We start from the raw sequence: 53,408 nt of genomic DNA, 5'->3' as shown, positions 1-53,408 counted from the left end.
CGAGGTCACGGTCGACCCGTTGGCCTGCGCCGACGCGACGAGCTGGCCGACACCGGTCACCACCAGCGGGTACGCGATCCCGAGGACCACGGTGAAGATGAGCAGTGCGCGGAGGGCGACCCAGTACTGGCGTCCGGTGCCGCGGAGTGAGGCGTTCATGATGCCTTCCGTTTCGGTTTTCAGAATCCGGGGATCAGGCCGACGACGAGGTCGATCAGCTTGATGCCGATGAAGGGGGCGATGATGCCGCCGACGCCGTAGATCAGCAGGTTGCTGTTCAGCAGCGAGGAGGCGGAGCGCGGCCGGTAGCGGACGCCGCGCAGCGCGAGCGGGATCAGGATGACGATGATGATCGCGTTGAAGATCACCGCGGAGAGGATGGCCGACGACGCGGAGTGCAGGCCCATGATGTTGAGCGCCTGCAGCCCCGGGAACACCCCGACGAACATCGCCGGGATGATCGCGAAGTACTTCGCGACGTCGTTGGCGATCGAGAAGGTGGTCAGCGCGCCGCGGGTGATGAGCAGCTGCTTGCCGATGCGGACGATGTCGATCAGCTTGGTCGGGTCGGAGTCGAGGTCGACCATGTTGCCGGCCTCCTTCGCGGCCGAGGTGCCGGTGTTCATCGCCACGCCGACGTCCGCCTGGGCGAGCGCCGGGGCGTCGTTGGTGCCGTCCCCGGTCATCGCGACCAGGTTGCCGCCCTCCTGCTCCTTCCGGATCAGCTTCAGCTTGTCCTCCGGGGTCGCCTCCGCCAGGAAGTCGTCCACGCCCGCCTCTGCAGCGATCGCCTTGGCGGTGATCGGGTTGTCGCCGGTGATCATCACCGTGCGGATGCCCATCCTGCGCAGGTCGGCGAACCGCTCGGCGAGGCCCGACTTGACGATGTCCTTCAGGTAGATCGCGCCGAGGATGGTCGCCTCCCCCGCAGCCGACTTCGTCGCCACGGCGAGCGGCGTGCCGCCGACCTCGGAGATGCGCCGCACCTGGGCGTCGAGGTCGGCGAGGGTCGATGCCGGCACACTGCCCGACTCCTGAGCCCACGCGATCACCATGGACGCCGCGCCCTTGCGCACCTGGCTGCCGTCGGCGAAGTCGACGCCGCTCATCCGAGTCTGCGCCGTAAAGGGAACCACCTCGCCGTCGACCGCTCCCTCGTGGCTGAAGCCGAGCTTCTGCGCGAGCGTCACGATCGACGAGCCCTCGGGCGTCGGGTCGCTCAGCGAGGCGAGCGCCGCCGCCTTCACGAGGTCCGCATCCGGGACCCCGCCGACCGGCGCGAACTCGGCCGCCTGCCGGTTGCCGTAGGTGATCGTGCCGGTCTTGTCGAGCAGCAGGGTCGTCACGTCGCCGGCCGCCTCGACCGCACGGCCCGACATCGCCAGGACGTTGTGCTGCACCAGGCGGTCCATGCCGGCGATGCCGATGGCCGACAGCAGCGCGCCGATGGTGGTCGGGATGAGGCACACCAGCAGGGCGACGAGCACCGGCACCGACGGCGCCGCGTTCGCGAACCCGGCCGTGGGACCGAGCACCAGCACGACGATGACGAAGATGATCGTCAGGCTGGCGAGCAGGATGTTCAGCGCGATCTCGTTCGGCGTCTTCTGCCGGGCCGCGCCCTCCACCAGCCGGATCATCCGGTCGACGAAGGTCTCGCCCGGCTTGCTGGTGACGCGCACGACGATCCGGTCGGACAGCACGCGGGTGCCGCCGGTCACCGCGCTGCGGTCGCCGCCGGACTCGCGGACCACCGGGGCGGACTCGCCGGTGATGGCCGACTCGTCGACCGAGGCGATGCCCCAGACGATGTCGCCGTCGCCGGGGATGAGCTCGCCGGCCGTGACGATCACGACATCCCCGAGGGTCAGCTCGGCCGAGGCCAGCTGCTCCACCGCAGCGTCTTCCGCCGCCGGGTCGCCCTTCGGGTCGTAGTTCCGGACGCGGTTGGCGACGGTGGTGGTGCGCGTCTTGCGGAGGCTCGCCGCCTGCGCCTTGCCGCGACCCTCGGCGACCGACTCGGCGAGGGTCGCGAAGAGCACGGTCAGCCACAGCCAGATGGCGATGGCCCAGGTGAAGCCGAGCGTGACGGCCGAGCCGCCGGACTTCTGCTCGCCGAGGAACGGCTGGGCGATGGCGAGGAGTGTCGTCAGCGCCGCCCCCACCTCCACGATGAACATGACGGGGTTGTGCCACATGTCCTTCGGGTTGAGCTTGCGGAACGCGCCGGGCAGCCCGGTCAGCAGCTGCCGGCCGCTAAAGGCGCCCCCGTTCGTCCGCTCGGTTTCGTGGTGACCGCGGTTCTCCACGGTCTCGGTGAGTGTCGACATGGTTCAGACCAGCCCTTCCGCCAGGGGACCCAGCGCGAGAACGGGGAAATAGGTGAGTGCGGCCACGATGACCACGGTTCCGACGACGAGCGCGACGAACTGCGGACGATACGTGGGGAGGGTGCCGGCGGTCGCCGGGACCTTCTCCTGCGACGCCAGCGAGCCCGCCAGCGCCAGGACGAAGACGATCGGCACGAACCGGCCGAGGAACATCGCGGTGGCGAGCGACGCGTTCAGCCACGGGGTGTTCGCGGTGAGGCCGGCGAAGGCCGAGCCGTTGTTGTTCGCGGCCGAGGTGAAGGCGTACAGCACCTCGGAGAAGCCGTGCTGGCCGGGGTTCCAGATCGAGACCTTCTCGATGTTGTCCCTGATCGCCGGGATGGCGAAGCTCAGGCCGGTGCCGAGCAGCACGAGGGCGGGCGTGGTGAGGATGTAGAGGCTCGCGAGCTTGATCTCGCGCGAGCCGATCTTCTTGCCCAGGTACTCGGGCGTGCGGCCCACCATGAGCCCGGCGAGGAACACCGCGATGATCGCGATGACCAGCATCCCGTAGAGACCGGAGCCGACGCCGCCGGGGGCCACCTCGCCGGTCATCATGTTGAGCATCGGCATCATCCCGCCGAGCGGCGTGAAGCTGTCGTGCATCGAGTCGACCGCGCCGGTCGAGGTCAGCGTGCTGGTCGTGCCGAACAGCGTGCTGCCGAGGATGCCGAAGCGCTGCTCCTTGCCCTCCATCGCACCGCCGGCGGCCTGGGTGGCGGTTCCGCCGCCCTGCAGCTCGAACAGCGTCAGCGCGGTCAGCGAGACGACGAAGATGGCCGCCATCGCGCTGAGGATCGCGTACCCCTGCCGCTTGTCGCCGACCATCGTCCCGAAGGTGCGCGGCAGCGAGAACGGGATGACGAGCATCAGGAAGATCTCGACCAGGTTCGTCCACGCCGTCGGGTTCTCGAACGGGTGGGCCGAGTTGGCGTTGAAGAAGCCGCCGCCGTTGGTGCCGAGTTCCTTGATCGCCTCCTGCGACGCCACCGGTCCGCCCGGGATGGTGACCGTCGATCCGGTCAGCGAGGTGACGTGCTGGAAGCCGTTGACGTTCTGGATGACGCCCCCGGCGATCAGGACGACCGCGAAGACGATCGAGAACGGCAGCAGGATGCGCAGGGTCGCTCGGGTGACATCCACCCACACGTTCCCGATCGTCCCGGTGCGGTGCGCGGCGAACCCGCGGACCAACGCGACCGCGACGGCGATGCCGACCGCGGCGGACAGGAAGTTCTGCACCGCCAGCCCCGCCAGCTGGACCGTGTACCCGAGAGTGACCTCGGGCGAGTACGACTGCCAGTTCGTGTTGGTCACGAACGAGATGGCCGTGTTGAAGGAGAGCCCCTCGGGGACGGCGGGGAGCCCGAGCGAGTACGGCAGGATCGCCTGCGCCCGCTGCAGCACGTAGAGCAGCAGCACGCCGAGCACCGAGAACGCCAGCACGCCGCGGAAGTACGCGGGCCAGCTCTGCTGGTTGCGCGGGTCCACGCCGATCAGCCGGTAGAGGCCGCGCTCGACGCGCAGGTCTTTGCGGGAGGTGAAGGTGGCCGCCATGAAGTCGCCGAGCGGTCGGTAGGCCAGGGCGAGCAGCAGCACGAGGGTCGCCGCCTGGGCCAGGAAGAGCCAGAACGTCATGTCAGAACTTCTCCGGCTTCAGCAGGGCGTAGACCAGGTACGCGAGCGAGGCGACGGCGAGCGCCGCCGCCAGCAGGTTGAAGAAGATCACAGCTTCTCCACCCCTCTTCCGATCAGGGCGACGATCGCGGCGAGCGCAAGGATCCCCACCACACACAGGACGTCCAACACCAGGGTTCTTCTCCATCCGGGCCTTCACGCCGCGCCGGCCGGCACGGCGGATGCCGCCGGCGCTGGCCGGTGGCACGGATACATACAAGTCGTGTGGATGGGGCGTGGATGCGGTCCTAACGCAATCCATACGCGGGGCCGGCGACTCCTAACGGTTTCCGTTCGGAGGGTCTGGGACCGGCCGCGCAGCGCCGGGAGCCGCCGGCGTCAGGAACCCGTTAGCGTTCCGCCCGCGGCCGTATGGGCTCCGCAAGGATCGGCCGCGCGGGCGGGCGCGCGGCGCATCCTGAACGGGTGAACGAGATGATGCGACGGGCGCTCGAAGGCCGCGCCCGGTGGGGAACCCTGGACGTGGCGCCCGCGAGCCCCGGCCTCTGGCAGCGGGTGCGCCTGACGGTCTACCCGCCCGGCATCACCCGCGGCGAGCGCCGGCTGCTGCACCTGCGGCATGGCTGGCCGGTCGCCGGGGCGATCGCGGGCGGGACGCTCATGGTCGCGCTCAGCGACGCCGGACCCGTGCTGAGCCTCGCCGCCGCGCTGACCGTGTACGTCGCCGGCTTCGTGGTGCTCGCGCGGCTCACCCGCGAGCTGCGCTCGCGCTCTCGTGTCTTGACCGTCGCGTCGGAGTACGTCCGCGGCGACCTCCACGAGTTCGGGGACGTGCGGCTTCTCCGCACCGCCGCGTCCCGGCTCATGGAGTTGGACGCGCGCCGCCGGGCGGGTCTCGTCGACCCGGTCGCGTACGAGTCGGCGTGGATCGACGTCTACGAGACGCTGCCCGGCGGCGCGGGGGTCAGGGCCGGTGGTCGAGGTCGAGCCATTCGTCGAAGGTGATGGACCCCTGGTCCGCGCCGGGCGTGCCCCGGAGGACACCCGAGGCGATGGCCTTCCAGTAGAGACCGGGCAGGGTGATCTCGATCGTCGGCCGTTTGACGCCGTCGTGGGCGAGCATGCGGCGCACCAGGTCGATCAGCCGCTCGTCCTCCGGGCCGACGAGGTCGCGCGTCCGGCCGGCGGGCCCGGTCTCCGCGATATCTACGAGCCGTGCTCCCACCTCGCGTGCGGCGACCGGGCGGATGAGCGCGGTCGGGACCGCGGCGAGTGGACCGACCGCGCCGCGGACGAGCACCTGCTCCGCGAACTCGTGGAACTGCGCCGCCCGCAGGATCGACCACGGCACGTCCCCGCCGGTGACGGCTCTCTCCTGAGCGAGCTTGCCGCCGTAGTAGGAGGCATCGATGTCGTCGATCCCGACGATCGAGAGCGCGATGTAGTGCCCGACCCCGGAGGCCGTCTCGGCGTCGAGGAGATTCCGGGTGACCTTCTCGAAGAACTCGACCGAGCGTTTCTTGGAGGTGGACGAGAGGCTCGTGACGTCGATGAGCGCATCCACGCCGACGAGCGCCGGGGCGAGCCCGTCGCCGGTCTCGAGGTCGTGGCCGGTGCGACGCGAGAGGACGAGGACCTCGTGCCCCCGATCGGCGGCCGCCGCGGTCGCCCAACGTCCGACCGTGCCGTTGCCGCCGGCGATCGCGATCCTCATCGGGTGACCGCCTTCCGGTCGGCGCCGGCGGGGAGGAGCAGGATCACGCCGAGCAGCAGGCTGACCAGCAGCGAGATCGCCTCGCCGACCGCGTCGACGGGAGTCATGTGGTCGAGGTGGAGCACGTGGTACACGAAGTGCAGCGCTCCGAACACCGTCCAGGCGATGCCGAGGAGCCGATAGGCCACGGGACTCCGCCAGATCAGCCCGGCGACGCTCGCGGCGGCCAGCGCGAGGTACATCCCGCCGACGTCACGGACGAGGTGCTCGTTGAAGGGCCCGTCGACCGACACCCAGGGCCCGGGGATGCCGGGGAAGAGGTCGTAGAAGCTCTGCGGGAGGACGTAGGCCCATACGCCCACGAAGAGTGCCAGCACGGCCGAGAGGGCGAGTGCGGCGAACTGTGCCTTTCTCATACCTCCCAGACGATGCAGCGACCGGAAGTGTGATCCTCACGCGTGCCACTGCAGCAGCTTCTGCGGATTCAGCATCATCCAGACATCGCGGACCCGGCCGTCGACGACATTGAGGTTGACGATGCCGGTGACGGCGCCATCCCGGCGCAGGGCGAACGCGGCGCCGTCCGTGGTCTCGAGGATCTCGACCTCGGTCTCGGGCTGCTTGGCGAGCGCGCCGAGCAGGAAGCGGCCGACCCGGTCGGCGCCGTAGACCGGCCGGCGGGCGGCGCTGACGAATCCGCCGCCGTCGGATCGCAGCTCCACGGCGGGGTCCAGCACCCTGGTCAAGGCCGCCAGGTCGCCCGCGTAGCACGCAGCGGCGAACGCTTGGACGACGGCATTGTGCTCCGTGCGCGAGACCGCCCTGTCCCGGGCTTCCCGGATGCGGCGGCGCGCGGTCGTGGCGAGCTGGCGGACCGCCGGCGCCGAGCGGCCGACGATGCGCCCGATCTCGTCGAAAGGAAGCGCGAACACGTCGTGCAGGACGAAGGCCACCCGCTCCGGCGGGGTGAGCGCCTCCAGGACGACGAGGAGGGCGCTGCTGACGGAGTCGTCGAGGGTCACCTGGTCGAGCGGGTCGGCGGCGGTGGAGCCGGCGCTGAAGAACCCGGCGGGCAGCGGCTCGGGCAGCCACTCGCCGACGTAGTGCTCCCGACGCGCTCGGGCGGTGCCGAGCATGTCCAGGCACACCCGGCCCAGCACGCGGGTCAGCCACGCCTGCGGGTTGGCGATCCGGTCGCGGTCGGCCTCGGTCATCCTGTACCAGCGCGTGTAAGTCTCCTGGACCGCGTCCTCCGCCTCGCCCGTCGTCCCGAGCATCCGATAGGCGATCGCGACCAGACGCTGCCGCTCGCCGATCGCCTCGGCCAGGTGCTTCTCATCGTCCACCGCAGCCTCCCCTTCGATTCCCAGACGACGCAGCGGCTCCGGATGTGATGCAGGCGTGCGGGAACGGCTTCACGCGGTCAGGGAGTGCGCTCGATCCAGAACCGCACGCCCGGCCGCGGCCACGTCGTCCGCGGTCCAGCTGAGCGCGTCGTCGCGGATCGTCGCCTCCGCGACGGACGCACCGCCGTCCGTCCACCAGCCGTGCAGCCAGCGATCGCCGGTGGCCTCCAGATGCTGCAGCACAGCCGTGTTGATGCTCGCGGCGGGCAGGTCGCAGCTGACCCAGAACTCGTTGATGTGCGGCAGGTCGCCCTCGATCCGGAGCTCGGGGAGGCGCCGCAGCCCCTCCGCGACGACGGCGGCGTGCCGCACCCAGGCGTCCATCCGGTCCAGGCGCGCGTCGAGCCCATCGAGGGCCGCGACGACGGCCGGGAACTGCTGGAAGACGTTGCCGCCGTAGCGGGTGCGCCAGCCTCGGGCCTCCTCGATCACGTCGGCCGGGGCGGCGACCAGGGCGCCCGAGATCCCGCCGACGCCCTTGTACATCGAGACGTAGACGGAGTCGGCCTCGGCGGCGATCTCGGCGGCCGACCTGCCGAAGCGCGTGCGCGACTCCCAGAGCCGGGCGCCGTCGACGTGCAGCGGAATGCCGCACTCGCGCGCCGCCTCGGCGAACGCCGCGTACTCCTCCCACGTCGGGAGCACGTAGCCGAGCTCCTGCATCGGAAGCTCCACCACGGCCGCAGCGAGCGGCCCGTCGATGGCCCGCAGTTCGTCCGCCGTAGGGTGGCGCCGTTCCGTCGTGGGGTGGACCGCCTCCAGCGCGCTCAGCTCGGCGAACGCCCCCTCCTCCTGCAGCTGGGTGTGGTGGAGCGGGTGCACGGCGACCCGCCGGCTCCCGCGGCGCGCCGCCCACACCTGCAGCGTCGCCTGCTGCGCCATAGTCCCGGTCGGGAACCAGAGCGCGGCCGGCTTGCCGAGCAGGTGGGCGATGCGCGCCTCCAGCCGCTCGACGATGCCGCCGCCGTAGAGGTCGACCGGCTCGAGCGCCGCGGCGTGGGGCGACGCCGCCAGGGTCGCCAGCCGCTCCCCCGCGGTCACCGGCCGCTCGTTGGACAGCAGGCGAGCAGCCGTGCGGGATGCGGTCCACTGGCGCTCCCGCTCGGAGGGGCGTGCGGTCGGGTCGTCGTCGGTTCCGGCCATGGCGACACGCTACTCCGGCGGAGTCTAGGCGGTCGGCCGCGCCAGCAGGTCGGCGTGGTGGATCGCCGCGACGTTCGGGTGCGCCCGCAGCCGGTAGCGGAGCACGTTCTCGCCGTAGGTCTCGAGGATCGGGCTGTTCGTCGGGTCGGACGACAGCCCGCGCGCCTCCGCCTTCAGCTCTGCGGGCAGTTCGAGCCGCGGCACCGTCGCATCCAGCGCCGGGTTGAAGAAGAACGGGATCGAGATGCGGTCGGTGCCGAGCTTCGGCGACTCGACACGGTGCAGGGTCGCCTTCAGGTAGCCGTCGGTCGCCAGTTCGAGCATCTCGCCGATGTTCACGACGAACGCTCCGGGGATGGAGGGCGCGTCGATCCAGTCGCCCTCGTGCTCCACCTGCAGGCCGCCCTTGCCCGGCTCGACCAGCAGCAGCGTGAGCACGCCGCCGTCGCGGTGCGCGCCGACGCCCTGCTGCGCCACCTCGTCGGTGGTGCCCGGGTAGCGCACGATCTTGATCAGCGTGAACGGCCGCTCGGCGAACGCGCCGTCGAACACGTCCGCCGGCGCACCGAGCGACACCGCCCACGTGCGCAGCAGCCGCAGCGCGAGCGCACTCAGCTCCTCGCGCCAGCGGGTGATCGCGGTCTCCAGCTCCGGGAGGGCGTCCGGCCACAGGTTCGGCCCCTCCAGCCGCTCGAAGTCGGGGCCGCCCTCGACGGTCGCGCGCTCCTCGCCGATGTCGATCTGCTCCCGCCAGTCGACCGCGCCGTTGGTCAGCTCCTCGCCAGTGCGGGTGTACCCGCGGAACTGCGGGCTGTGGATGTTCTCGATCGCCAGCTTCTCCGCCTCCGGCAGGTCGAAGAACCGGCGCGAGACGTCGAGCACCTCATCGATCAACTCCTGCGGGATGCCGTGCCCGACCAGGTAGAAGAACCCCACATCGTGGGTGACCTGGCGCAGCTTGTCGCGGAACGCGGCCGCGGCGGCGTCGCCCTGATCGAGTTCGGAGATGTCGAGGATTGGGAGGGAGTCGAGAGGCATGCATCCATCGTCGCAGGGGCTCGTCGGCGGTTCGCGTTGTGTTACGGACGGCGGCGGTGACCGTGATCGCGGCGGGGTGGGTTTGGCCGAAGGCCCGCGACCGGGTAGTCTGGGCGGCAGCCTCACTTCCCAGTGTTTTACTGGGATTCCGGGCCGCGCGAGTGTAGTTCAATGGTAGAACCTCAGCTTCCCAAGCTGATAGCGCGGGTTCGATTCCCGTCACTCGCTCCATTCTTCGACTCGGGCAAGCCGTCGCCGCATTCAAGCCTTCAGGAAGGCTGTGCGGGAAGGTTCTGCTCCCCCTCCGTCGTCAACCTCTGAGCGAACGCGTGCGGTTGCGGCCAAAGCCCAACGCTTTGTCGGAACTCGAGCGCATCGGCATCCTCAAAGTATTCGAGCAGATTTCCGACCTTTCGAAGGAGTACTTCGCGGACCTCGGCGGGTGTAGCGAAAAAGAACTCTTTCCTCGGGTTTGCCCTGTTCAGCGCCCGGTCGGCGAAGTGCTTGTGAAGCTCGGTCTCTAGTGACACGGCATCATCCGAGTAGTGCAGCGCGTGAATGTCGAAGCGAAACGGTACGGACGCACCGGACAGCTCGGCGATGCGCTCTCTCGGCTCCAGACGCCTAGTCAGACCGATCTTGACAACGTTCTTTCCGAACGCTCCTTCGTTGGAGATGACGTACACATAGCCTGCGCGGATGTTTGCGGCGCGGAAGTCGTTTTCTTTGATCGCTTCGTCGATTTCCGCGAGCCGGACGAGCAGCTCAGGGTCCGCACCGCCGTTGCCTTCCAACAGGGCGAGCGCGTTGAGGACGTGTGCACGTTCTTTGTCGAGTTGCGCTCGCTGGTCGGCGAGCTCTTTCGCCACTTTCGCTTCCTCGCGGAGGCGAGCGCGTTCTTCCCGCTGCGCCTCCCGCTCCTCCTGTTTCTTCATCAACCAGTCGGCGGTGAGTTCGACCTCTTCGACGCGAAGTTCGTGGAAGGCGTCGCTGATCCGCATCTCCATCAGCTTCCCGAGCTTTGCGATCGCTGTGCGGGATCTTTCCAACCGGCTCTTGGCGGTCTCGACATTGCCGGCTCGGAGAGTGCGCAGGCTGTTCTCGGCCTCAGCGTTGTATGCCCGGAGCATCAGCTTCGACAGGTCGTCGGTCATCCGACGCCCCTGCGCGAGGGAGTTGTTGAAGGTGAACAGATTCGACTTCTCGATGGCGCGGCCCTCTACGACCAGGGCAGAGATCCGTGCTTCCAAGACGCTGAGACGTTCTTTGTAAGCCGCGGCGGATTCAAGCGGGTGGTGATACCGATAGATGCCGACTGACTGAAGAACGGCGGCGTCATCCGTCACGACCGATTCGCCCGCGTCCCCAGCTGCCAGTCGCGACCGCAGCGCGGCGTTCTCTGCCTCCAACTGAGCGATCCGGACGGCGAAAGGATCTGCCGGTGTACCCGCACCGTCGTCTTCCGTCTGTTCCGCCACGGGAGCCGGTGTTGTGTCCGCGCCGACCCAGAGCTGCCAGCCCTCGGGTGCGGCCGGCCACGACGGATCGGGGGTCCACCCCGCTGGTGGCCGCCAACCGGGTGGTGGTTTTGGCCAACCAGGCGGCGGGTTGAACGTCAGCCCGTCCACGGTCACACCTGCCGGACGCCTGCGCCGCTGACAGGGCTCAGGCCGACGGGGTTCTTCGAAACAACCGCCCCCAGGTGTGCAAGCGTTGCAGCGGGAACGACCGCGGACAGGTCCAAGTCAAGGAAGGTGTCCCTGTCCACCGAAACTGCGGCGAGGGGGACGTGGATGGGTCGGCCGGTCGCGGGATTGATGGTGTCGGTTGCGACTTCCAGGGCGATGGAGCGGATGATTCCCCGGCGGTCCGCCTCGAACACTTCGTGGAGGCTGCGGAGGGCGACATTGTTGACAATGCCGGCGTAGCGGTCCTTGATGTCCTTCTGCGGTAGTTGGGCTTCCGCGATCTCGTCGGATGCTTTGACATACCGATAGTTCTTCGTCGTCGGGATTTCGTCCGGTCCAGGGACGACGACGTTCATCGTAAGCTCCGCGGTGGACGGTTCAAATGTGGCCGTGTGACTCACATTGAAACCCTCGGGGTAGACGGAATTTGCGAGAACGATGGAAACGTACTCTTGAACCGCTTCGGGAGTGCCGTAAGCGAGCCCGGTGATCAAGCCGTCGAGCTCTTCGTTTTGTACGCGGACCTCGCGTTCGCGACGTTCACATTCGGCTTGGTACAGCGCCTGCTCCTTCGCGAGTTCTGCAAGTCGGGCGTCCTCCGCGGCCGCGTGTTGCTCCGATTGGGCGGCGCGACGTGCCGGCAGCGTTTCGTTCGCGGCGTGCCACTCCCAGTAGTCCCTCGCGTACTGTTCTTCGACTGCGGCGGCGGCCGCAGCTTCCTTCTGCTTCCGCCCGAACACTGCCTTCACCGCTTCGGGTTCCTGTCGCACGGGAAGCGGCGGATCGGGAATCGGTAGGGGTTCGGGTATCGGGTTGAGCAGGTCCTGCCGGTGGAACGGCGGATGCTCGACGCGAGCACGAAGCAATTCGAGGTCGACGTAGTCATCGACCTCGAGTGTTGCGGCAAGGAGCCCGTCAATGGTTTCGTAACGGTCGGCGATGTCGTGGTTGAGCTGGTCGACCTCCGCTTGCATCGCTGCGACGTGGGCGGCTGCGGCTTCCCTTTCGAGGCGTCTACGGTCTGCTTCGCTTGCACGCTCCGCCGCAAGGCGGGCCCGTTCCGCGGCGCGCTGAGCCTGCTCTGCACGCCGGACCGCAGCGTCGTGCTGCCGCTGCGCAGTGCGTTGCCGTTGTTCGGCGAGACGAGCCTGATGCTGCAATTCAGCGAAGAACCCCCGACGACGTGCCACCTGTACCTCCCGAACCGTGGTGAACCTTGTCAGTTTATGAGAACGACCGTTCGAGCAGATATCGCCATACGTCGGCCGGAACTAGGGTTCAGGCGCCGCTGTCCTCGATCACCCGACGGATCGCGGCGACAGCGAGGTGAAGCATCCCGCCGAGGATACCGATTGCGCCGAACGAGCCTGCCCAACCGATCGTGCCGGTGCCGCCGAGCGGATCGCTGGAGAAGGCGGCGAACCCGACGAAGAACAGAATCATCGAAACGCAGAGCGCCAGCGTGTAGACGGTGACCAGCGCAGCGAGAGGACCATTCGCGGATCGCCTGTCTCTGGGCGATGGCCGAGGCTCGAACCCTCTGCCGAATGGTTTCCGGTTGCTGTACGCCTCCGCGAGCGCCGGAGGCAGTTCCTCGTCGGACATGAGCGCTCCTCACAGTTCACTCGGACGCTATCGCGGTCGAGGTTCGGTGCTCAGCCCCTCTTTCGGGGGAGAAGGCCACAGATTTCCAGATCAGCACTGCTCGCCGATGTCGCTCCCGTTCACGTATCTCCATTCATTGAGTAACCCCCGTCGGCCGCGCGCTGACGATGGCGCGGCGCTCGTCGGGCCAGCCGATCCATCCGCGAACGTCCATCTCGTACGCGGTTCCGACGTGCAGCGAGCGTCCGAGCGCTTCTGCTTCCTGCTCGTCCAGGCCGCCTCCACCGCCGGTGACCTGCAGCTGTCCGCAGGTTGTGGTGTCGATGTCGTAGACGGTGCCGAGGTACCCGGACCTGCCATAGGTGTCGTGGTGGCTGTCGTCAGCAATGACGCAGACCATTTCGGCGCGGGTCTGCCACCAGATGTTGGATGCGACCGCATCGACCGCGAGCCCGACGAACGTCAGACCGACGGCGGTGAGGGCGAAGATCATCGTGATGAAGCTCGTCCGCCGCACCCACGGCTTGGCATTCGCTCCGTACCGGGCCGGCAGCGACTTCGCGAACTGCTCCGGTGTCCGCTTGTCCAGCGGCACCATCTCGAAGCCGGCCTGCAGCCGGTCCGCGAGCGACCTCCGCGCCATCGTGCCCTCCCCAGCTGATCGTAAGCGGCGGAGCGCCCCAACGACGTCGCACCGCGACGAGGTTAGACAACGCCCCGCCCTTCACTCCCCCCGCTCCAACAGCACCTTCACCTTCCGCTGGTGCCAGACGATCGGGGCGGGGAGTTCGTCGCTCATCATGGCGAGCACGCGGAGGACGATGATGTCGTGGTCGCCGGCGGGGTAGCTGTGCTCGACGACGCACTCCAGCCAGGTGGGCGAGCCCTCCAGGAAGACCGCGCCGGACGGGAGTTCGGCCTTGCGAACTCCGCGGAGGCGGTTCTGCTTGTCTCGGGAGGCGAGCTGGCTGGTCTTGCCGGCGTGGTCCTCTCCGAGGATGGAGACGCCGATCGTGGGCGCGACGGCGAGGGTGGGCCAGGTGGTCGAGCTGCGCTGGGCGGCGAAGGAGACCATGGGCGGGTCGTAGGAGACGCCGACCGAGAAGGAGGAGGCGATCATCACCACCGGCTCGCCGCCGATGGTGGCGGCGAGGGCGGCGACGCCGGACGGGAAGCCGGCGAAGGCGGCCCGCATCTCCTCCGGGTCCGAGGTGAAGTCGTACGTCATCGTCATCGTGACCGGTCCTCCCGCAGCGAAGCCCGCAGTGACGCGTGGATGGCGGGGGCCCACGCGTCCACCCACTTGTCGAGCGCCCCCTCCTCGGCGTACTTCGAGTCGAGCTGGTAGAGGCCCTGGGCCGGGCAGACCGCGCCGAGCTCGACCAGCACGGGCTTCAGCGTGAGCTCGGGGGCGAGCGCGTGCGCGGGGCCGCCGCCCAGCATCAGGGGGACGCCGACCTGGCCGGCGAGGCCGGTGGCGGTCGGGAACTGGTCGAGGAAGAGCTTGAGCAGACCGGTGTAGGTGCCCTTGTAGGTGGGGGATGCGGCGATCACGAGGTCCGCATCCTGCACGGCGGCGACGGCCGAGGCGACGACGGGGTCGCCGAAGCGGAGGAGGCCGGCGCCCAGCTCGGACACCTCGATGGTCGTCGCGGTCACCCCGAGGGCGGCGGCGAGGCGCTCGGCGGCGTCCCGGGTGCGCGACTGCGGCTTGGGGTTGCCCACGATGACGGCGGCGGTGAACATCAGGAGACCTTCCTTTCGTGTGGATGCCGGGCCCCGGCGAGCAGGGAGCGGGCCTCCCGCTCGTCCTGGCGCATGGCCTCGACCAGTTCGCCCGGGCTCGCGAAAGCCCGCTGCGTGCGCAGCAGCCGGTCCGCGGTCACCTCGGCGCGGAACCCGTACAGGTCGCCGGAGAAGTCGAGCACGTGCACCTCGACGGTGTGCGCGCGGCCGGGGAAGGTGTCGTTCGTCCCGACCGAGATCAACGCGGGCAGCGGCTCGCTCCACGACTCGGCGCGGAAGCCGCCGACGTAGACGCCGTCCGCGGGCGTGCTCGAGGGCTCCTCCAGGTCGAGGTTCGCGGTCGGGAAGCCGAGGGCGAGGCCCGCGCCGGCGCCTCCGACGACCGTGCCGACGAGGACGCCTCGGCCGCCGTCGGCGTCCACGGGGGTGACGCGGAGGAGCGCGGCGGCCACGATGCTCAGCACCCCGACGAGCGCGAGCACGGCCAGCGCGACGGCGTTGCCGGTCCACGCGAGCACGACCGCGGTCGCGGCGCTGCCGAGCACTGCGCCGAGCTGCTTCACCGAGTTGAAGGCGCCGGAGGCGGCGCCGATCGACGACCGCTCGACCGAGCTGACCGTGGCGATGGAGAACGGCGACCAGAGGAACGAGTTCGCGATCCCGAACAGGGCGAACACCGCGGCGATGGCCCAGAGCGGTGCACCGACCCAGACCAGGGCGGCCGTCCCGCCGATCGAGAGCACGAGCGCGACGCCGCCGATCACCGCGACGACCCGCAGCCCGACGGTGTTGTTCAGCCGGGCCGAGACGGGCGCCGCGAACAGGCAGACGAGGCCCATCGGCACCAGCACGATCGAGGCGGTGACGACATCCAGACCGCGATCCTCTTGCAGCGCCAGCATCAACGGGATGGGCGCGGAGCCCACACAGAACGCGGCCGCCGCCGCACCCCACGACGACGTGACGAAGCCGTGGCTGCGGAACAGCGACACCGGCAGCAGCGCACGGTCGCCCGACCGGCGCTGCAGCCACACGACGCTCACCACGAGCACAGTGCCGAGCACGACCAGCAGCCAGCGCGGGATGCCGGCGACCGAGGCCGAGGCCTCATCCGTTCCCTGGATGCCGACCACGAGGGCCGCGACCCCGACGGCGTTGCCCGCCATCGCCCAGAGCGGGATGCGCGCGGGCTGACGCTCCGACACCGGCACCCACACCAGCACGGCGGCCGCCGTGATCAGCCCGATGGGCAGATTCACCCAGAAGATCGACGGCCAGCCGGCGGCCCCGACGAGCAGGCCACCGAGGATGGGGCCGGCGACCGTGGCGGCGCCGCCGACGGCACCCCAGATCCCGAGCGCGACCGCGAGCCGCGGCGGGGCGAACAGCGTCCGGATGATGGTGAGGCACTGCGGGCTCATCAGCGCGGCCCCGACACCCTGCGCGACGCGCCAGCCGATCAGGGAGCCGACGTCCTGCGACAGCGCGCAGAGCACGGACCCGGTGGTGAACGCGGCCAGCCCGACCAGGTAGATGCGCCGCCGGCCGAACCGGTCGCCCAGCCTCCCGGCGATCAGCAGGGGCACCGCGTAGGCGATCAGGTAGCCGCTGTTGACCCAGATGGCGAGGGTCGCCGTCGTGCCCAGACCGGCGATCAGGGCGGGAAGGGCGACTGAGGTGATGGTGCTGTCCAGCAGCAGCATGAAGAAGCCGAGGCAGAGGCTGGCGAGAGCCAGCCAGTCCCGCGTCGATCGCCGCACAGCGCCACCCACCTCAGACCGCCAGGTTCTCGCGGAGCGTCGAGCCGGGGTACCGCGGCGCGAGGGCACCGCGGCGACGCAGCTCCGGCACGAGCAGCTCGCTCAGGTCGGCGAGACCGGACGGCATCGAGAGGGGACTCGACAGCATGTAGCCGCCGCGCGAACCGGTCTGGGCGAAGTTCTCCTCCAGGGCGTCGGCCACGGTCGCGGCGTCGCCGACGACGGTGTGGTCGAGACCGCTTGCGGCCTCGAAGCCGTGCTCGAAGAACTCGGTCCGGCCGATCGTGTAGTCCTCGCCGAACTCCGCGACGAGCGCGCCGACGAAACCGCCGGGGCTCGCCTGGGCCGCGACGATCTCATCCCGCAGCTCGCCCAGCCGGAACGACTCGGGCAGCGTCGAGAAGTCGTACCCGGAGTTGTGCGAGAGCATCGTGCCGATGGCCTCCTCCGTCCAGAACTCGAGCACGGCATCCCGCCGCGCCGCCGCCTCCGCCGCGGTGCGGCCGACGATCGCCTGGGTCGCCCACAGGATGCCGACGTGCTCGGGGTCGCGCCCCTCGGCGGTGAGCGCTTCGTCGAGCATGCGGCGGTGACGCTGCTGACCGGGGAGGCTGCCCCCGAAGCCGAAGACGAGGTCGGCGAACGCCGCCGACCCGGCGATGCCGCGCGGCGAGTTCCCGGCCTGCACGATCACCGGATGCACCTGCGGGCTCGGCACCGAGGCGAGCGGACCCTTGACGGTGAAGAACCGGCCGTCGTGGTCGATGGGGTGCACCTTCGACGGGTCGGCGAACCGGCCGGTCACCGGGTCGCGCAGGATCGCGTCCGGCGCCACCGAGTCCCACAGCGCGCGGCAGACGTGGATGAACTCCTCCATCCGCTCGTAGCGCAGGTCGTGGTCGATCAGCTGCGCGTAGCCGTAGTTCGCCGCATCCGCGCCGCGGCTGGAGGCCACGACGTTGAAGGCGATCCGGCCTCCGGTGACGTGGTCGAGCGAGTTGAGCAGGCGGGCGACGTAGAAGGGGTGCATGAAGGTCGACGAGTAGGTCAGCCCGAAACCGATGCTCTCCGTCACCGTCGACATGGCGGCGATGACCGGCGACATGTCCTGCCGCGGCCACTGGATGCCCCACTCGACGGCCGGGTCGATGCTGCCCCGCCAGGTGCTCGGGATGCCGGAGCCGTCGCCGAAGAACAGCATGTCGACGCCGGCGCGCTCCGCGGTCTTCGCGACCTCCAGGTACATGCGCACGTCGGGGAACTGCTGCCCGACCCACGACCCGGGCTGGGCCCAGCGGCCCTCGGTGTGCGTGAAGGAGAGGTCGTAGGCGATGTGCATGCCGCTCAAACGTTCACCTGCTTCCAGAGGGAGACGACCTCGTCGGTGTCCGAGAGGACCGCCACGTTGAGCTCCAGCTGCACGAGCGCGGCCTCGTTGACGGCGAGGTCGTACGCGGCCGTCGCATCCGTCGGCACCACGACAGGCCAGTCGAGCTGCATGGCGTCCTGCGCGGTCGCGTCGACGCAGCACTCGCTGGTGAGGCCCACGATGGTGAGCCAGTCGTAGCCGGCGGCGCGCATCCGCTGGTCGAGGTCGGTGCCGAGGAAGCCGCTGTAGCCGCGCTTGACGACCCGCAGCTCGCCCTCGGCGGGCTGCATCCGGTACCACTCGGCGCCGGGAGAGCCGACGATGCATGGCTCGGTCTCGCCCATGGGGGCGTCGTAGTCGCCCTCGCGCAGCCAGTTGCTCGACCGCCAGGGGCGGGCCGGGTCGCTGCCGAGCTCCACCCAGACCACCGGGACGCCCAGCTCGCGGGCGGAGTCCACCAGGGCGCCGATGCGGGTCACGGTGGCGTCGAGTTCGGCGACGACCTCGTCGGTCAGGCCGTAGGCGCCGAGCGCGTCCGGATCGCCGAAGTCGCGCTGCACGTCCACCACGACCAGGGCCGGGGCGCGCCCGGGCCGGGTCAGCTGCGCGAGCTGCGCCTCGCGGAGGTCGCTCATCGGTCACCGCCCGCGTCGTGCGCGCGCAGGGCAGGGAGGACGGTCTCCCCGAACAGGACCATGTCCTGGTCGTACTCGGGGAAGATCAGCATCAGTCCGTCGAGGTCCGCCTCGCCGACGATGTACTGGATGTGCTCGGTCACGGTCTGCGCAGAGCCGGCCACGTAGGCGGTCTGGAACGCCGCCTCGCCGACCGCGCCGGAGGCCCAGGCGCGGGCCTGGTCCTCCGGCACGCCCCACGATGCCCGCATGTTCGCCAGCGCCTCCCGGTCGACACCGGCGCCCCACTCCTTCACCTTCGCCTCGGCGAGCGCGTCGGTCTCGTCCTGGACGACGGTGAGCATGGAGTACGTCTTGCAGGTGCGGCCGTTCGCCGCGGCCCTGGCGTGGACGTCGGCGGAGAGCTCCTTCATCTCCTCCAGGCTGTCGCCGGCGAGGAAGGCCCCGTCGGCGAACCGTGCCTGGAAGGCGCGCGCGGCCTCCGACTTGCCCGCGCTGATGATGGTCGGCGTCGCCGACGGGTGCGGCCGCGACTCGCAGTCGACCAGGTCGAAGTACGGCGTGTGCATGGTGACGGAGTCCTCCGACCAGAGCCGGGTGACCGCCTCCGTCCACAGCTCCGTCATCGTGTACCGGTCGGCGTGGCTGAGCGCGGGGTCCCAGATACCGAACTGCTCGAACTCCCCGGCGTAGGCGCCATTGACGATGTTCATGCCCGCCCGGCCGCCGGAGACGTCCTGCAGCGTGGCGTACATCTTCGCCGCGATCGCCGGGTTGTGCACGTTGGCGTGCATGGTGGCCCAGATCTTCACCCGCTCGGTGGCCTCGGCCAGCGCCGACATCATGGTCATCGACTCCAGCGACCGGCCCCAGTGATCGGTCGTGCCGCCGAAGCCGCGCCACTTCGCCATCGACATGATGAAGTCGAGCCCGATCTCCTCGGCGTGGAGGGCCGCGCGCTTGTTCCAGGCGTACGTGGCTTCGGGATGCGGTGCGGTGGTGGAGAGCATCCAGCCGCCGTTTCCGATCGGGAGGAAGATCCCATAGTCTTTCGCGGGCATTGGGGGCCTTTCGCTGCGTTCGGTGGTGGGGCTTACGGGGCGGGCCAGATGAGCGTGTCGCCCTTGTAGATGGCCTTGATGTACGAGTCGTCGAACCACTTCTTCGCCTCGTCACCCGTCACGCTGTCCGGGACGATCTGGAACTGGTGCAGCATGTCGACGAGCTTGGTGATGTTGGACTCGTCCATCCCGCCGAGCGGCTGGCCGGGGGTGGGGTTGTCGGCGACGACCTTGGTCTCGGTCTTCCAGATGGTCGCGTTGAGCTTCTTGTCGTACGTGGCGCCGCCGGAGAGGTCGGCCGCGAAGCCGACGCACTTCTCGGTGTTCGCGTCGCTCGAGCTGCAGTAGTCGTAGGCGTGCAGGGCGGCGCGGAGGATGTCCTGAACCGCCGTCGGGTGAGCCTTGGCGAAGGCCGGGTTGACCGCCATCGCGCCGAGCGAGCTGGGGATGCCATACTTGACCGGCTGCCAGACCGTGACCTTGTCGCCGGCCGCCTTCAGCTGGTTGGGCTCGTTGGAGATGAAGCCGGTGAGGGCGGCGAGGCCGTCCTGCTTGCGCGGCAGCACCGAGGGGTCGTAGCCCTCCTTGACCAGCGTGAGCGACTTCCAGTCGACGCCGGCCTTGACCATCATCGCCTCGACCGAGGCCGGGACGTAGCCCTTGTGGCCGACGACCTTGCCATCCAGCTGCTTGAGATCGGTGATGTCGGGATTGGTCATCAGGATGTCGAGGCCCGCGTTCGAGTACGACGAGATGCCCTCGATGTCGATGCCGTTGGCCCGCGCCTGGATGAGGTCCTGCTGGGCGATGGCGGAGACCGACGCCTGCCCGCTGGCGAGCAGCTTCGTGTTCTGCGCGGTGTCGCCGGTTCCCGGCTTCAGCTGCACGTTCAGGCACAGGTCGTCGAAGTAGCCGAGCTTGCTGGCGGCGACGTACTCCAGGATCGAGGCGGACGACTGGAACTGGTAGCCGGAGAGGTACGTGATCGTGCCGGCCTTCTTGTTCTCGGCGCAGCGCTCGGCCGAGATGGCCTTGCCGGACGACGCGGAGTCCGCGGGGGAGCCGGAACTGCACGCGGCGACACCGAGCGTCAGGACGACGGCGGTGAGGGACGCGAGACCGGCCTTGATGAGACGGTGCTGCATGGGTCACTCCTTCTTCGGGGATGGGGTGGTGCAGGGGTGCACGATGGCAGGGGCGGGCCTGGTCGCCGGTCGGCGACAGGTATGGGGAGGCGTGTGGAGGGGCGTAATGCCCCGGCTCAGTCGGTCGAGCTCTCGTGCCAGTGCAGGACGCGGCGCTCGATCAGGGTGATGAGGGCGAGCAGGAGGACGCCCATCACCGCGAGGACGAAGATCGCGGCGTAGACCACGGCGAGCTGGTTCATCGACGACGCGACGCTGATGGCGGTGCCGAGGCCGCCCGTCGACCCGGAGGCGGAGAGCTCGGCGACGACGGCGCCGATGATCGAGAGCGGGAAGACGATCCGCAGGGCCGCGAAGATGTACGGCAGGGCGTTGGGGATGCGGAGGTGGACGAGCATCTCGAGCCGGGAGGCATCCATCGTCTTGTACACCTGCATCACCTGCTGCGGTACCGACCGGAGGCCCACCGCGGTGTTGATGAGGATGGGGAAGAAGCAGATCAGCGCGGTGATGATGAGCTTGGGCAGCGGACCGAAGCCGAACGCGACGACGAGGGCGGGCGCGATCGCCACCAGCGGCGTGACGTTGAGCACGACCGCGATCGGCATGATCGCCCGACGCGCCACCGGCAGCTCGCTGATCAGCACGGCGACCACGAACGCGGCGACGAAGCCGATCGCGAGGCCCGCCGTCGCCTCGCCCAGCGTGATGAGGGCGTTGCCGAGGTAGTAGCCGATGTTGCCGCCCAGCGAGTCCCCGATCGCCTGCAGCGGCGGGAGGAGGTACGGCATGGATGCCGCGCCCCACTGCCACAGCCCGGCGAGGAGGGCGAGCATGACGACCAGCGGCAGCCACACCGTGGGCCGGATCCACGCCAGCCGTGACTTGGGGTGCTTGAGGCTGAACCTCGAGGGCTCGGCGGGGACGCCATCCTGAAGCGAGGGGGACACGGCGGCCCGTTCCGTTGCGACGCTCATCTCGTGACCTCCTACGCCGCGTCCGTCGATCGCCATGCGGAGTGCAGGCGATCCCTGATCAGGTCTTCGTATTCGTGGAAGCGGCGCTCCTCGAACAGCTTCTGGTTGCGCGGCCGCGGCAGGTCGATGTCGATCACGTCGACGATGCGCCCCGGGCGCGGCGCCATCACGACGACGGTGTCGGACATCCGGACCGCCTCGGAGACCGAGTGTGTGACGAACAGGACCGTGGTCTTCAGCTCGTCCCACAGGTCGAGCAGCTGGTCCTGCAGGCTCTCGCGGGTGAACTCGTCGAGGGCGGAGAACGGCTCGTCCATGAGGAGGACATCCGGCTGGAGGCCGAAGGCCCGCACGATCGCCGCGCGCTGCTGCATGCCGCCGGAGAGCTGGGCGGGGAGCTTGTGGGCGGCGTCCGCCAGCCCGGCGCGGTCGAGCAGCTCGAGCATGTCCGGGGACTGGTTGCCGCCGCCGCGCTCGGCCAGGTCGCCGATGCGCTGGCGCCGCTTGGCGGCCCCCGGGTTGATCTTCTGGGGCAGCGTCACGTTCTGCAGCACGGTCAGCCACGGCAGCAGCGCCGGGGTCTGCGGCACGAGCCCGATCAGCTTCGCCGCACCCGCCTCACTAGGCGTCACATCGTGGACGCGGACCTCGCCGCGACCGGCCGACTCGAGCCCGGCGACGATGCGCAGCAGCGTCGACTTGCCGCATCCGCTCGGGCCGATCAGGCTGACGAACCGGCCGGGCTCGACGACCAGGTCGACGTCGTTCAACGCGATCATCGCCGATGGGCCGTACCCGTAGACCTTACCGACCGAAGTCAGCCGAACCGCTGGCGTCACCATCCACACCCTCCATGCCGTGCACGGACCACAGGCCCGTTCCCAGATGGCGGAGAGCGTGCGTAGCGAGTTCGATGTCTGCCACGCGGAGTCCGCTTGATATGACGAAACGCTATCCAGGCAATGTTTCGGCGACCGCGCCCGAATATTGCCTGCGTGTTAACTCTGCTCGCGAAGCGGGACGACGTCCGCGCCGTCGAACAGGTACACCTCGACGCCGAGGTCGGCGGCCGCGACGGCCACCCAGCCGTTGAGCGCACGGGCCGTGACCGCGCTCACCACGACGGCGGCGCGCTCGACCGCCGGGGCCGCGGCGCGCAGCCAGAGGAGCTTGAACATGTCGGCCATCACCTTGTTGCGGTAGGACGGCTTGTAGGACCCCTGGTTCGCGACCAGCTGCACGACGATCGTGCCGGCCGCATCCATGCCCTCGACCTCGACCCGGACGCCCTCGGCGAGCAGCAGCTGGCGCGGACGCAGCGGAGTGCCGAGCCGCTCGCTCAGCGCGGACAGCATCAGCCGCTCCACCGACCCCTCGGCGAAGCGGTTCCACTCCCCCGCGCCGGACCCGTCCGTCCCTGCCATGCCGCCAGGATAGGCGCGGAGGGTTTCGGTCAGGTTTCCGAGGCAGCCCGAGTAAGTCAGGTCTAGCGGCGCCCTGGCCGGACGATGGCGAGCAGGTCGGGCGCGTCCGCGGAAAGCAGTATCCCAGGCACAGTCGCCGCATCATCGATCACGACCATCCGGACCGCGTCGTGCGACCCCAAGGCTCTCAACCAGTCGTCGAGCTGTTCAGCCAGCGCGGACCCGTCCTCCACACGGTTGCGGCGGCGCTCGTAGATAGGTATCAGTTCGGACGCGGGCAGCATCGACATCCTGTACAGCGGGGCGTTCGCGCCGCGAAGATCTTCCTCCACCTCGCTCGCGAGTGGAGCGGAAGAGCCGTGCAAGATCGCCAGCAGATCTTCTCTCGCGATCGCTTCAGCAGCGCTCATCGAGTCGCGACCCGCAATTGCCCGGTGAGCGTCCAGTAGACATCGGTATCGACCACCCCGAGGTTCTCGACGCCATCGATGCCTCCGAGGAACAACGGCACGTCGTAGCCCACGCACTGGTCGAAAGCGAGGGGAAGGTGATCCGGGTTGAGCTCCGACCATTCCTCGAAGAACTGATCCAGCAGCGCTGCGTCACTGCTTTCGACGAGTTCGTCGTCGATCAGCTCGCTGAAGGTCGTCGGAATCTCCAGGGCCATGCCGGTGCCGGGCTCCATCAGGAGCACAAGGGGTTCACCCGAACGCAGTCGTTCCTCATCCAAGACGAACTGACGGCCGAGCCAGTCGAACGCGAACGGCCTGAGTCGACCGCCGTACTCCGGAAACGCCTCGCCGACCACGCTCGCAGCCACCGGCCCGCTGTCTGCGTCGTGCACGCGAAGTAGTCCCCGCTCGAACGTCGTGCCGGAGAAGAGGTGAGCGAAGGATCGATAGCCGCTCGCGAGTTCGAGGCGAGGATCGAGCCACGGCCGGCCCCCGGTCCGGGCGGTCGCCGTGGACCCGAAACGATCGACGAATCTCTCGAACATGCTCAAGTCCTACCAGACACTCGGTGGGCGCTCACCGACCGTTCCTTTCGGGGAAGAACCGTCCGAGATCGTAGTTCTCCACCCGCTCGGCCAGCATTCTCGGCGAGTTGCCCGCCGAGTTGACGTGATCGGGATCCGCGCCACGCCGCAGGAGCGCTTCGATGATGGTCCCGTCACCCCGCGAACGGATGGTCGCGCCCCACAGCGGGGTATTGCCCCACGCATTCTCGACCTCAAGATCCGCACCCGCGTCGAGCAGCGCGGTGACCGCATCCAGGTCCCCCAAGGAGGCGGCCAGGAAGAGAGCCGTGTTGCCGCTACTGTCCTGCTCGTCGATATCCGCGCCCGCCCGGAGCACCTCGGCGATCCTCTCGGGGCCGCCGTGGGCGGCTACGGCGTCGTGCAGGGCGGTCGTCCGCGGGAGTTTGGCGCTTTTCGTCATTCGGCGGCTCCGATCCGGCGCGTCACAGAAGTGACCCTCGATAAGGATCACGCATGTCGAGGTCGGACTCCTCGAGGATCGCTTCGAATGCGTCGATTCCGGAACGGAGCACGAAGTCCGCCTCCGCTTGCGTGATCGGCATCAACCAGGGGAACAGGACCCGGCCGGCCGGCCCGTCGAGAATGAAGAAGTCCGAGTCCTGGTACACCGGCGCGACTGACATCAGAGCGTTCATGTCCGAATCGGGGAACACCCGACCGCGCCGCCTCAGGACTTGGGAGCGCCCCGGAGCCCGATGAGACCCGACCACGTCCAGGGCGACATCGCAGATCCGCGATTCGGCGAGTTCGGACAGCGCGGCGGGGACGAGCATCATCAGTTCGATCCGTGTGCTCCTCTCGGTTGCCATCGCAAGGACGTGCGAGCTGAGACCTCGCGTCACGACCGGCGAGAAGCCGCCCTCGTCCGGCTCGAAGGTGAGCAGGTCGAACTCGACCTCGACGCCTTCCGGCACACCGGAGAACGTGCGAACACCCTCCAGGCACCCCAAGTGCGCTCTGAGGTGGCGGTCGAGCTCCTTCACGAACGGAGTCCTCCTCTGTCGGGTCCTCCGCGCCCGGCTCCCCAGGCGGCCTCCGCCCGATCCAACAGCTCTGCCGATTCCGAATGCCGTAGCCGTCGGGCCAAGTCGGCCGCACGCATTCCCGCGAAAGGACCCTTGGACGCAGGCAGAGCAGGACGCGGATCGGCGCCGGCCTCCAGAAGCAGCTCGACGGTCTCCGCGTCGCCCGATTCGGCAGCGTCCATAAAGACTGTCGCCACGTGCAGGCTCATGGACTACCGACCTCCTCCTGCGTTGTGGAGCGTTCGCGGAGCGTGACGTCTGGTGTCTCCCCCGATGATGCCCGCGCCGACTATAGGGCCCGGCCGCTTCTGTCAGGAAGTCCTGGGTGGTGAAGAAGTTCTCAGGGAGTGCGCGGACGCCAGGGCCGGCGTCGGGTCGGCTACGCCGAGTCCCCGATGGGGTACCTGCTCTCGGAGCCGGCTCGGTCCGGCTGGGCCAGCCCCGCCAGCATCCGGAGCTTCTCGTCGCTCTCGCTGCCGGCGTCGGGGTAGTAGACGACGAGGATGACGCCGCCGACGGGGAGCTTGTCGCGGTGGAGGCGCAGCTCGCCGACCACGGGGTGGTCGATCAGGGCGGTTCCGCCCTCCAGGTTGTGCACGTCGTGGCGGGCCCAGAGGGCGCGGAAGCGCTCGCTCGAGATGGCGAGCTCGCCGACCAGTTCGACGAAGCGAGCGTCGTCGACGTCGTCGGCGATGTTCGCGCGGAGGGCGGCGACCATGCCCGCGGTGGCGGCGGACCAGTCGCGCTGGAAGGCCTGCTCCTCGGGGTCGAGCAGCAGCGAGCGGAGGCGGTTGTGGCCGGGGCGCAGGCGCGGGGAGAGGGCGACGGCCAGGTCGTTGGAGGCGAGCACATCGAACGACCGGCCCTCCACGAACGCCGGGACGCCGATGCTCGCCAGCAGGTGGTGCAGGCGCTCGGGCACCCGCTCCTCCACCCGGCGGCGGCGGGCCGTGCGCGGGCGGTCGGCGCCGAGTCCGACGAGGTAGGCGCTCTCGACGTCGTCGAGCTGCAGCACGCGCGCCAGCGACTCGAGCACCTGCACCGACGGGTGGGCGTCGCGGCCGCGTTCGAGCCGCAGGTAGTAGTCGGCGCTGATGCCGGCGAGCATCGCGACCTCCTCGCGGCGGAGTCCGGGGACGCGCCGGTTGTCGCCGACCGGGAGGCCCACCTGCGCCGGGGTGACGAGGTCGCGGCGGGCGCGCAGGTACGCGCCGAGCCTGTTTGTGCGGTCGTCGTCCGTCATGGACTCACGCTAACGCGCGCCGGGGCGGGATGGGGGTGCCCTGCCAGGACCCCGGATCGCCGGGGCTCTGCCGCGGGTGCGCGGCGCGAGGAATGCTCGATCCCGCGCCCGGCGACCGTCCGGGCGCAGAGAGAAAGGCACATTCGCATGGACATCAGCACTCGCACCGTCTTCATCGCGGGCGGAACCTCCGGCATCGGGCGTGAGCTGGCGCGCCGGTTCGCCGCGGCGGGCAGCACGGTCGTGGTCGGCGGGCGCGACAGCGACGCCCTGGCGGCGGCCGCGGAGCAGGGATTCGGCGCGGTCCGCATCGACGTGACCGACGCCGCGTCGGTCGCGGAGGCGCGCGACGCGGTGCTCGCCGCGCATCCCGGGCTGGACACGGTCATCGTCATGTCCGGCGTCATGCTCATGGAGGACCTCCGGGATCCGGAGCACTACGCCGCGGCCGAGACCACCGTCGAGACCAACCTGCTGGGCACCATCCGCGTGATCGATGCGTTCACCCCGCACCTGATCGCCCACGGCAGCGGGACGATCGTGACGGTCACCTCCGGGATCGCGTACCTGCCGTTCCCGCCGATGGCGACGTACGCGGCGTCGAAGGCCGGCGTGCACGCCTACTCCGAGGCGCTGCGCGTGCAGCTGGCGTCGAGCGGGATCGACGTGGTCGAGCTGGTGCCGCCGGCGGTCGCGTCGAGCGGCCAGGAGCGGGTCAACCCGCACGCGCTCGACCTCGGCGACTTCGCCACCGAGGTGATGGACCTGCTCGGCCAGGAGCCGACGCCCAAGCAGATCCTCGTCCAGGGCGTCCAGATGCACCGCTGGGCGGAGAAGAACGGCACGTACGACGAACTCGTCGCGCAGCGGGCGCAGTTCGTCTTCGACCAGCAGGCGAAGGGCTGAGCCTCAGCGGGCGGGCGCCGTCGGCACGGACCCGGCCGGTGCCCCGCCGAGGGGCGCGCCGACCGGCGCCTCGACGGGCCGGGTGGGCTGGGCGAGCAGCACGATGAGGACGATGAGCCCTGCGATCGGGAGCAGCAGCCAGAAGACGTGACCCCAGCCATACCCGGCGTCGCGCAGCCGCCGGACGGTCACCGCGAGCAGCGGCAGCGCGGCCGCGGCGCCGAACGCCGCCGCCAGGCTGCTGCCGAAGTACACGACGCCGTTCGGAGTGGCGATGTTGAGGGCGGCCAGCGCCGCGGCGGCCAGATACACGAACAGGGCGAACCACCAGAACTCCGGCCGTCTAGCCGCGCCGGTGAACTCCGCGTACTTGCGGAAGTCCGCCTGGATGGCCTCGAAGAACGTCATGGCGTCCACGTCCCCTTACGTCTCGTCGGAGTGGGCGAGCTGCTCCGGCTCCCCGGTGGCGGCGAGGATCGCCTCCTCCACCCGGTGCTCGCTGCGGTGGGGCCGGTCGACCGCGAACAGGTAGATCGCATCCAGGACCCCGAGGGTGTTGGAGAGCAGCAGGGTCACGAACCACGGCTTGCTCCCGTTGCGCGCGGCGCGCCAGAGGGACGCGCCCTTCCAGGCGAGGCTCCACACGACGACAGCCCCGATCACGACCTTGCCGCCCGGCGGAAGCTCCGGGAACGACATCGCGCCCATGCTCTGCGTCTTCGCTTTCATACGTCAAGCCAAGCGCCCGCAGGGGCCGGTGCGAAGGGCCGAAAGTCCTAACGGACGTGCGGTTTTCCGCGGGAGGCTCGACACACGAGCCGAGGTGAGGAGCACGCATGCTGATGGAGCTGACCCGCGACGAGATCGACGACGTGCTGGCAGACCAGATCGTCGGCCGGCTGGGGCTGGTCGACGGCTCGACCCCCTACGTCGTGCCCATCTCGTACGCGTACCGCGACGGCGACATCTACGCCCACAGCGCGCAGGGCCGCAAGCTGGACGCGCTGCGGTCGCACCCGGAAGTGTGCTTCGAGGTGGACGACGTCTCCAGCGTCGACGACTGGCGCAGCGTGATCGCCTGGGGGTTCTTCGAGCAGCTGGTCGGCGCCGACGCGCGGGAGGGCCTCGACATCCTGCTCGACCGCTTCCGCCCGGTGTTCGCGGAGGCCGGCGCCGAGCACCCGGGCGCGGAGATCGGGATGATGCGCACGCTCGACATCCCACGCTCCGCGTCGGCCGGGCCCGACCTCGGGCGGCCGGGTTCGTCCGCGGCGGTCTACCGCATCCGGCTGGAGACCGTGACCGGTCGGGCGGAGCGCCCGCGATGAGCGACGGGAGGACCGTCGTCGGCTTCGACGGCACGGCGTCCGCCTGGCGGGCGCTGGACTGGGCCGCCCTGCGCGTCGGTGCGCGCGGTGGCACCCTCGACGTCGTGATGGCCCTCGACACGCGGCTCGGCGCCGCCGTCTTCGGGCCGCACACAGATCTCTCGGTCACGGTGGAGGCCGAGCTCCGGCAGGCGCGCGCCCACGTCGCGTCGCTCGTGCCGGGGGTCTCCGCCGAGTTCCGCTGGGTGGACGGGCCGCCGGCCGGCGCTCTGCTGCGCGCGGCCGAGGGCGCGTCGCTGCTCGCCGTCGGCACGGACCGGCGGATCGACGGGTCGGGCGCCCGCATCGGCTCCCTCCCCCTCCGGGTCGCGGCGAAGGCGGAGTGCACGGTCGCGATCATCCCGGACACCCCTCCGCCGAAGCGGAACGTCGTGGTGGTCGGCATCGACCGGTCGAGCTTCGCCCGGTCGGCGCTGGCGCTCGCGGTCACCGAGGCGAGCTGGCTGGGCGCAGACATCGAGGCGGTGCACACGTGGGATGTTCCGCAAGTCTTCCAGCGCGCCCTCGACGAGGGGCAGACGCTGGACAAGGACTTCCTGGCGCGGGAGCAGACGGTGGTCGCCGACGCGATCGCCGACGTGCCGATCGCGCGCGAGGCGCCGATCACCCCGCTCGTCGTGCGGAGGAACCCCGCGACGGCCCTGATCGAGCGCGGAAGGGGCGCCGCGCTCGTCGTCGTCGGCACCCGAGGCCGCGGACGGCTCGCGGCGACGATGCTCGGCTCGGTCAGCCACGATCTGTTGCTCGACCTGCCGTGTCCGGTGCTGGTGACGCCGAAGGAGTACGCGTTCGTCGTCCCCGAGACCGTCGCGGACAGCTGAGGGGGCGGTCATGCAGCCATCGAGGACGGTCTCGCCTCCCATCGTCTGCGGCGTCGACGGCTCGGAGGAGTCGCGCAGGGCCCTGCACGAGGCGGCACGGCTGGCCGAGGCGCTCGGCACCCGGCTGGAGGTCGTGATGGCCTGGCAGCACTCCACGTCGATGTACGACGCGTACTACCCGGAGCCGGGACGTGGGCCGAAAGCGGTCGCGTACGGCGTGCTCGAGGAGCTGGTCCGCGGGGAGTTCGGGGACGCGCGGCCCGAGTGGGTGCACCTGCACGCCGAGCTCGGGCACGCGGGGGGCGTGCTCGTCGAGGCGGCGAAGGACGCGGCGATGCTCGTCGTCGGGAGCAGGGGGCTGAGCGGACTGGCGTCGCCGTTCCTCGGCTCCGTCAGCCTGTACTGCGCGACCCAGGCGCCTTGCCCGGTGCTGGTGGTCAGACCGGAGGGAAGACCATGAACGAAGGGACGGTGGTCGGCTGGGACGGCTCGCTCGAGGCCGAGCAGGCGCTGGAGTGGGCGGTGCGCCGAGCCGAGCAGAACGACGACGCCATCCTGCTGGTGGATGTCGAGGACGACGAGAAGCCGATCCCCGGCCGCGTGGTCACACCGGAGATGGTGGCACGACGGCACGAGGCCGCGGACGAGCGTGCCGCGCGGGTGAGCGACGAGCATCCTGGGCTGCGGGTGAACACCCACATCATGGCGGGCGATCGGGTGGAGGAGCTTCGCCGGTTCTCCCGGCCGGACAACCTGGTCGTCGTCGGCACGGGTCAGCGCAGCGGGCCGCGCGCCCGCTACCACTGGTCGCTCGGCGCGCGCCTCGCCGCGACGGCGCGCGGGGCCGTGGCGGTAGTGCCCGCGCTGCCGGAGGAGGGCCGCACGAGCGTCGTGGTCGGTGTCGACGGGTCGGAGGTGTCGCTCAAGGCGGCGCGCTTCGCCGCGCGGGAGGCGCGCCGGCTCGGGCACGAGCTGGTCGTGGTGCACTCCTGGCTCGACCCGCTGGTGAGCGTCTCGGGCGCGGTGTCGGAGGGTCCGCTGCTCGGCGAGCTGGAGGAGGAGCACAAGGCGATGCTGGACTCGGTGGTCGGCAGCCTGCGCAGCGCCAACCCCGACCTGACGGTCACGCCGCGGCTGGTGCGCGACCAGGTGTACTACGCGCTCGCCGGCCCGGTCCACTCCGCGTCGCTGCTCGTGCTCGGGACGCAGCAGCACCGCGGCGTCGACCGCTTCCTGCTCGGATCGGTGAGCCACGCGATGATCCTGCACATCGAGGTGCCGACCGTGGTCGTCACCCCAGGCTGCCTGGTGTGAACCGTGCCCCCGGCTCAGATACCCCAGTCGTCGAACTCGTCGGCGGGCATCGCGATGGCCTCGGCCGTGGCCGCGCCGGCGGCGGGCTCGGGGTCGGAGTCCGGCTCGTCGCGCCGCTCGATGAAGACCGGCAGCCCCGGGCTGACCAGCGCATCCACCGCGCCCATCTCGACGAACTCGCCTCCGTTGCGCACCGCCTCGAGGAGGCGGCCCCTGACCTGTTCGATGTCGCCGTCCCCCACGACGAACCGTCGCCCCGCGATGGTGATGATGTGCCGTGGCACGCGGCATCTCCTGACTGATGGGCCCGCGCAGGGGCTGTTTTCGGCCGACGTCGGAAGGCGCGCACATTGCCGCGTCGGCGTCGCGCAGAGTTTACCTGCACGGGCTGTGCATCCCTAGCCGATCGAGAAACTGGAGGGTTCTCTCATGGCAGACAGCAGAAGCACCCGGGTGGTCGAGAGCGCGGGGCCGTGGGGCTTCGTGTTCCTGCTCGCCTACATCGGCGCCGCGATCTACTTCGTCTCCGTCTCGGACGGCTCGTTCTGGGGCGTCATCCTGGGGCTGCTGGAGGCGTTCGTCTGGCCGGTGTACGTCACCTATCACGTGCTGGTGCTGCTGGGGGCGTGACCGGGAAGCTCTCCGGGTCGACGACCAGGAGGTCGTGGACCGCGCTGACGTGCGGCGACGCCCACGCGGTGCGCACCGCCTGGGCGCGCTCCGCCCACGAGCCGACATGCCCGCTGAGCGTGATCTCGGTGCCGTCCACGGTCACCCGGATGCGGCGGGCGTCGAGGATCGCGCTGCGCGTGATCGCGTTGCCGATCTGCTCCAGCACGTCCTCCGCCTGCGGCCGGCGGGTCAGCTCGATGCGGTTGTCCACCTCGTGCACGCCGTAGATGTGCTGCACCGCGGTCTTGGCGGCCACGCGCTGGTAGTCCCACTCCACGCTCCCGGTGAGCACCACGCGGTGCCCCTGCACTTCGGCGCGGATGCCCTGCTGCGGGACGTTCGCCGTCCAGGCCAGGATCGCGTCGACCGCCGCGGCGAGCTTGTGCCCGCTCGGCTCGCCGTCCCCGCCTTTCAGCCGCAGCTCGTCGGCGACCGTCCGGACCCCCGCGACACGCTCGGCGGCCCCGACCGCGGCGATGCGCTCGTGCAGCGACGAGACGTCACCGGTCAGGGTGACCACGCCGTCGTCGACGGCGACCCCGATGGAGGGGCTCTGCACCTCGGGCGTCCAGGCGAGCTCCGCCTCGACGGCCTCCCGGACCCTGAGCTGCTCGTGCGCGCGCGCCTTGTCGCTCGGTGCGGGCTCCGGCGCCGGCGTCTCTCTCGTCATGCTCATGCTGTCCATGGCGACGAGCCTGCCGCTCCCGCGCAACCGGCGAGAAGGCCGAAGGTCCCCTCAGGCCCTGCCGCGGTGGTCGAGCTGCAGCACGGCCGCCTGCGTCCGCCGCTCCAGGCCGAGCTTGGCCAGCAGCGAGCTGACGTAGTTCTTCACCGTCTTCTCCGCGAGGCCCAGGCGCTCCCCGATCTGGCGGTTGGTGAGTCCGTCGGCGATGAGGGCGAGCACCTGCCGCTCCCGCAGCCCGAGCGACTCGAACCGCGGGTCGTCCGCCGGCTCCCGCAGCTGCGACGAGACCCGGGAGGCGACGCGCGGGTCGATCAGGCGCTTGCCGCGGGCCGCGGCGCGGATGTCGTCGAGCAGCGAACTGCCCCGGATGTCCTTGATCACGTACCCGTCGGCTCCGGCGATGACGGCGGCCCGCAGCGCGTCCTCGTCGTCGTACGCGGTCAGCATCAGACACCGGATGCCGGGCTCGTCCTGCTTGATGCGGCGGCAGACGTCGATACCGCTGCCGTCCGGGAGGCGCACGTCGAGCACGGCGACGTCGGGCCGCACCGCGAGGATGCGGGCCCGCGCCTGGGCAGCGGTGGCCGCTTCGCCGACGACCTCCAGGTCCTCCTGCGCGTCGATGAGGGCGACCAGCCCGCGGCGGACGATCTCGTGGTCGTCCGCGAGGAAGACGCGGATGGCCGTTCCGTTCATATGGTACCTCTCGTCGTCGGCACGGGGACGCTGAGCCCGAGCCGGGTGCCGTCGGCGCCGGAGTCGACGGTCAGTGCGCCGCCCCTCCGCTTCGCCCTCTCATCCAGGTTGCCCAGGCCGCTGCGGCGGGTGGTGTCGCCGATGCCGTGACCGTCGTCGGCGATCACGACCAGGATCTCGTCGCCGGAAGCCGCCACCGAGACGGAGGCCGATGTGGCGCCCGCGTGACGGACGACGTTGGTGAGCCCCTCGCGCACGAACGCGGCGATGTCGTCGGCGAGGCCGGGCTCCGACACGACGTCGACCGGGCCGGAGAACGACACCGTGGCGGGTGCCGGCAGTCCGCCTCCCACCTCTCGCACGATGTCGAGCACGCGGTGGCGGAGGCTGTCCGCACCGTTGTGCTGGTGGGAGAGCGCGAAGATCGCCGTGCGGATCTCGGCGATCGCCTGGTCGATGGAGGCGACCGCGCCGTCCACCCGGTCGGCGAGCGCACCGGGGCCGAGCATGGACTCGACGCTCTGCAGCTCGAGACCGGCCCCGAACAGCTGCTGGATGACGTGGTCGTGCAGGTCGCGCGCGATGCGGGCGCGCTCCTCCAGCAGCAGGGCGCGCTGCCGGTCGGCACGGGCCGCGGCGAGTTCGAGCGCGAGCGACGCCTGCCGGGCGAGTCCCGTCGCCCGCTCCAGCTCGAACGCGCTGAAGCGGGGTGCGCCCGTCGGCCGTACGACGACGAGCGCCGCGGGCCGGTCGTCGGCCAGCGCGAACGGCGCGACCAGCGCGGGCCCGGGCGGCCAGCCGGCCACCTCGGTCGCGACCCGCAGAGCGTCCAGGCGGAGCGGCTGCGCCCCTTCGAGAGCGCTCCGCACCTGGTCCACCTCGACGGCCGCCTCGGCCAGCGCCCTGTCGTCGTCGGCCACCGTGGTCACCCGGGCCGCCGGCTCCTCGGGGTCGAGCTGGACGACGAAGGCGGCGCGCGCTCCGACCAGCGCGGAAATGCGCCCGATCAGCTCTCCCAGCGCGTCCGGGGCCTCGCCGCCGAGTACGGAGGCCGTCATCTCCGCGGCGGACGCGGTCCAGGCCTGGCGGGCGGACGACTCCGCGTAGAGCCGGGCGTTGTCGATGGCGAAACCGGCGGTCGCGGCCAGGGACCGCACCAGCTGCTCGTCGTCCTCGCTGAAGCCGCCGGACTCGGGGTCGGTCAGGTACAGGTTGCCGTAGACGGTGTCGCGCACCGTGATCGGGACGCCGAGGAACGCGGTCATCGGCGGGTGGTGGGCCGGGAAGCCGGCCGACCGCGGGTCGTCGGCGATCGAGTCGATGCGGATCGGGCGCGGGTCGTCGATGAGGGCGCCGAGCAGGCCGTGGCCCTCCGGCAGGTGGCCGATGCGTTCGACATCTGCCTGCGGCATCCCGACGTGGATGAACTGCTCCAGTCCGCCCGTCTCAGCGATGACGCCGAGCGCTCCGTAGTGCGCTCCGACCAGGTCGACCGCGGCCTCCACGATGGTCCGCAGCACGGTCGGCAGCTCGAGGTGGGAGACAACGGCACTGTTCGCACGCATCAGCGTTCGCAGTCTGCCCTGGGTCTGGAGGACACGGTTCGCCTGCTCCACGAGCTGCGAGAGAGCGTTGTCCAGCTCAGCCCGGGGTGCATCCGGGAACGTGATCGGCTCGTCGCCCGCCATTCGGAACCACCCCCTTCCAGGTTCCGCCACGATGGCAGCAGGGAATGGGCGCCGTCGGGCTGAGTGTAACTCTAGCGGGCGTCGACGGCACCCTTCCGAAGCGTTCAGGCTGTCTCCGGGCCGACCACCACCGTCGGGGCCGCCAGGTCGAGCAGGAGGCCGTGCGAGACCGAGCCGAGCCAGGTGCGCTTCCAGCCGGTCAGCCGGCGGCTGCCGACGACGAGCATGAAGGCGTGCTCGGACTGCACGCGGAGACCGGCGATCGGATGCTGGCGCAGCAGGACGGAGCGGACCTCGAGGTCGGGCCGCGCCTCCCGGATGATCCGGACGTGCTCGTCGAGCAGCTCCTGCCGCACGAGCTGCTGCGAGTCGACGAAGTCGTCGTCCGGCACGATGAGCGGCTCGTCGGCGAGAGGCTCCCGCCAGCAGTGGACGACGGTGAGCGGCTGCTGCAGGATCGCCGCCTCGGCCGCGGCGAAGTCGAGCGCCCGGCGGCCGATCTCCGACCCGTCGATGCCGACCACCACGCCCGTCCGCGCCTTCGCCACGGAGGGCGCCTCGACGGGCACGACGGCGACCGGTCCTGCTGCGGCGGTCGCCAGGCGGGCGCCGAGCGACCAGCCGTACCGCACGCGCGGACCGGCGCGGTGGGAGGTGCCGGCCACGACCAGAGTGTCGGGCTGGGTCTGCTCGGAGAGCACCTCCAGCGGGTCGCCGACCAGCAGTGCGCTCGCCTCCACGGCGCCGGGGTGGGTGGTGGAGAGCTCGTCCAGCCGTTCGGCGAGGCGCTGCTCCTCCTGAGTGGATGCGCGCTCGAGCGCCGCGCCGTCGCCCTCGAAGAGGGCGCGCTCGATCACGTCGAACACCTCGACGCGCTCACCGGTGTCGCGCGACCGGCGCAGCGCCCACTCCAGCGCGGCCTCGGCGGCGGGCGTACGGTTCCAACAGACGACGGTCCGTTCGAGCATGCTCTCCTCCTCCTATCTCTCGACCTGCAGCACCATCGAGCCGCTCGCACGGCCGTCCCGCAGATCGCCGATCGCGTCGGCGAGACCCTCGAACGGGATGCTGCGCACGCTCGGCCGGAGCCGCAGGTTCGCGGCGAGGGCGAGGAAGCGCATCCCGTCGGCCCGGGTGTTGGCGGTCACCGTGCGCAGGTCCCGCTCCCGGAACAGGGAATCGGTGTACGAAAGCGGCGGGATGTCGGACATCTCGATCCCGGCCAGCACGACCGTCCCGCCGCTCGCCGTCGCCCGGAGCGCGACCGGCACCAGCGTCCCGGCCGGGGCGAAGACGATCGCTGCGTCGAGCGGTTCCGGCGGCTGGTCGGCCTCGCCGCCGACGAAGGCCGCGCCCAGCTCGCGCGCCAGCGCCCGGTTCTGCTCGCCCCTGGTCATCGCGAAGACGCGGGCGCCGGAGGCCAGGGCGAGCTGGGCGGTGACGTGCGCGCTCGACCCGAAGCCGTAGATCCCGAGCGTGCCGCCGGGTGGGAGCTGCGCCCGCTCCAGCGCGCGGAAGCCGATGATCCCGGCGCAGAGGAGCGGCGCGGTCTCGGGCGCATCCACGTCGTCTCCGAGCGGGTAGACGTAGGCGGCGGGAGCCGTCAGGTACTCGGCGAAACCGCCGTCGGCGTCCCATCCCGTGTACTGCGACGACGGGCAGAGGTTCTCGGCGCCGCGACGGCAGAAGGCGCACTCGCCGCAGGTGCGGCGCAGCCACGCGACGCCGACCCGGTCCCCCGGCGCGACGCCGTGAACCCGGGCACCGGCCGCTGCGACCCGCCCGACGACCTGATGGCCGGGCACCACGGCCGCGCGGTGCACGGGGATCTCGTGGTCGATCACGTGCAGGTCGGTCCGGCAGATGCCGCAGACCTCGACCCGCACCAGCACCTCGTCGTCGCCCGGCGCAGGCAGCGGGAGGTCGACCAGCTCGACACCCCGCGCCTCACCCGTGGTGCGCCACGCGCGCATCGAAGCCATGGAGACCTCCCTCCCCTGCAGTCAAGCCACCGGGCTTGAGGTCGGCCGGGCCGAAGGTCCCGCGGGACCTAGGACCCTTCGCAGGGGCCCGACCCCTGGCGAGACTGCGAGCGGAGGTGCTCATGAACATCCGTGAGTTCGTCGTCGGAGTCGACGGATCGGTCCCCGCCCGGGCAGCGGTCCGCTGGGCCATCGCCCACGCGCGCGAGCACTCGGCCGCCGTGTCGCTGGTGCACGTCGCCGACGACGAGTGGGGCGCGGTCGGCACGCAGCTGATCGACGAGGTCGACTCCGGAGCCGGCGCGCTGCTGGACGAGGAGCTCGCCAACGCGCGCTCCCTCGCGCCGGGAAACGTCGCCATCACGGGCGAACTGCGCTCCGGGAGTCCGATGGTCACCCTGGCCTCGTACAGCCGTCCCGACTGCATGCTCGTCGTCGGCACCCACAAGACCGGCTTCCACTACGGGCGCGCGTTCGGCTCGCGCAGCCTGCAACTGGCGAACCTCGCCACGGGACCCGTGGCGATCATCCCGGAGACCGAGTCGCGGCTGCGGCGCGGCGTCGTGGTGGGCGTCGACGACACCCCTGCCGGCATGGCCGCGATCGATCTCGCCGCCGACCTGGCGTGCGACCACCACTGCGAGCTCGTCGCCGTGCGCTCCTCCAGCGTCCATCACCGCTTCGAGACCGACCGGGACGACGAGCTGCGCGACTGGCAGCTGCGCCGCGACGACGAGGCCCGGCAGCTGCTCGTCACCGCCGTGGCGAGGGCCCGCACCCGGCAGCCGGGCATCACCATCCGCAGCAGGGTCGTGCGGCGCACACCGGGCACAGCGCTCAACGAGGTCGCCCGCGCGGCCGAGCTGCTGGTCATCGGGGACTCGCGGCGCGAGGTGCCGCAGCAGGGCGGCCTCGGCTCGGTCGCCTACGACGTGCTGCTGAACGTCTCGTCGCCCACCATCGTCGTCCACGCACCCGTGCCCGCTCCGCAGCCTGCGGAGCCTGTCGCGGTGCGAAAGCAGGAAGGAGAGGCCCATGCCGTCGGATGAACCGGTGCAGGAACTGAGCCGCGACGAGTGCCGCGAGCTGCTGAAGCGGGGCGTGCTCGGTCGCCTGGCCACCGCGGCGGGCGGGGAGCCGGACATCTATCCGGTCAACTACTTCTCCGACGGCGAGATCATCCTGATCCGCACCGCCCCGGGAACCAAGCTGCTGGAGCTGACCGTGCACAGCGCGGTCGCCTTCGAGACCGACGGGTACACCGACGACGAGGCGTGGAGTGTCGTCGTGCACGGCCGCGCCCGGCAGCTGGACCGGCAGTCGGAGATCGACGAGGCCGAGAAGGCGCCCTTGCAGCCGTGGATCCCCACGCTGAAGTACCGCTACATCCACATCGACATCGACGCCCTGAGCGGCCGGCGGTTCCTCCGCCGTCCCGAGCCGGAGCGCTGGTGAGAACGGAAGGCAACCCGCATGACTGACAACGCACCCGCAGGAGAGCAGACCGGCATGGAGGACCGCATCCACCCGGGCGGCCGGATCGTCGTCGGGGTCGACGGCTCGGCCTCGTCGCTCTCCGCGCTGCGACGGGGCGCACGCATCGCCGAGCGCCTCGGCTGCTCCTTGGTCGGGGTGACGGTGTGGGAGTTCCCGCAGTCGTGGCCGGGCTATGTCATGGACGGCTGGTCGCCGGAGGCCGACGCGCACGCGATCGCCGAGCAGGCGTCGCGCGAGGTGTTCGGGCCGGCGGCGCCCTCCTGGTACTCGGTCGTGATCCGCAACGGGTCGGCCGCGCGGCAGCTGATCGCGGAGTCGGAGGACGCCGAGATGCTGATCGTGGGGAGCCGCGGGCTCGGCGGGTTCACCGGGCTGCTGCTGGGGTCGGTGTCCCGGTCGTGCGTCGAGCACGCGGACTGCCCGGTGCTCGTGATCCACGGCTCGGAGGCGGCCGACCGGGGCTGACGGCCGGGCGCCTCGCCGGGTCATCCCCTCAGTGCAGGACCGGCATCCGGAGCTCGGCGCCGATGGTCCGACCCCAGGACCGCGCCCGCTCGAGCTCGCCGTCGACGAGCACGCTCCGCTTGTCGACCACGAAGCTCGCCTTCGGCAGGAACCGCCGGGAACCGAGCTTCCGCAGCCGCTTCTCGATGTGGGAGGCGGCGGATCCGCTGAACAGCTCGGCCGTGTCTGCACGGGTGTCGAAGGCGGCGAAGACCGGCGGGACCTGTCCGCAGGTCTCCAGCCACTCCCGCATCCCGATGCCCTCGGCGTCCGGTTCCAGCGTCAGGTGGCGCGCGGCGTCGTCCGCCCACTTGCCCGCCTCGGTCCGGGTGGACGGCCGGCTGAGGCCGTGCACATGCGTCGGCGCTCCCGCGATCAGGATGTCGGCCTCGCCGATCGACTCGGGCGCGTCCTTCACAGGGAGCACGGTGACGGTCGCGGTCGGCCGCAGCCCCTCCGCGATCGCCTCGGCGACCTTGCGCGTGTTGCCGAACATGGACTCGTAGATGATGGTCACCCTGGCGACCGGAGGTGTCTCGTTCATGCGACGACTCTCGCCGAGCGTCCGCCGACTCCACAGGGCCGAAAGTCACTGGGGCGCCTGCGGGACTTTCGGCTCTACGCTGTGCGCGCGGACCGGCGAGGCTGTGGCTATGACCGACACCATCATGGTCGCCGTGGACGGCGAGCCCGACCACCGCGCCGCCCTGGACTGGGCGGCGGAGCGGGCCGCGCGAGACGGCGCCCGGCTCGAACTGGGCCACGTGATCGAGCGTTCCTGGGGCGACAGCGGGCCACGCCCGACCCGGCTGCTGGAGCTCGCCTCGAAGACCCTGCTGGAGGCGGAGCAGAGGATCGCGGTGCACCACGCGCGCACCGTGCTGGACCGCCGCTCGCAGGCGTCCGACGCGGGGAGCGTGCAGACGGTCGCCCCCGACATCGAGGTGACGACCCGGACGCTGTTCGGCCACGTCGGCCATGAGCTGGTCGCTGCGTCGGCGAAGGCCGACCTGCTGGTGCTCGGGACGCCGTCCGACGCCGAGCGGCGGCACACGTTCGCCAGCTCCATCGCGGCGCGGGTCGCCGCCGTGGCCGGTTGCACCGTCGTCGCCGTCCCGCACGGCTGGGAGGACGGAGGCGAGGGGGTCGTCGTCGGCGTCGACGGCGAGCCGGGGGCCGAGCCGGCCGTGGAGTTCGCGGCGGACGAGGCGGCCGCCCTGGGCGAGCCGCTGACGATCGTGTGCGCCGGCTACATCGCCAACCCGCTGCTGGCGGGGCTGGTGCCCGAGGTCTCGCTCGGCGACCGCCGCGAGCGCATCGCGGAGGACACCGCGGAGCGCGTGCGGGCGGAGCACCCCGGGCTGACGGTCTTCGCCGAGACCATCGAGACCTCGCCCGCGCGCGGGATGGTGGCGGAGGCGGAGGGGTCGCGGCTGCTGGTCATCGGCACGCACGACCGCCGGGGCGTGCAGCGCGTGATGCTGGGGTCGGTCGGCCACGACGTGCTGCTGAACGCGCTGACCCCGGTCGCGGTGGTGCGGTCGCCGGGGCGCGACCGCACGGCCGGCCGGTGATCGAGGCGCGCCCCGCGGCTGCGGCCGCGGAGGTCAGCCGTGTCCGCGACGCGGCCTCCCGGGAGGGCACGGAGGTGCTCGCCTCGCTCGGCTCGTCGGCGGCGGGGCTCTCGGTGGAGGAGGCGGCGAAACGGCTGGCGCAGCTCGGCCCGAACGCGGTGCGCGGGCACCGGGCCCGCCCAGGGCTCGTGCTGCTGCGGCAGGTGCGCAGCCCCATCCTGATCCTCCTGTTCGCCACGGCGGTCGTGTCGTCGTTCGTCGGCGAGGGCGTCGAGGCGACGATCATCGCGGTGATCCTGCTGGTGAGCGTCGGGCTCGGCTTCGTCAACGAGTTCCGGGCGGAGCGCGCCGCCGACGCGCTGCACGACCGGCTGCGCCACACGGCGGTCGTCGTGCGCGGCGGCGAGCGGCGGCAGGTGGATGTGACCGAGCTGGTGCCGGGCGACGTCGTCGCGCTCTCGGTCGGCACGGTGGTGCCCGCCGACCTGCGGCTGATCCAGGTCTCCGGTCTGGCGTGCGACGAGAGCATCGTGACCGGCGAGGCCGCGGCCGTGACGAAGTCCACCGCCGCGGTGCCCGCAGCCGGGATCGGCGACCTGACCTGCTGCGCGCTGATGGGGACCGTGGTGCACGCCGGCGGCGGCCTCGGGGTGGTCGTGGCGACTGCGGGCGACACGGAGTTCGGGCGCATCGCCGTCGGGCTCGCCGAGACCGAGCCGCAGACGGAGTTCCAGCGCGGGCTCGGCCGGTTCTCGGTGTTCCTGCTGGTCGTCGCGCTCATCCTGACGTCGGTCATCTTCGCCGCCGCGATCCTGCTCGGCCGTCCGCTGATCGAGTCGCTGCTGTTCTCCCTCGCCATCGCCGTCGGCATCACACCGCAGCTGCTGCCCGCGGTGGTGAGCACGAGCCTGGCCGCCGGGTCGCGCGCCCTCGCCCGACGCCGCGTGCTGGTGAAGCGGATGGTGTGCATCGAGGACCTCGGCGACCTCGACCTCCTTGTCACGGACAAGACGGGGACCCTGACGACGGGCCGGATCGCGTTCGACCGCGCCGTGCCGGTGGGGTCCGAGTCGGCGGACGACGTGCTCCTGCTCGGCCTGCTCGCCACCGACACCGACCCGGCCGCACCGGGGCAGGTCGGCCTGAATCCGCTGGACGAGGCGCTCTGGCAGGCGCCGGGGGCGGCCGCCGCTCCGCTCGCCGCCTACCACCGGCTCGACGTCGAGCCGTTCGACCACGAGCGCCGCCGGTGCACCGCCCTCTCCCAGGCCGCGGGATCGGATCCGATCGTGGTCGTGAAGGGGGCGCCGGAGTCCGTCCTGCCGCTGTGCGACGGCACGACCGCCGACGCCTCCGCCGCGCTGTCCCGCCTGTACGAGGAGGGCGCGCGCGTGGTGGCCGTGGCCTCCCGCCCGGCACCCCGCATCGCCTCCCTCGACTCGGAAGCGGAGAGGGGGCTGGTGCTCCGCGGCTTCCTCGCCTTCTCTGACGCCGTCAAGCCGGGTGCGCGCGAGTCGCTCGACCGACTGGCCGACCTGGGCGTGGAGGTGAAGATCGCGACCGGTGACGGCGCGGTCGTCGCCGAACGGCTGTGGGCGCAGCTCGGCCGGCCGAACGGCGGCACGCTGGACGGCGACGCCGTCGACGCGCTCGGCGACCCCGAGCTGGCGGAGGCCGCACGCGCCGCGTCGATCTTCGCCCGTGTCTCGCCGGAGCAGAAGTCCCGCATCGTCCGGGTGCTGCGTAGGAAGGGCCGCGCGGTCGGCTTCCTCGGCGACGGCGTCAACGACGCGCTCGCCCTGCACGGCGCCGACATCGGGATCTCGGTCGACTCCGCCGTCGACGTCGCGAAGGACGCCGCCGACGTGCTGCTGCTGGAGAAGGACCTCGGGGTGCTCGCCGACGGCGTCACCGAGGGGCGGCGCATCTTCGCCAACACGATCAAGTACGTGCTGATGGGCACCTCCAGCAACTTCGGCAACATGTTCAGCGCCTCGGTCGCCTCCATCGTGCTGCCGTTCCTGCCGATGCTGCCCGGGCAGATCCTGCTGAACAACCTGCTGTACGACTCCAGCCAGCTGGCGATCCCGACCGACCACGTCGACCCGGAGCAGCTGCGAGCGCCCGCGCATTGGGACATCGGCGCCATCCGCCGCTTCATGCTGCTGTTCGGCCCGATCAGTTCGCTGTTCGACTTCGCGACCTTCGGGCTGATGCTCTTCGCGCTGCAGGCGGCCCCGCCCGAGTTCCGGTCGGGCTGGTTCATCGAGTCGATCGCCACCCAGACGCTGATCGTGTTCGCCGTCCGGACGCGCCGGGTGCCGTTCCTGCGCAGCCGCGCGTCCCTGCCGCTCACGGTCGCGGTGCTCGCCGTCGTCGCGATCGGCACCTGGCTGCCGTACTCGCCGCTGTCCGGCGTACTCGGCTTCACGCCGCTCCCCGCGCCGTTCCTGCTGGCGCTCGTCGGCATGGTGCTGGCCTACCTGCTGCTCGTCGAGGCGGCGAAGGTCTGGTACCACGCCCGCCTGGTGCGGCCGCCGTCGACGCCGGTGCGGCGGCGCGCCTACGGGCACCGGGTCGCGCGCCGCGCCTCCCGGTTCACGGCGCGGTCGCCGCGATCCGGCCGGGGCCTGCCTGCTCCGCAGTCCCGGTGACGGCGACCGTCTCGCCGAACTCGGGCACCCGGGCGCTCCAGCCGAGCGATCGGCGGATGCGCAGCCGCAGCTGATCGGCCGCCTCCGGCTCGCCGTGGGTCAGGTAGACCGAGCCCGGTGCGACGGGCGCGGTCCCCATCCAGTCGACCAGCTGGGCCGCGTCGGCGTGCGCCGAGAGCATCTCGAGCGTGTGCACCTGCGCCCGGATCGGGACGTCCTTGCCGTGGATGCGCAGCACCCGCTCCCCGCGCTGCAGCGCCGCTCCCCGCGTGCCGCCGGCCTGGAAGCCGGTCAGCACGATGGCGTTGCGCGGGTCGCCGCCGTACGCGTCGATGTGGTGCAGGATGCGGCCTCCCTCGAGCATCCCGCTCGCGGAGATGATGACGGCCGGCCCGCCGCGCAGGTTCAGCAGCTTCGACTCGTCCACCGACCGGACCAGGGTCGCCAGCCGGTACATCGCTGCGAACTCGTCCGGTGCGATGCGGTGCTCCTCCGGGTGCCGCGCGTAGATCTCGGAGGCGTTGACGGCCATCGGGCTGTTGAGGAAGATCGGGACGTCGGGGATGCGGTCCCGCGCCCGCAGCCTGCTCAGGTGCAGCAGCAGCGTCTCCGCTCGCCCGACGGCGAAGGCGGGCAGCAGCACGACGCCGCCGTGCCGGCAGACGTCGGTGACGATGTCGCCGAGGAGCTTCGCGGCGTCCACGTGCGGATGCCGGCGGTCGCCGTAGGTGGACTCGGAGACCAGCACGTCGGTCTCCTCCAGAGCGACGGGCGGCCGCATGAGCGGGTCGTCGACCCGGCCGAGGTCGCCGGTGAAGTGGATGCGGCCGTCGCCCGTGCGCACCAGCACCTGGGCGGCGCCGAGGATGTGGCCGGCCGGCACGAACCGCACCGTCACGTCCCCCAGGCTCAGGTCGTGGCCGAAGGGGTGCGGGTCGAACCTTTCGAGCGCGGCCAGCGCGTCCTGCTCGGTGTAGAGCGGGAGCGGCGGCGAGTGCCGGGAGGTGTGGTGGCGGTCGCGGAACTCCGCCTGCTCCTCCAGCAGGCGGCCGCTGTCGGGGAGCACCAGCCCGCTCAGCTCCGCAGTCGCGGTCGTCGCGTGGATGCGCCCGCGGAACCCGTCGCGGACGAGCGCCGGCAGGTACCCGGTGTGGTCGAGGTGCGCGTGGCTGACGACGACGGCATCGAGGGAGGCGGGGTCGACCGGGAACGGCCGCCAGTTGCGCTCGCGGAGCTGCTTGTAGCCCTGGAACAGGCCGCAGTCGACGAGGACGCGGGTGCTGTCGGTCTCGACCAGGTAGCGCGACCCCGTGACCGTGTCTGTGGCGCCGAGGAACCGGAGGGTCGTGCTCACGAGGCGGCCACCGCGCGGCGGCGGAAGAGGCCGAGCCCCAGCAGCACCAGGCCGAGCTCGGCGAGGCCGGCGAGGAAGTAGATGGCCTGGAGCGGGCTGAACGGGATGAACATCATCTGCACGAAGATCCAGATCAGCAGCCCGAACCCGGCGACCGCGGCGGCGAACGGTCCGGCCTGCGATCCGCGGCCGGTGAGCACCGCCGCCAGGATGTGCGTGCCGCCGACGACGACGGCCAGCACCAGCCCCGGCACGATGTACGAGGTGAACGGGCTCCCGCCGAGGTAGGAGCGGTCCGGCGTGACGCCGCCGCCGTTCGTGGAGGTGAGCGCGGCGACGAGCAGGGCGAGTCCGCCCGCGACGGCGGTCAGGCCGACGGCTCCGGTCAGGACGGTGAGCGTGATGCGTATCCAGCGTTTCATGGCGTTCTCCGAACTCTGTTCTCCGGACTCTCGTGCCCAGGATGCCGAGCCGGGGACACCCGCCCGCAGGGCCGAAAGGCCCGCGGGGCGGCAGGCTCCCGCGGCGGGACCTTCGACCCGACCGCGGGCCGCGCGCCGCCCGGAGACTGGCGTCATACCGAAAGGAGCCGCCCATGCGCGCAGCCGTCGTGAGCCAGTACCGTCAGCCGCTCACCCTCGAGAACCGACCCATCCCCTCGCCGGGTCCCGGCCAGGTCCTGGTGCGCCTGGAGGCGTGCGGACTGTGCCACACCGACATCCACGCGATCAACGGCGACTGGCCCGTCCAGCCCGGCCTCCCCTTCGTTCCGGGGCACGAGGGCGTCGGCATCGTCGAGCGTCTCGGCGACGGCGTCACCACCCGCAAGGTCGGCCAGCGCGTCGCCCTCCCCTGGCTCGGCTACGCCTGCGGCGAGTGCCGCTACTGCATCGACGGCCGCGAGAACCTGTGCGAGCGTCAGCACAACACCGGCTACTCCGTCGACGGCGGCTACGCCGAGTACACGCTCGCGGACGCGCGCTTCGCGTCGCCGGTGCCCGACGGGGTCAGCCCGCTGGACGCCGCCCCGCTCACCTGCGCCGGCGTCACCACGTACGCCGCGGTCAAGAACGCTCACGTCGTCCCGGGCGAACGCGTCGCCGTGTTCGGGATCGGCGGGCTCGGCCACCTGGCCGTGCAGTACGCGCGCCTGGTCGGCGCGCAGGTCGTCGCCGTCGACATCACGGAGGAGAAGCTGGAGCTGGCGGTCGAGCTCGGCGCCGACCACGCCGTCAACGCCGCGGAGGTCGACCCGGTGGAGGCCATCCACCACCTCGGCGGGGCGGACGTCGCGATCGTGCTCGCGGTGGCGCCAACGGTGTTCGACCAGGCGTTCCGCTCGCTGAACCGCGGCGGACGGCTCGTGCTCGTCTCGCTGCCCGCGGAGGGCACGCTGACCATCCCCGTCTTCGACACGGTGCTGAAGGGGATCTCGGTCATCGGCTCCATCGTCGGCACCCGGCAGGACCTCGCCGAGGTGTTCGCGCTGCACGCCGCAGGACGCACGAGGGTCGTCGCCGAGCCGCGCGACCTCTCCGACGTCAACGCCGCCGTCGGCGAGGTCCTCGCGGGGGAGGTGCCCGCCCGACTGGTGTTCACCTACGACGCCGGGCTCCCGGTCGAGTCGGAGTCGGAGACCGCGGCCGGGTCGTCCGCCGGATGACGAACCCGACGCCGCCGACGGGCCGCTCGCGCGCGGCCAGGCTGCTCGCCCGGTACTGGCTGGTGGCGCTGACGATCGTCGTCGGGGTCGTGTCGGCCGTGCTCGCGCTCTCCGGAGCGACGACGGTCGCCACGTGGCTCGCGGGAGGCTTCGCCCTGCTGGTGGCGGCCGGCTACACGGTCCGCATGATCCGGACGCTGCGCGGCGGCGGCCTGGGGGTCGACCTGCTCGCGATCGTGGCGATCGTCGCGACCGTCGTGGTGGGCGAGCTGGCGGCGGCCATCATCGTCGTGCTCATGCTGGCCGGCGGAGAGGCCCTCGAGGACTACGCCAACCGGCGGGCACGACGGGAGCTGGACGCGCTGCTCCGGCGCGACCCGCGCACCGCCCACCGCTACGTGTTCGACGGCTCGACCGCGGTCGAGGATGTGTCCGTGGACGAGGTGCGGGTGGGCGACATCCTGCTCGTCCGGCCGGCCGAGGTCGTCCCGGTGGATGCGGTCCTCCTGGCCGAGCACGCCGCGTTCGACGTGTCCTCGATCACCGGGGAGAGCCTCCCGGCCGAGAAGCAGGAAGGCGACGAGGTGCTGAGCGGCAGCGTGAACGGCACCGCCGCCGTGCGGATCCGCGCGACGCAGGTCGCCGCCGACAGCCAGTACCAGCAGATCGTCGCCCTCGTCGCGCAGGCGTCGAAGACGAAGGCACGCGTCGTGCGGATCGCGGACCGCTTCGCGGTGCCATTCACCGTCTTCTCGCTGCTCCTGGGCGGCCTCGCCTGGTTCGTCAGCGGCGACCCTGTGCGATTCGCCGAGGTGCTGGTGCTCGCCTCGCCGTGCCCGCTGATCATCGCCGCTCCCGTCGCCTTCATCGGCGGGATGAGCCGGTCGGCCCGGTCGGGCATCATCGTCCGCAACGGCGGCGTCTTCGAGCGGCTGGCCCGCGCCAAGACGGTGGTCTTCGACAAGACCGGCACGCTGACCGGCGGCCGCCCGGTGCTGATGGAGGTGCGGGCCGCGAGCGGCTTCGACCCCGACGAGCTGCTCGCGCTCGCCGCCAGTGCGGAACAGTACTCCTCGCACGTGCTCGCCGCGTCGGTCATGCGCGCCGCGGCCGAGCACTCGCTCCCGCTACGCCCGGCGGTGTCTGCCGAAGAGCGCGCGACCGACGGCGTGCTCGCCCGCATCGGCGAGCGGACCGTGGCCGTCGGCAAGCTCTCCTTCGTCCGCTCCCTCGCCCCGGACGCGCACCGCGAGCCCATCGCGCCCGGCGAGCTCGCCGTCTACGTCGCCGTCGACGGCGCCTACGCGGGCGCGCTGATCGAGCGGGACCCGCCTCGGGAGAACGCCCGCGACATGCTGCAGGGTCTCGCCGCCCTGGGCATCCCGCACATCGAGCTGCTGACCGGAGACGCGAAGGAGACAGCGGCCGGTGTCGCCGCAGAGCTCGGCATCGACGACTACCTGGCCGAGTGCCTGCCCGCGGACAAGGTGGCCCGGGTCGCCTCGATCGCCGAGCGCCCGGTGGCGATGGTGGGCGACGGGGTCAACGATGCGCCGGTGCTGGCGAGCGCCGACGTCGGCATCGCCATGGGCGCGAAGGGCGCGACCGCGGCGAGCGAGTCGGCCGACGTCGTCATCCTGGTGGACGACATCGGCAAGGTGGTGGAGGCCGTCGCGATCTCGCGCCGCACGGTGACCATCGCGCTGCAGAGCATCTGGCTCGGCATCGCCGCCTCGGTGGTGCTGATGTGCATCGCCGCGTTCGGCGTCATCCCGGCCGTCGTCGGCGCGCTGCTGCAGGAGGTGGTGGACCTGGCGACCATCCTCGCCGCGCTCCGCGCCGCGCGCCCGACGCCAGGCGACCCAGGTCAGACGATCCCGCCCACCATCGCATCGCGCCGGAGTTGGGCATGAGTGGCGTGGAACTTGCCGTCCGGCGTCCACCACGCCTCGTGCCCGGCCGCGTCCGGCTCGTTTTCCACGACAGCGGGCCAGTGCTCACGGATGTTCTTGATGTAGTAGCGCAGCTCGCCGCCGACCGTGCGCTTCTCGACCTTGTCGGAGGCTTCCAGCTGCTCCTGGGTAGGATCGTCCATGCCGGAAGCCTAGGCCAGCGCCGCCCGCCCGACGCGGAGTGACCAAAGTCCCTACTCCCGTCGGGGCGCATCGGCGATCGTGGATGTGCGAGAGACCTGACCGAGCGCAGCAGCAAGCGCCGCGCGCCCGGCCGGTCAGGTGCCGTCTTCACAGCGACGGCGGCCCGCGCCGATCGGGGGCGACGGCGCGGGCCTTTCTCTGTCCCGCGACGCGAACCGAGGCTATGCAGTCCGTGCGGATACGAATGCGCTCGCGGCGCCGACGAGCAGCACGACCGCGCCGATGGCGGCGAGGGCGAGGCCCATCCAGAGCCCCACGTAGTCGGGCACCGCGGCGCGCTGTGTGATCTGCGCGTACACGTGGACAGGAAGCGTCGGCATCGTGCCGGGACTCACGGCCGAATGCTCGGCCGCGGCCTTGGCGGCGAGACCCCACGTGACACCGAGCACGGTGACGAAGGCGCCGGCTGCGATCAGCCAGCCGCTGAAGCGGAACCGGCGGGGACGGGGCGCGGTCGTCATGGCGCCAGTCTGCCGTGCGGACTGGATCCGTTGTCTGTGTAACTTCACAGAAACACGTTCGCGGTCCGGCGGAAACAGCGGGGCCCTAACGTCACGAGAGTCGACGGCGCCACCTTCCAGCAGCCGGCCCAGCGGGCCGGCCGGTCGCCGTCATCACCTCCGACGCATCCTCCTCCCTGGCCGGTGGGGCCGCAGGCACTCACCCCCCCAAAGGAAGGTCGTCACCCGAATGCACCATCGCACCAGGCGTCTTTCGCGCCTCCTGCCCCTCGCCCTGGCGGCGGTGATCGGAGCCGGCGTCGCCGTCGGCACCGCCGCCCCCGCCAGCGCCGCTCCCACCAGCGGCACCGTCACGGTCACCGCCCCGGCGACGGTCGCCGACGGCGCGACGTTCGACGCCACTGTCACCCTCGCAGCGGCGACGGACGTCTACGCCTACGAAGCCACGTTCAGCTTCGATCCGGCCATCGTCTCGTACGTCGCCGGCTCGGCCACCGCGCCGGCGGGAGGGTTCGACACCGTGACCGCGTCCGGCGGCACCGTCGACGTCATCCACACCCGCCTCGGCAGCTCGCCCGCACTCGCCGGCACGGTCGCCTTCACGCTGCAGTTCACCGCCGAGGCGCCCGGCGCGACCGCCATCGCGGTGAGCTCGCTGCGCCTGATCGACGCCGCGAACGTCTCCGCCACCACCACGAACGTGGCCGCGAGCCCGTCGATCACCGTCACCGGTGCGTCCTCCGGAACTCCCGGGGGGAGCACACCGACGACCGGGACCGCCGGCGACCCCGGATCGGTGACGTCCTCCGGATCCGACTCGGCCCGCGGCTCCCTCGCCAGCACCGGACAGAACGTCGACCTCGCCCCGTGGGTCGGCGGCGCCGTCCTCCTGGTCCTCCTCGGCGCCGCGGCCGTGGTGCTGACCGCCGTCCGCCGCCGACGCGCAGGAGGGGCCCGATGACATCCCGGAACCGCACAACCAAGCAGAGGAGCACGGCGATGAGGAAGAGCCGGATCATGTTCGCGTCCACCGCCCTGGCCGGCCTGGTCGCCACCGGGGCCGTCGCCGTGCCCGCCGCGACGGCCGCCCCCGCCGACACCACCGGTGCGGCCTTCCTGGCGCCGTACTACACGGCGCTCGACCTGACCGGCGACGAGCAGGTCACGCGCGCCGACCTGAGCGCGCTCGCGGGCCACCTCGGCGAGACCACGACGTCGCCCGGCTGGGCCGGCGTGGCGAAGGCGGACGTGGACGGCGACGGCACGATCACCGCCGTCGACCTGGCCGGGCTGTCGCAGCGGATGATCTACGACGACGGCCCGTTCCAGCTCGTCGAGGCGTCCGTGATCGACATGCAGGCGGCGATGAACGCCGGCGTCACGACCTCGGTGAAGCTCACTCAGAGCTACCTCGACCGCATCGCCGCCTACGATCGCACCGTCGTGGAGCCGGGCGGCCGAGCGCTGAACTCGATCATCACGACGAACTCCACGGCCCTCGCCGCGGCGGCTGCGGCCGACGCCACCCGGGCCGAGAAGGGGATGACGAGCATGCTGCTCGGCGTCCCGATCGCCGTGAAGGACAACTACGACACGGCCGACATGCCCACCACGGGCGGCTGCGGCTGCTGGGACGACAACCAGACCACGACCGACGCCACCATGGTCGCGGGGCTCCGCAAGGCGGGCGCGGTGCTGCTCGCGAAGGCCAGCCTCGACGAGTTCGCGTACGGCTTCGTCTCCGAGTTCTCCTCCGGGCAGCCGGCCGGGCAGTCCCTGCTCGTCGCCAGCCCGTACAACACGACGAAGACGGCCGGCGGCTCCAGCGGCGGGACGGGCGCGGCCATCGCGGCCAACCTCGCCGGGATCGGGTTCGGCACCGACACCGGCGGCTCGATCCGTGTGCCCTCGACGTACAACGCGCTCGTCGGCATCCGGCCCACCGTCGGTCTGACCAGTCGCGACGGGATCATCCCGCTCGCCCTCAGCCAGGACACCGGCGGCCCGATCGCCCGCAGCGTCACCGACGCGGCCGTCGCCCTCGACGCCGTGACCGGTGTGGATGCGGCCGACCCGATCACGTCCGAGCAGACCGGCAAGGTGCCCGCCTCCTACACCGCCTCGCTCGACCCGGAGGCGCTGAAGGGTGCGCGCATCGGCTTCGTCACCTCCATGATCGGTTCGAACGCGACCGTGACCCGGCTGTGGGCGGACGCGCAGGCGACCCTCGCCGCGCAGGGCGCGACGGTCGTTCCGCTGACCGCCACCACCGGCTTCAACGCGGTGCTCAGCGAGCCGAGCGGCAGCACGAACGAGTTCAAGCACGACCTGAACACGTACATCGCGAACCACCTCGCCCCGCAGGTGCAGGCGCGGTCCATCGCCGACATCCTGGCGAGCGGCCGCAACGTCGTCTCGCGCAACTCGATCTACACCTCGCGCGACAACGTTTCCGAAACGACGTACCAGAACTGGGCAGGCCCGACCGGGACGCACACCCAGGCGATCGCCACCGGCAACGCCCTGGTGACGCAGCTGATGGAGGACAACGACCTGGATGCGATCGTCTACCCGAGCGGCACGCCGTACAGCACCCAGTCGACGAACATGCGCCTGAGCCCGAACACCGGCATGCCGGCGGTGACCGTCCCGATGGGCAAGGCCATCGCGGCCGACAACACCGTGACCGGCGCGAACGTCAACCTCGAGTTCCTCGGGCGCGACTACAGCGAGGGTCAGCTCATCGGACTGGCGTACTCCTTCGAGCAGGCCACGCACGCGCGCACCGCGCCCGCGTTCTACGGTCCGCTGGGGTGAGCGCCTGACACCCTCCCGGTAACGGGGACAGCGCCCGGTCGAGCATCGCGCTCGGCCGGGCGCTGTCGTCCGGATGGGACGTCCGGTTCCCCTTGCCGCTGCGGCGGCGGGGCTCCTATGCTCCGAGCAGTTCCACACGCCTCCCCGACCGCCCTCCACTCCGAGGGCGGGACATCGCATTCGCCCGCTCGGGCATCACCAGAAGAATCAAGCGAGGAACTCTCATGGCCACACCGACCATCGTCCTGATCCACGGAGCATTCGCCGACGCGGGGAGTTTCACCCCGGTCACCCGGCAGCTGCTCGACAAGGGGCACACCGTGCGCGTGCCCGGTCTCCCCAACCGCGGCCTGCTGTCCGATTCGGAGTACATCCGGTCCGTCGTCGAGCACATCGACGGGCCGGTCCTCCTCGTCGGCCACTCCTACGGCGGCGCGGTCACCACGATCGCCGGGGCCGCCGACAACGTCGTCGGTCTCGTCTACCTGGCCGGGTACGCCCTCGACGAGGGCGAGAACCTGAACCAGCTGCAGGGCAGGTTCCCCGACTCGCCCCTGGCGAAGGCGCTCGTCTTCACCCCGTTCCCGGTCTCGGGCTCCGACCCGGGCACGGACGTCTCTGTGGACGTCGACGCGTTCCCCGACATCTTCGCCCGGGGAATCGACCCTGCTGTCGCCCAGGTCTTCGCCGTGTCCCAGCGCCCCCTGGCGGCGATCGCCTTCGAGGAGGCCGCTCCGGTCGCCGCCTGGAAGACCAAACCCGCGTGGGGGATCGTGCCGGGAGCGGACCGCACGATCAACCCCGACGTCGAGCGCTTCGGGTACCAGAGGGGCGACTTCCGAGGCGTCACCGAGATCGAGGGGGCGCCCCACCTAGTGATGTGGTCGCACCCCGACCGCGTGGTCGGCGTCATCGCGGACGCGATCGACGCGGTCGGTTGACCGATGGCCATGAACGACTTCGAATACCCCGACGAGGCCGGCTACCCGGACGGCGTCGGCACGCTCACCGAGGACCAGGTCGTGCTGATCGACGAGGTGCGTGCGGAGGAGCACTCCCCCACGATCACGTTCTTCGTCACCGACAACAAGGCGGAGTCGACGTACGAGGCGATCTCCGGAGACACGGTGGTCGGCGGCCTCAGCTACACCGTTCCCTCCGAGAAGCGGCTCGTGCTCGTCGCCGCCGCCGTGTTCCCCGAGTACCGCGGGCAGGGCGTCGCCACGGAGCTGATCCGCCGCGTGCTCGACGACGTGCGGTCGCGCGGGCTGACGGTCACCGTGCTGTGCCCGATCGTCCGGGCCTTCCTCGACCGCAACCCGGACTACGCGGACCTGGTCGACCCGGAGCTGCCGGGGCTGCGCTCGTCCGGCGAGGGCGGGTGACGAGCGGTCAGCCCCGCTCGGCGCCGTGCCACGGCCGCAGGTGCGGCGCCTCGCCCGGAGGGGGGCCGTACCGCACCGGGCCGGCGACGAACGCCGCGCTCGCGGCGAGCGCCAGCACCGTGCCCGCGGCGCACACTGCGGCGAGCACGGAGGCGGTCCGCGCGCCAAGCGCCCGACGCGCGGCGGCGAGCAGCGCCACCCCGACGATCGCACCCGCGGTGTTCAGGATGACGTCGGTGACGTCCGAGCTGCCCACCGCCAGCACGTACTGGGTGGTCTCGAACCCGACGCTGACGACGGCGGCGAGCGCGCCGATCCGCCACCATCCCCACCTCGGCGCGAGCAGCCCGAGGTAGACGCCGAAGGGCACGAACAGGGCGACGTTGGCGATCATCTCGAACGGGCCGCTCTCGCCGTAGCCGTCGCCCGCGACGAAGGGCACGAGCTTGATCGCGCGGGTGTCGCCGCCGTGCAGCGACGGCACGCCCAGCTTCCACAGCACCGCCCAGACGAGGAGCGCGAGGTAGACGGCGAAGAGCCCGCCGATCAGGACGCGGTGGTCGCGGCGGCGGGCGTGGGAGGCGGGGATGGCGGTGCTCACCTGCCCGAGCCTAGGAATCCGGAACGCGCCGGCGGATCGGCCGCGAGTCGCGACCCCGTACACCGGGAGGCGGATCGTGCCTACACCGCCATGCCCCTGCGCAGCGGGGCCGGGTCGAGCCGCACCCATACGACGCTGACCAGCCGGTCGGCCAGGTCGACGGCGATCGCCGCCGTCGGACGGCCGCCGCGGCTCACCACGAGGCCAGGCCGGTCGTTCACCGGTCGCTCGGCCACCTCCTGGCCGTCGCGGGCCGACAGGGCGTGCACGAGGAGCAGCGAGGCGTCGTCCGGGCCGTGCACGACCCGCACCTTGGCCCGGTCGGGCTCTCCCGCATCCACGACGACGGCGACGTCGGGCGCGAGGAGCTCCCGCAACCGGCGGAGGTCGCGGGAGGACGCGGCGGAGCGCAGTGCGCCGACCGTCCTCCGCCGACGGCCCCGGTGTGCGGGCGTGCGCAGCGCGATCAGCGACATGGTGCTCCCTCCGTCGCCGGGATGACCCGGACACAGATGAGACCAGGCAGCCCGCCCGGATGTGACATCCCTCTGCTGTTGTCACAGAT

61 protein-coding genes and 1 tRNA gene (1 of these 62 running past the window's edge) are annotated in these 53,408 nt (G+C 71.2%); 19 read left to right on the top strand and 43 right to left on the bottom strand.

Going from position 1 to position 53,408, the window contains the following annotated elements; all coding sequences use genetic code 11:
* The 4 genes in view from kdpC to kdpF are tightly spaced (at most 20 nt apart) and all read right to left on the bottom strand, a layout consistent with a single transcriptional unit that may run on beyond the window.
* On the bottom strand, window positions 1-159 hold the 5' end (the start) of the coding sequence (gene kdpC, locus P5G59_RS06830; RefSeq protein ID WP_301217248.1) for a K(+)-transporting ATPase subunit C. The gene continues 465 nt to the left of window position 1, outside the view; the window shows 159 of its 624 coding nt (coding positions 1-159); it begins with the start codon at window positions 157-159; the stop codon falls past the left edge of the window.
* Between the two features lie 20 nt (window positions 160-179).
* Window positions 180-2,330, bottom strand: coding sequence for a potassium-transporting ATPase subunit KdpB (kdpB, locus tag P5G59_RS06825; RefSeq protein ID WP_301217246.1), 2,151 nt, complete (start codon window positions 2,328-2,330; stop codon window positions 180-182).
* Between the two features lie 3 nt (window positions 2,331-2,333).
* Window positions 2,334-4,007: a potassium-transporting ATPase subunit KdpA gene (kdpA, locus tag P5G59_RS06820; RefSeq protein ID WP_301217244.1), complete on the bottom strand. Its 1,674-nt coding sequence runs from the start codon at window positions 4,005-4,007 to the stop codon at window positions 2,334-2,336.
* A gap of 1 nt (window position 4,008) precedes the next feature.
* A complete protein-coding gene (kdpF, locus tag P5G59_RS06815; RefSeq protein WP_175336857.1) occupies window positions 4,009-4,098 on the bottom strand; it encodes a K(+)-transporting ATPase subunit F in 90 nt (29 codons plus the stop codon).
* A gap of 383 nt (window positions 4,099-4,481) precedes the next feature.
* On the opposite strand from kdpF, the gene P5G59_RS06810 reads away from it, so the two are divergent.
* Window positions 4,482-5,012, top strand: coding sequence for a DUF6611 family protein (locus P5G59_RS06810; protein ID WP_301218784.1), 531 nt, complete (start codon window positions 4,482-4,484; stop codon window positions 5,010-5,012).
* On the opposite strand, the gene P5G59_RS06805 is transcribed toward P5G59_RS06810, so the two are convergent.
* The 5 genes from P5G59_RS06805 to P5G59_RS06785 form a co-directional block, all read right to left on the bottom strand.
* On the bottom strand, window positions 4,972-5,721 hold the full coding sequence (locus P5G59_RS06805) for an SDR family oxidoreductase (protein WP_301217241.1): 750 nt from the start codon (window positions 5,719-5,721) through the stop codon (window positions 4,972-4,974). The two genes, P5G59_RS06810 and P5G59_RS06805, sit on opposite strands and share 41 nt — an antisense overlap.
* Window positions 5,718-6,137 (bottom strand): hypothetical protein, encoded by a 420-nt coding sequence (locus P5G59_RS06800; protein WP_301217239.1) that lies wholly within the window; start codon window positions 6,135-6,137, stop codon window positions 5,718-5,720. The genes P5G59_RS06805 and P5G59_RS06800 overlap by 4 nt, the downstream gene beginning before the upstream one ends.
* Window positions 6,138-6,173: 36 nt before the next feature.
* Window positions 6,174-7,067: an RNA polymerase sigma factor SigJ gene (gene sigJ / locus P5G59_RS06795; RefSeq protein WP_301217238.1), complete on the bottom strand. Its 894-nt coding sequence runs from the start codon at window positions 7,065-7,067 to the stop codon at window positions 6,174-6,176.
* A 69-nt stretch (window positions 7,068-7,136) separates the two neighbouring features.
* Entirely contained in the window at window positions 7,137-8,270 is a 1,134-nt protein-coding gene (locus P5G59_RS06790) for a threonine aldolase family protein (RefSeq protein WP_301217237.1), read from the bottom strand.
* 24 nt (window positions 8,271-8,294) lie between these two features.
* A complete protein-coding gene (locus P5G59_RS06785) occupies window positions 8,295-9,308 on the bottom strand; it encodes an isopenicillin N synthase family dioxygenase (RefSeq protein WP_301217235.1) in 1,014 nt (337 codons plus the stop codon).
* Between the two features lie 157 nt (window positions 9,309-9,465).
* On the opposite strand from P5G59_RS06785, the gene P5G59_RS06780 reads away from it, so the two are divergent.
* Window positions 9,466-9,539, top strand: a tRNA-Gly gene (locus P5G59_RS06780).
* Window positions 9,540-9,577: 38 nt separating this feature from the next.
* Here P5G59_RS06780 and P5G59_RS06775 read toward each other — a convergent pair.
* The 19 genes from P5G59_RS06775 to P5G59_RS06685 form a co-directional block, all read right to left on the bottom strand.
* The gene (locus tag P5G59_RS06775) at window positions 9,578-10,786 is read right to left on the bottom strand and encodes an SNIPE associated domain-containing protein (protein ID WP_301217233.1); all 1,209 of its coding nucleotides are present in this window, start codon (window positions 10,784-10,786) and stop codon (window positions 9,578-9,580) included.
* 152 nt (window positions 10,787-10,938) lie between these two features.
* On the bottom strand, window positions 10,939-12,186 hold the full coding sequence (locus P5G59_RS06770) for a hypothetical protein (RefSeq protein WP_301217231.1): 1,248 nt from the start codon (window positions 12,184-12,186) through the stop codon (window positions 10,939-10,941).
* A gap of 88 nt (window positions 12,187-12,274) precedes the next feature.
* Window positions 12,275-12,601, bottom strand: a complete 327-nt coding sequence (locus P5G59_RS06765) for a hypothetical protein (protein ID WP_301217229.1) — start codon at window positions 12,599-12,601, stop codon at window positions 12,275-12,277.
* 133 nt (window positions 12,602-12,734) lie between these two features.
* Window positions 12,735-13,244: a hypothetical protein gene (locus P5G59_RS06760; RefSeq protein ID WP_301217227.1), complete on the bottom strand. Its 510-nt coding sequence runs from the start codon at window positions 13,242-13,244 to the stop codon at window positions 12,735-12,737.
* An 81-nt stretch (window positions 13,245-13,325) separates the two neighbouring features.
* Window positions 13,326-13,835, bottom strand: a complete 510-nt coding sequence (locus P5G59_RS06755; protein WP_301217225.1) for a flavin reductase family protein — start codon at window positions 13,833-13,835, stop codon at window positions 13,326-13,328.
* A complete protein-coding gene (locus P5G59_RS06750) occupies window positions 13,832-14,347 on the bottom strand; it encodes an NAD(P)H-dependent oxidoreductase (protein ID WP_301217223.1) in 516 nt (171 codons plus the stop codon). The genes P5G59_RS06755 and P5G59_RS06750 overlap by 4 nt, the downstream gene beginning before the upstream one ends.
* Complete coding sequence (locus P5G59_RS06745) at window positions 14,347-16,107, bottom strand: MDR family MFS transporter (protein WP_301217221.1); 1,761 nt, start codon at window positions 16,105-16,107, stop codon at window positions 14,347-14,349. Before P5G59_RS06745 ends, P5G59_RS06750 begins: the two co-directional genes overlap by 1 nt.
* A gap of 13 nt (window positions 16,108-16,120) precedes the next feature.
* Window positions 16,121-17,446, bottom strand: coding sequence for an NtaA/DmoA family FMN-dependent monooxygenase (locus tag P5G59_RS06740; protein ID WP_301218782.1), 1,326 nt, complete (start codon window positions 17,444-17,446; stop codon window positions 16,121-16,123).
* Between the two features lie 5 nt (window positions 17,447-17,451).
* Window positions 17,452-18,111, bottom strand: coding sequence for a cysteine hydrolase family protein (locus tag P5G59_RS06735; protein ID WP_301217219.1), 660 nt, complete (start codon window positions 18,109-18,111; stop codon window positions 17,452-17,454).
* Window positions 18,108-19,172: an LLM class flavin-dependent oxidoreductase gene (locus tag P5G59_RS06730; protein WP_175336904.1), complete on the bottom strand. Its 1,065-nt coding sequence runs from the start codon at window positions 19,170-19,172 to the stop codon at window positions 18,108-18,110. Before P5G59_RS06730 ends, P5G59_RS06735 begins: the two co-directional genes overlap by 4 nt.
* A 32-nt stretch (window positions 19,173-19,204) precedes the next feature.
* Window positions 19,205-20,317, bottom strand: coding sequence for an ABC transporter substrate-binding protein (locus P5G59_RS06725; RefSeq protein WP_301217215.1), 1,113 nt, complete (start codon window positions 20,315-20,317; stop codon window positions 19,205-19,207).
* Window positions 20,318-20,433: 116 nt separating this feature from the next.
* A complete protein-coding gene (locus P5G59_RS06720) occupies window positions 20,434-21,294 on the bottom strand; it encodes an ABC transporter permease (protein ID WP_301217214.1) in 861 nt (286 codons plus the stop codon).
* An 11-nt stretch (window positions 21,295-21,305) separates the two neighbouring features.
* Complete coding sequence (locus tag P5G59_RS06715; protein ID WP_301217212.1) at window positions 21,306-22,073, bottom strand: ABC transporter ATP-binding protein; 768 nt, start codon at window positions 22,071-22,073, stop codon at window positions 21,306-21,308.
* Between the two features lie 219 nt (window positions 22,074-22,292).
* Window positions 22,293-22,718 (bottom strand): hypothetical protein, encoded by a 426-nt coding sequence (locus tag P5G59_RS06710; protein ID WP_301217210.1) that lies wholly within the window; start codon window positions 22,716-22,718, stop codon window positions 22,293-22,295.
* 62 nt (window positions 22,719-22,780) lie between these two features.
* A complete protein-coding gene (locus P5G59_RS06705; RefSeq protein WP_301217208.1) occupies window positions 22,781-23,128 on the bottom strand; it encodes a hypothetical protein in 348 nt (115 codons plus the stop codon).
* Window positions 23,125-23,715: a T6SS immunity protein Tdi1 domain-containing protein gene (locus P5G59_RS06700; protein ID WP_301217206.1), complete on the bottom strand. Its 591-nt coding sequence runs from the start codon at window positions 23,713-23,715 to the stop codon at window positions 23,125-23,127. The genes P5G59_RS06705 and P5G59_RS06700 overlap by 4 nt, the downstream gene beginning before the upstream one ends.
* A gap of 31 nt (window positions 23,716-23,746) precedes the next feature.
* Entirely contained in the window at window positions 23,747-24,157 is a 411-nt protein-coding gene (locus P5G59_RS06695; RefSeq protein WP_301217204.1) for an ankyrin repeat domain-containing protein, read from the bottom strand.
* 22 nt (window positions 24,158-24,179) lie between these two features.
* On the bottom strand, window positions 24,180-24,740 hold the full coding sequence (locus P5G59_RS06690) for a suppressor of fused domain protein (RefSeq protein ID WP_301217202.1): 561 nt from the start codon (window positions 24,738-24,740) through the stop codon (window positions 24,180-24,182).
* 421 nt (window positions 24,741-25,161) lie between these two features.
* The gene (locus tag P5G59_RS06685) at window positions 25,162-26,025 is read right to left on the bottom strand and encodes a helix-turn-helix transcriptional regulator (RefSeq protein ID WP_301217200.1); all 864 of its coding nucleotides are present in this window, start codon (window positions 26,023-26,025) and stop codon (window positions 25,162-25,164) included.
* Between the two features lie 147 nt (window positions 26,026-26,172).
* On the opposite strand from P5G59_RS06685, the gene P5G59_RS06680 reads away from it, so the two are divergent.
* The gene (locus P5G59_RS06680) at window positions 26,173-26,931 is read left to right on the top strand and encodes an SDR family oxidoreductase (protein ID WP_301217199.1); all 759 of its coding nucleotides are present in this window, start codon (window positions 26,173-26,175) and stop codon (window positions 26,929-26,931) included.
* Window positions 26,932-26,934: 3 nt separating this feature from the next.
* On the opposite strand, the gene P5G59_RS06675 is transcribed toward P5G59_RS06680, so the two are convergent.
* Together P5G59_RS06675 and P5G59_RS06670 are read right to left on the bottom strand one after the other, a co-directional pair.
* Window positions 26,935-27,339: a DUF805 domain-containing protein gene (locus tag P5G59_RS06675; RefSeq protein WP_301217197.1), complete on the bottom strand. Its 405-nt coding sequence runs from the start codon at window positions 27,337-27,339 to the stop codon at window positions 26,935-26,937.
* 15 nt (window positions 27,340-27,354) lie between these two features.
* Window positions 27,355-27,660 carry a DUF5652 family protein gene (locus tag P5G59_RS06670; RefSeq protein ID WP_301217195.1) on the bottom strand — a complete coding sequence of 102 codons (306 nt, stop codon included), beginning with the start codon at window positions 27,658-27,660 and terminating at the stop codon, window positions 27,355-27,357.
* A gap of 107 nt (window positions 27,661-27,767) precedes the next feature.
* Here P5G59_RS06670 and P5G59_RS06665 point away from each other — a divergent pair, with 107 nt between their 5' ends.
* The 4 genes from P5G59_RS06665 to P5G59_RS06650 are packed head-to-tail and all read left to right on the top strand — an operon-like array spanning window position 27,768 to window position 30,454.
* Window positions 27,768-28,259 (top strand): pyridoxamine 5'-phosphate oxidase family protein, encoded by a 492-nt coding sequence (locus P5G59_RS06665; RefSeq protein WP_301217193.1) that lies wholly within the window; start codon window positions 27,768-27,770, stop codon window positions 28,257-28,259.
* Window positions 28,256-29,140, top strand: coding sequence for a universal stress protein (locus P5G59_RS06660; protein ID WP_301217191.1), 885 nt, complete (start codon window positions 28,256-28,258; stop codon window positions 29,138-29,140). Before P5G59_RS06665 ends, P5G59_RS06660 begins: the two co-directional genes overlap by 4 nt.
* 10 nt (window positions 29,141-29,150) lie before the next feature.
* Window positions 29,151-29,600 carry a universal stress protein gene (locus tag P5G59_RS06655; RefSeq protein ID WP_301217189.1) on the top strand — a complete coding sequence of 150 codons (450 nt, stop codon included), beginning with the start codon at window positions 29,151-29,153 and terminating at the stop codon, window positions 29,598-29,600.
* Window positions 29,597-30,454 (top strand): universal stress protein, encoded by an 858-nt coding sequence (locus tag P5G59_RS06650; RefSeq protein ID WP_301217187.1) that lies wholly within the window; start codon window positions 29,597-29,599, stop codon window positions 30,452-30,454. Before P5G59_RS06655 ends, P5G59_RS06650 begins: the two co-directional genes overlap by 4 nt.
* A gap of 14 nt (window positions 30,455-30,468) precedes the next feature.
* Here the strand turns inward: P5G59_RS06650 and P5G59_RS06645 are convergent, their stop codons facing one another.
* Window positions 30,469-30,738: a hypothetical protein gene (locus P5G59_RS06645; RefSeq protein ID WP_301217185.1), complete on the bottom strand. Its 270-nt coding sequence runs from the start codon at window positions 30,736-30,738 to the stop codon at window positions 30,469-30,471.
* A 145-nt stretch (window positions 30,739-30,883) separates the two neighbouring features.
* Here P5G59_RS06645 and P5G59_RS06640 point away from each other — a divergent pair, with 145 nt between their 5' ends.
* Window positions 30,884-31,084 carry a hypothetical protein gene (locus P5G59_RS06640; RefSeq protein WP_301217183.1) on the top strand — a complete coding sequence of 67 codons (201 nt, stop codon included), beginning with the start codon at window positions 30,884-30,886 and terminating at the stop codon, window positions 31,082-31,084.
* Here the strand turns inward: P5G59_RS06640 and P5G59_RS06635 are convergent.
* The 5 genes from P5G59_RS06635 to P5G59_RS06615 form a co-directional block, all read right to left on the bottom strand.
* The gene (locus P5G59_RS06635; protein WP_301217181.1) at window positions 31,050-31,802 is read right to left on the bottom strand and encodes a BON domain-containing protein; all 753 of its coding nucleotides are present in this window, start codon (window positions 31,800-31,802) and stop codon (window positions 31,050-31,052) included. The genes P5G59_RS06640 and P5G59_RS06635 overlap by 35 nt on opposite strands.
* Before the next feature lie 60 nt (window positions 31,803-31,862).
* Window positions 31,863-32,507 (bottom strand): response regulator, encoded by a 645-nt coding sequence (locus P5G59_RS06630; RefSeq protein WP_301217179.1) that lies wholly within the window; start codon window positions 32,505-32,507, stop codon window positions 31,863-31,865.
* Window positions 32,504-34,195 (bottom strand): GAF domain-containing protein, encoded by a 1,692-nt coding sequence (locus P5G59_RS06625; protein ID WP_301217177.1) that lies wholly within the window; start codon window positions 34,193-34,195, stop codon window positions 32,504-32,506. Before P5G59_RS06625 ends, P5G59_RS06630 begins: the two co-directional genes overlap by 4 nt.
* A gap of 104 nt (window positions 34,196-34,299) precedes the next feature.
* Entirely contained in the window at window positions 34,300-35,163 is an 864-nt protein-coding gene (locus tag P5G59_RS06620) for a universal stress protein (RefSeq protein WP_301217176.1), read from the bottom strand.
* A 12-nt stretch (window positions 35,164-35,175) separates the two neighbouring features.
* Window positions 35,176-36,177 (bottom strand): zinc-dependent alcohol dehydrogenase family protein, encoded by a 1,002-nt coding sequence (locus P5G59_RS06615; protein WP_301217175.1) that lies wholly within the window; start codon window positions 36,175-36,177, stop codon window positions 35,176-35,178.
* Between the two features lie 122 nt (window positions 36,178-36,299).
* Between P5G59_RS06615 and P5G59_RS06610 the strand changes: the two genes are divergently transcribed.
* Genes P5G59_RS06610 through P5G59_RS06600 form a run of 3 tightly spaced genes read left to right on the top strand, consistent with a single transcriptional unit; the run spans window position 36,300 to window position 38,139 of the window.
* Window positions 36,300-37,226, top strand: a complete 927-nt coding sequence (locus tag P5G59_RS06610) for a universal stress protein (RefSeq protein ID WP_301217174.1) — start codon at window positions 36,300-36,302, stop codon at window positions 37,224-37,226.
* Window positions 37,213-37,632, top strand: coding sequence for a pyridoxamine 5'-phosphate oxidase family protein (locus tag P5G59_RS06605; protein ID WP_301217172.1), 420 nt, complete (start codon window positions 37,213-37,215; stop codon window positions 37,630-37,632). The genes P5G59_RS06610 and P5G59_RS06605 overlap by 14 nt, the downstream gene beginning before the upstream one ends.
* A gap of 18 nt (window positions 37,633-37,650) precedes the next feature.
* Entirely contained in the window at window positions 37,651-38,139 is a 489-nt protein-coding gene (locus P5G59_RS06600) for a universal stress protein (protein ID WP_301217170.1), read from the top strand.
* Window positions 38,140-38,167: 28 nt separating this feature from the next.
* Here the strand turns inward: P5G59_RS06600 and P5G59_RS06595 are convergent, their stop codons facing one another.
* Window positions 38,168-38,722, bottom strand: coding sequence for a flavodoxin family protein (locus P5G59_RS06595; RefSeq protein WP_301217168.1), 555 nt, complete (start codon window positions 38,720-38,722; stop codon window positions 38,168-38,170).
* Between the two features lie 109 nt (window positions 38,723-38,831).
* Here P5G59_RS06595 and P5G59_RS06590 point away from each other — a divergent pair, with 109 nt between their 5' ends.
* On the top strand, window positions 38,832-39,752 hold the full coding sequence (locus P5G59_RS06590; RefSeq protein WP_301217166.1) for a universal stress protein: 921 nt from the start codon (window positions 38,832-38,834) through the stop codon (window positions 39,750-39,752).
* A complete protein-coding gene (gene mgtA / locus P5G59_RS06585; RefSeq protein ID WP_301217164.1) occupies window positions 39,749-42,406 on the top strand; it encodes a magnesium-translocating P-type ATPase in 2,658 nt (885 codons plus the stop codon). The genes P5G59_RS06590 and mgtA overlap by 4 nt, the downstream gene beginning before the upstream one ends.
* Here the strand turns inward: mgtA and P5G59_RS06580 are convergent.
* Together P5G59_RS06580 and P5G59_RS06575 are read right to left on the bottom strand one after the other, a co-directional pair.
* Window positions 42,351-43,760 (bottom strand): MBL fold metallo-hydrolase RNA specificity domain-containing protein, encoded by a 1,410-nt coding sequence (locus tag P5G59_RS06580; RefSeq protein ID WP_301217162.1) that lies wholly within the window; start codon window positions 43,758-43,760, stop codon window positions 42,351-42,353. The two genes, mgtA and P5G59_RS06580, sit on opposite strands and share 56 nt — an antisense overlap.
* The gene (locus P5G59_RS06575) at window positions 43,757-44,182 is read right to left on the bottom strand and encodes a hypothetical protein (RefSeq protein WP_301217160.1); all 426 of its coding nucleotides are present in this window, start codon (window positions 44,180-44,182) and stop codon (window positions 43,757-43,759) included. Before P5G59_RS06575 ends, P5G59_RS06580 begins: the two co-directional genes overlap by 4 nt.
* Before the next feature lie 173 nt (window positions 44,183-44,355).
* Here P5G59_RS06575 and P5G59_RS06570 point away from each other — a divergent pair, with 173 nt between their 5' ends.
* Entirely contained in the window at window positions 44,356-45,423 is a 1,068-nt protein-coding gene (locus P5G59_RS06570; RefSeq protein ID WP_301217158.1) for a zinc-dependent alcohol dehydrogenase, read from the top strand.
* Entirely contained in the window at window positions 45,420-47,336 is a 1,917-nt protein-coding gene (locus P5G59_RS06565; RefSeq protein ID WP_301217156.1) for a heavy metal translocating P-type ATPase, read from the top strand. The genes P5G59_RS06570 and P5G59_RS06565 overlap by 4 nt, the downstream gene beginning before the upstream one ends.
* Here the strand turns inward: P5G59_RS06565 and P5G59_RS06560 are convergent.
* Window positions 47,291-47,518 (bottom strand): hypothetical protein, encoded by a 228-nt coding sequence (locus P5G59_RS06560; protein WP_301217154.1) that lies wholly within the window; start codon window positions 47,516-47,518, stop codon window positions 47,291-47,293. The two genes, P5G59_RS06565 and P5G59_RS06560, sit on opposite strands and share 46 nt — an antisense overlap.
* A gap of 222 nt (window positions 47,519-47,740) precedes the next feature.
* The gene (locus P5G59_RS06555; RefSeq protein WP_301217152.1) at window positions 47,741-48,040 is read right to left on the bottom strand and encodes a hypothetical protein; all 300 of its coding nucleotides are present in this window, start codon (window positions 48,038-48,040) and stop codon (window positions 47,741-47,743) included.
* Between the two features lie 229 nt (window positions 48,041-48,269).
* On the opposite strand from P5G59_RS06555, the gene P5G59_RS06550 reads away from it, so the two are divergent.
* The 4 genes from P5G59_RS06550 (at window position 48,270) to P5G59_RS06535 (ending at window position 52,242) form a co-directional block, all read left to right on the top strand.
* The gene (locus P5G59_RS06550; RefSeq protein WP_301217150.1) at window positions 48,270-49,001 is read left to right on the top strand and encodes a cohesin domain-containing protein; all 732 of its coding nucleotides are present in this window, start codon (window positions 48,270-48,272) and stop codon (window positions 48,999-49,001) included.
* Window positions 49,002-49,039: 38 nt separating this feature from the next.
* Entirely contained in the window at window positions 49,040-50,857 is a 1,818-nt protein-coding gene (locus P5G59_RS06545) for an amidase family protein (RefSeq protein ID WP_301217148.1), read from the top strand.
* Between the two features lie 224 nt (window positions 50,858-51,081).
* A complete protein-coding gene (locus P5G59_RS06540) occupies window positions 51,082-51,798 on the top strand; it encodes an alpha/beta fold hydrolase (RefSeq protein WP_301217147.1) in 717 nt (238 codons plus the stop codon).
* Window positions 51,799-51,807: 9 nt separating this feature from the next.
* On the top strand, window positions 51,808-52,242 hold the full coding sequence (locus P5G59_RS06535) for a GNAT family N-acetyltransferase (RefSeq protein ID WP_301217146.1): 435 nt from the start codon (window positions 51,808-51,810) through the stop codon (window positions 52,240-52,242).
* A 7-nt stretch (window positions 52,243-52,249) separates the two neighbouring features.
* Here the strand turns inward: P5G59_RS06535 and P5G59_RS06530 are convergent, their stop codons facing one another.
* Window positions 52,250-52,843 (bottom strand): VanZ family protein, encoded by a 594-nt coding sequence (locus P5G59_RS06530; RefSeq protein WP_301217144.1) that lies wholly within the window; start codon window positions 52,841-52,843, stop codon window positions 52,250-52,252.
* 80 nt (window positions 52,844-52,923) lie between these two features.
* Window positions 52,924-53,319: a sigma-70 family RNA polymerase sigma factor family protein gene (locus P5G59_RS06525; RefSeq protein WP_301217143.1), complete on the bottom strand. Its 396-nt coding sequence runs from the start codon at window positions 53,317-53,319 to the stop codon at window positions 52,924-52,926.
* Window positions 53,320-53,408: the final 89 nt, after the last annotated feature.

The sequence above is a fragment of the Leifsonia virtsii genome (genome assembly GCF_030433675.1).
Taxonomy (GTDB): domain Bacteria; phylum Actinomycetota; class Actinomycetes; order Actinomycetales; family Microbacteriaceae; genus Leifsonia; species Leifsonia virtsii.
This window is presented reverse-complemented; position numbering and strand designations above follow the sequence as displayed.

Bases quoted from the DNA above. Each gene is read 5' to 3' on its own strand.
- P5G59_RS06565 (WP_301217156.1), top strand. From the start codon at position 45,420: ATGACGAACCCGACGCCGCCGACGGGCCGCTCGCGCGCGGCCAGGCTG.
- P5G59_RS06680 (WP_301217199.1), top strand. From the start codon at position 26,173: ATGGACATCAGCACTCGCACCGTCTTCATCGCGGGCGGAACCTCCGGC.
- P5G59_RS06720 (WP_301217214.1), bottom strand. From the start codon at position 21,294: ATGAGCGTCGCAACGGAACGGGCCGCCGTGTCCCCCTCGCTTCAGGAT.
- P5G59_RS06665 (WP_301217193.1), top strand. From the start codon at position 27,768: ATGCTGATGGAGCTGACCCGCGACGAGATCGACGACGTGCTGGCAGAC.
- P5G59_RS06640 (WP_301217183.1), top strand. From the start codon at position 30,884: ATGGCAGACAGCAGAAGCACCCGGGTGGTCGAGAGCGCGGGGCCGTGG.
- P5G59_RS06625 (WP_301217177.1), bottom strand. From the start codon at position 34,195: ATGGCGGGCGACGAGCCGATCACGTTCCCGGATGCACCCCGGGCTGAG.
- P5G59_RS06575 (WP_301217160.1), bottom strand. From the start codon at position 44,182: ATGAAACGCTGGATACGCATCACGCTCACCGTCCTGACCGGAGCCGTC.
- P5G59_RS06800 (WP_301217239.1), bottom strand. From the start codon at position 6,137: ATGAGAAAGGCACAGTTCGCCGCACTCGCCCTCTCGGCCGTGCTGGCA.
- P5G59_RS06555 (WP_301217152.1), bottom strand. From the start codon at position 48,040: ATGACGACCGCGCCCCGTCCCCGCCGGTTCCGCTTCAGCGGCTGGCTG.
- P5G59_RS06590 (WP_301217166.1), top strand. From the start codon at position 38,832: ATGACCGACACCATCATGGTCGCCGTGGACGGCGAGCCCGACCACCGC.
- P5G59_RS06755 (WP_301217225.1), bottom strand. From the start codon at position 13,835: ATGACGATGACGTACGACTTCACCTCGGACCCGGAGGAGATGCGGGCC.
- P5G59_RS06760 (WP_301217227.1), bottom strand. From the start codon at position 13,244: ATGGCGCGGAGGTCGCTCGCGGACCGGCTGCAGGCCGGCTTCGAGATG.
- P5G59_RS06705 (WP_301217208.1), bottom strand. From the start codon at position 23,128: ATGAGCGCTGCTGAAGCGATCGCGAGAGAAGATCTGCTGGCGATCTTG.
- P5G59_RS06635 (WP_301217181.1), bottom strand. From the start codon at position 31,802: ATGAGCATGACGAGAGAGACGCCGGCGCCGGAGCCCGCACCGAGCGAC.
- P5G59_RS06695 (WP_301217204.1), bottom strand. From the start codon at position 24,157: ATGACGAAAAGCGCCAAACTCCCGCGGACGACCGCCCTGCACGACGCC.
- P5G59_RS06615 (WP_301217175.1), bottom strand. From the start codon at position 36,177: ATGGCTTCGATGCGCGCGTGGCGCACCACGGGTGAGGCGCGGGGTGTC.
- P5G59_RS06735 (WP_301217219.1), bottom strand. From the start codon at position 18,111: ATGAGCGACCTCCGCGAGGCGCAGCTCGCGCAGCTGACCCGGCCCGGG.
- P5G59_RS06525 (WP_301217143.1), bottom strand. From the start codon at position 53,319: ATGTCGCTGATCGCGCTGCGCACGCCCGCACACCGGGGCCGTCGGCGG.
- P5G59_RS06535 (WP_301217146.1), top strand. From the start codon at position 51,808: ATGAACGACTTCGAATACCCCGACGAGGCCGGCTACCCGGACGGCGTC.
- P5G59_RS06740 (WP_301218782.1), bottom strand. From the start codon at position 17,446: ATGCACATCGCCTACGACCTCTCCTTCACGCACACCGAGGGCCGCTGG.
- P5G59_RS06715 (WP_301217212.1), bottom strand. From the start codon at position 22,073: ATGATCGCGTTGAACGACGTCGACCTGGTCGTCGAGCCCGGCCGGTTC.
- P5G59_RS06730 (WP_175336904.1), bottom strand. From the start codon at position 19,172: ATGCCCGCGAAAGACTATGGGATCTTCCTCCCGATCGGAAACGGCGGC.
- P5G59_RS06620 (WP_301217176.1), bottom strand. From the start codon at position 35,163: ATGCTCGAACGGACCGTCGTCTGTTGGAACCGTACGCCCGCCGCCGAG.
- P5G59_RS06765 (WP_301217229.1), bottom strand. From the start codon at position 12,601: ATGTCCGACGAGGAACTGCCTCCGGCGCTCGCGGAGGCGTACAGCAAC.
- P5G59_RS06670 (WP_301217195.1), bottom strand. From the start codon at position 27,660: ATGAAAGCGAAGACGCAGAGCATGGGCGCGATGTCGTTCCCGGAGCTT.
- P5G59_RS06610 (WP_301217174.1), top strand. From the start codon at position 36,300: ATGAACATCCGTGAGTTCGTCGTCGGAGTCGACGGATCGGTCCCCGCC.
- P5G59_RS06750 (WP_301217223.1), bottom strand. From the start codon at position 14,347: ATGTTCACCGCCGCCGTCATCGTGGGCAACCCCAAGCCGCAGTCGCGC.
- P5G59_RS06660 (WP_301217191.1), top strand. From the start codon at position 28,256: ATGAGCGACGGGAGGACCGTCGTCGGCTTCGACGGCACGGCGTCCGCC.
- kdpB (WP_301217246.1), bottom strand. From the start codon at position 2,330: ATGTCGACACTCACCGAGACCGTGGAGAACCGCGGTCACCACGAAACC.
- P5G59_RS06655 (WP_301217189.1), top strand. From the start codon at position 29,151: ATGCAGCCATCGAGGACGGTCTCGCCTCCCATCGTCTGCGGCGTCGAC.
- P5G59_RS06600 (WP_301217170.1), top strand. From the start codon at position 37,651: ATGACTGACAACGCACCCGCAGGAGAGCAGACCGGCATGGAGGACCGC.
- P5G59_RS06650 (WP_301217187.1), top strand. From the start codon at position 29,597: ATGAACGAAGGGACGGTGGTCGGCTGGGACGGCTCGCTCGAGGCCGAG.
- P5G59_RS06675 (WP_301217197.1), bottom strand. From the start codon at position 27,339: ATGACGTTCTTCGAGGCCATCCAGGCGGACTTCCGCAAGTACGCGGAG.
- P5G59_RS06700 (WP_301217206.1), bottom strand. From the start codon at position 23,715: ATGTTCGAGAGATTCGTCGATCGTTTCGGGTCCACGGCGACCGCCCGG.
- P5G59_RS06550 (WP_301217150.1), top strand. From the start codon at position 48,270: ATGCACCATCGCACCAGGCGTCTTTCGCGCCTCCTGCCCCTCGCCCTG.
- P5G59_RS06540 (WP_301217147.1), top strand. From the start codon at position 51,082: ATGGCCACACCGACCATCGTCCTGATCCACGGAGCATTCGCCGACGCG.
- P5G59_RS06805 (WP_301217241.1), bottom strand. From the start codon at position 5,721: ATGAGGATCGCGATCGCCGGCGGCAACGGCACGGTCGGACGTTGGGCG.
- P5G59_RS06595 (WP_301217168.1), bottom strand. From the start codon at position 38,722: ATGAACGAGACACCTCCGGTCGCCAGGGTGACCATCATCTACGAGTCC.
- P5G59_RS06545 (WP_301217148.1), top strand. From the start codon at position 49,040: ATGAGGAAGAGCCGGATCATGTTCGCGTCCACCGCCCTGGCCGGCCTG.
- P5G59_RS06785 (WP_301217235.1), bottom strand. From the start codon at position 9,308: ATGCCTCTCGACTCCCTCCCAATCCTCGACATCTCCGAACTCGATCAG.
- P5G59_RS06725 (WP_301217215.1), bottom strand. From the start codon at position 20,317: ATGCAGCACCGTCTCATCAAGGCCGGTCTCGCGTCCCTCACCGCCGTC.
- P5G59_RS06560 (WP_301217154.1), bottom strand. From the start codon at position 47,518: ATGGACGATCCTACCCAGGAGCAGCTGGAAGCCTCCGACAAGGTCGAG.
- P5G59_RS06605 (WP_301217172.1), top strand. From the start codon at position 37,213: ATGCCGTCGGATGAACCGGTGCAGGAACTGAGCCGCGACGAGTGCCGC.
- P5G59_RS06810 (WP_301218784.1), top strand. From the start codon at position 4,482: ATGATGCGACGGGCGCTCGAAGGCCGCGCCCGGTGGGGAACCCTGGAC.
- kdpA (WP_301217244.1), bottom strand. From the start codon at position 4,007: ATGACGTTCTGGCTCTTCCTGGCCCAGGCGGCGACCCTCGTGCTGCTG.
- P5G59_RS06710 (WP_301217210.1), bottom strand. From the start codon at position 22,718: ATGGCAGGGACGGACGGGTCCGGCGCGGGGGAGTGGAACCGCTTCGCC.
- P5G59_RS06570 (WP_301217158.1), top strand. From the start codon at position 44,356: ATGCGCGCAGCCGTCGTGAGCCAGTACCGTCAGCCGCTCACCCTCGAG.
- P5G59_RS06790 (WP_301217237.1), bottom strand. From the start codon at position 8,270: ATGGCCGGAACCGACGACGACCCGACCGCACGCCCCTCCGAGCGGGAG.
- P5G59_RS06630 (WP_301217179.1), bottom strand. From the start codon at position 32,507: ATGAACGGAACGGCCATCCGCGTCTTCCTCGCGGACGACCACGAGATC.
- P5G59_RS06685 (WP_301217200.1), bottom strand. From the start codon at position 26,025: ATGACGGACGACGACCGCACAAACAGGCTCGGCGCGTACCTGCGCGCC.